The following is a 42361-nucleotide window of genomic DNA, read 5'->3' as shown; positions in this document are numbered from 1 at the left end:
TTGGATTAGTAATTTGTAATCCATTACCTGATTGTGTAAATTGCAAAGACGCCATGCTCTGTTGTTGAGTCATCGATAAATCAGTAGGGCGATAAAACAACTTAATAATACTGCCCGTTGATACCGTCAGAGTGCCATCAATCGCTTTATTTTGTGTCATATCATCGCCATCCTTTGCAGGTAATGCCATGACTCGCAAGTAAAAAACAGATTCTTTATCATTTGCTAACGGTTGATTATCTGTTTTTAAAATACGGATTTGATTTGTAGAACCTGGCTCTAAGCGAAAAAGTGATGGCGTTACTGAGAAAGGTGTTTTCGCTTCACTACCATCAACATTTGCCAGTACTTGCGCTTTAACTAAATAAGGGTACAGAGTTTGCGAACTACTGGTTATTCCTATTGATTGACCCTGAGCTACATCTTTTGCCGTGAAAATAATCCTTGTGCTGTCTAATGAAATTCCTGCCATAGCCTGAGCGCAGACAAAGCAAAGAGACACGAGACAGATTTTTAGTAAATGATAAATTGGCATTGATACTGTTCTCCTAATAATGGGTCTTTCAATAGCAGGGGAAAAATTTCCCCTGAGATATCATCTAAATAGCTTTATTATTGAACAATATAAGCAACTAAGATTGGAGCACTGTAAGAGCCTGTTGCCGGTGCAGCTGTTGTTGATGCCATACCGACTTTAAAGTTATAAGTTGCGCCTGTTTCGCCTTGAGCTACTGCTAATTGAGCACCTTCACCATTTTTGATAGCTGTTGTGCTACCTTCTGGTGTGATCATAAAACCAACGCTGTTGTTATCGTCGCTAACGAAAAGGTTTTTGTCGTTATTCTTAACTGAAGTTAAGCCTTGAATAATTAATTGACCTGTTTCGCCATCATCAGCAGAACAATTAGATAATGTGACTGGCATTTCAATGTCACCTAATTTTGTGTTTGCAACAAAGTCACTTGCCTTTTGTACACCTAAATTCAGAACTGATTTACCGCCGTTAACAGTCACTGTACACGTTGTATTTGTGATGATGCCTTGTAAGGTAACTTCAGATGAAGCGTCGGCATTAGCATTTACGCTCATACCAGAAACTGCAGCGAATAATGCCGTTGTTAATGCGATTTTTTTAAAAGTCATTTTGTGTTCCTTTAATAATTAAATAAAACTAATATTGGTTTAATAACGCAGATAGAATAAATAATGAATAAGCTTATTGCTGAGCTATATATTTATATCGCTCAGTTATGAACTCATTAATTAAAATAATGGTTTTTCTTTATTAAAAGTAATTTTTAATAACTAAAAATAGTTGCTGTAAATAAAAGTATTAATTATTTAAATTTGCTTATCTCTTCATTATTATTAATAAATCTAGTATTTAAATAATCTGTGAAATAGTTATTGTCTTGATATTCCGCTTTTTTTTCTGCTATTGCATAAGAAACATAAGAGAAAAAATCATCAATTGAAATATCTAAACACTTTATTATGTTATACAGTTTTTCAATGGTCATATGAGACACACCATTTTCATAGCGAGATACTTGTTGTTGTGAAATACCTAATTGCTTTGCTAATTCTTTTCCTGTCATTCCCATGGATTTCCGCAATTGCATAATAATTTCACCAACTACAAGCGGAAATAAATTATCTTCATAAGAAGCTAAGCCATCATTAGAAAATGGAGTTTTACGTTTATTCATATTTTAATTCTCATGATGATAAAAATAAGAATTTTTATCATTTGAAGGTAAACAATACATCACAAGAAATAATTAACTTGTATATTTGCTTGTCAGTAAAAGTACTAGATTAATTATTTGAGATCAAATATTGACTTAAATCAATAAAATGTAAAATACTCACCAAGTGCGTATTGATTTTTTATGAAATATAAGATAAAGAACAACATTAACAATAGGTTGTAATATTTATATACCCTATGTACGAGAGACCTTTTTATTTAGCATGGTGATATACTCTGTTAGCGAGTAAATTACCCTCGTAAAAAAAGTGAATAATGCTAAAAATAATAAAATTTCACATTTATAAAACATATTTAAACATTTATACGTAAAAATCCTTAATTTAAAATATTGACTTAATTTTTTTTCTATATAAATCAATGTAATAAATTATTTTGTAATATTTTTATATTTTGTAATATTTATCTTAATTTGCGAAAATTACCAGAGAAAACCCTATTTATACGGTTATTTTGTTTTATTTTATAACCGATATGTAATCTGAATTAACTTATCATCGTCTGTAAAAAGAGGGAAAGTCGAGAGATTATACAATTAAGTATTAATCATAAGTTGGTGGGTGATTAAACAAGAATAGTTTATATTTAATACATCTCTACGTGTTAATACTTATTTTGTGTAGATGGAATAAACGTCCTTTTAATTTGATTAAGATGTTTCCGATATATATATTATAGGAATATTTCAATTGTATTTTTATATAAAAAGTGTATTTAGAAAAAATAATAAATAATGTACTAGTTAATAGAATCGAAAAGAAAATAAAAATATTACTTTCTTTTCGATGAGCTTAAATCAGAAAGGCAAAAACCATCACAATGATGGCCTTTAGTTAGGATTTTTATTCTAAATCATCTAAAAAATCAGGTGTTGGAACAAAAAAGAGTGTTCCAGTAACTGCGGTACTGAATTTAAGCAACATATCAGTATGACCTTCTGGTGTACCTGAAAACATGTTTCTTAACATACGATTTGTTGTTGAAAAATAGCGGGCATAGCCAATAAAGTAAGTACCATATTCATTTTTAGATGGATTTGAAAAAGGCATATTAGCCCTTACAATTTTAAGATCCTCACCATTTTCATCTTGGATATTAGTGACAACATTATGAGAGCCCGGCTCTTTTTCTTCATCTGTTAATTCCACATCATTAAATTTATGGCGTCCAATTACTTTTTCTTGCTCAACAAGTGATTGTTTTTCCCATGCATCCATATTGTGGATATATTTTTGTACAAATGCATAGCTTCCACCAGTAAATTGTGGATCTTCATCACCTACAACAGCATAAGACGCTCTTTCATCTTCAAATTCTGGATTTTCAGTACCATCCACAAAACCAATAATAGAACGTCCATCGAAATATCTAAATCCATGAACTTCATCAACGGGTGTAACAATATCTTTTAATTTTTGGCTAATAATAGAGGCTAATTCATAACAAGCAGAAACCTTTAATGCTCTGATATGGAAAAAGAGATCGCCAGGTGTTGATACTGCGGTATAAACATCACCTTTTATTGCTTTAAATGTATTTAGTTCTTTGGGTTTTGCTTGATTTGGAAAAAGTCTTGACCATACATTAGCACCAAATCCCATTACACAACTTGTTTCTAATTCAGGGAATCGTGTTCTCATGCTACGTAATAGCCCTGAAAGATTATTACATAAATCAATTAATACAGGTCGAGTTTCTGGTGTATCTTTGAGGTTAAAAACTAAAAAGTAGGCATTCTCACAAGGTGATTTCGTGACATCTTGGTATTTCATGGGGGTCCCTAAATGACGAAGAGTAAATAATAAAATAGTACTTATAAATATGGTTTTTAGTTTTACACCAAATCACGACTATTTACAAAGTGACTCTTTGATCTAAACCCTGAAATTTATAAATAAAAAGAAAAGATCAGACTTCCTTTTCAATAAGAATAAATATGTAGTATAAATGAATAAAAAAACAAAAATAGAAATCTGACACTATTAGAAAGTATCTATATATTATTTTGCATTTTTAGTCTTAATTTAACTTATTTTCACGATATGGTGATATTGGTATATAAGAGAATAGAGTGTGTAAAAAATCATTATCAATCAGAAGCTATTATTATTCAGAATGATACGTGGAGTTAGCTTTATAAGATGCCTAGCTTGATGTAGGCATCTTATAATTCGGGCTAAAATCACTTACCAAAAACCTAATACTTTCCACCATAAACTACCGATAGTTAGCCAAACAATAAGGTTTACAACACTCATAATAAAGCCTGTTTTCCACCATTCTCCTAATGTTGTGTAACCTGAGCCATAAATAATAGGTGCTGTTCCTGTACCATAGTGTGTTAATGACATCATTAATGAGGATGAAAATGCTAATGTTAATCCTAATAGCATAGGTGGCGCCCCTAAAGTTAAGCCTGCTGCATAAAAGGCTGCAAACATAGCGGTAATATGTGCTGTTGTGCTAGCAAAGAAATAATGAGAATAAACATAGATAAGCACTAATAATATCATTCCACTTACCCAACTAATTCCCATATTATCAATGCTATTACCCACATTGATGGATAACCATTTAATTAATCCTAGTTTTCCTAAAAAAGAGGCCATCATTACTAATGCAGAAAACCAGATAACGGTATCCCACGCACCTTTATTCTTTAAAATATCATCCCAGCTTAATACACCGCTACACAATAAAACAGATAGGCCTATAAATGCGGCTGTAGTTGCATTTATACTGAATGCATCGCCAAATAATAAAGCGGGAATACCTGCCCACATGATTAAAAGCAATCCAAATACAGCTAAGGTAATTTTCTCAGGTAATGTTAAAGGCCCTAGTTTTTTTAAATGCTCCTTTGCAAAATGAGGTGCGTCAGGTGTTTTAGTTATTTCTGGTTTATAAAGAAAATAGATAATAATCGGCATTAAAATTAATGAAATGATGGCAGGTAAAAAAGCAGCGGTAGCCCACATAGCCCAGGTAAGTTCATTGTCTGGGTTTGTTTCACTAATAATTAGGCTTACGATTAACGGATTTGGCGCTGTTGCGGTAATAAACATCGCAGAGGTAATAGGATTAATATTATAGTTAACCAAAGAAAGATATTTTCCAATTTTACCGCTAGTACCATCATCAGCTTTTGAACCAAAACTATCAGCAATAGAACGCATAATAGGGTGAATTATGCCACCACCTCGCGCAGTATTACTGGGAGTTACAGGTGCTAAAATAGTTTCAGCAATAGCTAAAGAATAGGCAATCCCAATGGTTTTCTTTCCAAAAAGTGAAATGAAGTAATAACCAATTCTTGCTCCTAAACCTGTTTTATTTAGACTCATGGATACCATTATAGAAATACCAATTAGCCAAATAAGATTATTTGAAAAACCACTTAAAGCATCATCAATAGCTGCTTTTGTTGAATGTGGATTGGTGACACCGGTTAATGCAACTAGCGCGATAGCAATAATTGATACAGCACCAATAGGAAGCGCTTTACCAATAATAGCAGCGATGGTGCCCACAAATAAAGCTAATAAATGCCAAGCATTAGGATCTACACCCTCTGGCACTGGAATAATAAACCAAATAACAAGAGTTATAGCAGTGGATATTAATGTGGGGATAGGTCGTAATGGCGTTAATCTATTCATTGAGTTATTCCATTAAATACAGGTAAAAAAAGATAATTATAAGAAAAAAATTGATGCTATATATTTTTATTAATGATAATCCTATTAACATTTGTTTAATTAATCGTTGACTGATGTCATAAAATTAAAAATATTTTATATTTATTTTGTTAAAAAATAATTTATTCATATAAATATAGTTATTATCATATAATTCAATTATCTAATTGTTTTGTATGGTTATTTTAAATTTCTTAAAAATAATTTTCGATAGGAGAAATGGGCTGGAAGCTAAATGTTTATCCATTGATAGATTTACTCTTAAATATTGTTTTTTTAGTTAAGCTTACTAAAAAAATACTTTTTTGATTATTGTTTATAGAGCTTTATTATAGTCCTATTTTGTTTTTTTGATTATCATTTATAGAGCTTTATTGTAGTTCTATTTTATTTTTTTTAATAATTATTATAAATAAAAATATTATTATTTGTTTTTTAGATATGGATATAAATTTATCTATTTTAATTAAGTTTTTATTTATTGATGACTGTTATTTATTTTGCGATGTTACACTTATGTTTATTTTTTATTAAACACCTTGTTTTATAGTGGTTTTTACATTATTAATTGTTAAATTAAAGTTAACTCTATTGCCGTTTTATATTTTAATTTTTTATAAATTAAAAAATTTGTCTCATTATAATTTATTTAATAAATGATGCGGGATTGAATAAAAATTTTTTACAATAAATAAGTGTGACTTTAGTCACTCTACATTTCGTTATTTATTGAGTATGTTTATAAGCAGAGATTAAAACATAATTAATTTAAATATTTTATTTAATATTGCTTAAAAACATAAGCAAATAGGTTTCTATTTATCAAAAAAACAAAATGTAAAAAGATATATGTCATACATATATTAAATGCATTAAGGATATCATAATGATCCATGCTTTTATTAAAAAAGGGAGCTTTCAGGATTCAGTTAGCCTGATGATAATCTCCCGAAAATTAAGTGAAGCCCCTGAAGTGGAAGAAATTTCCGTCATGATGGGTACACCAGCGAATAAATCTCTGCTTGATGTCACCGGTTTCTGGCATGACATCTTTAACGATGCAACACCAAACGATATTTGTGTTTCAATTAAAGCTGAATCTGATGATCCTGCGATTATCGACATGATCTCTAGTGCTTTAGAAGAAGCACTGGCTGATATTGCTAATGGTCAAAAAAGTGGTAATAAACTGACTACAGTTCGTAGTTGGCGCACCGCTAAACAGAAAAATCCAAATGCGAATATGCTACTTATTTCTATTGCTGGTGAGTATGCGGCTGAATTAGCAGACACTGGTTTAGAAGATGGTTGTAATGTAATGCTTTTCTCTGACAACGTCTCTATTGAAGATGAAAAAGCATTAAAAGAAAAAGCCTCATCAAAAGGGCTGATTGTCATGGGGCCTGACTGCGGTACTGCAAATATCGCAGGTGCGCCACTTGCATTTGCTAACATTGCGCCACAAGGTTCAATTGGCATCATCGGTGCTTCAGGCACGGGTATCCAAGAAATCACTTCTCAAATTGTTTTACAACGCCAGGGGATCTCCCATTCTATCGGATTAGGTGGTCGTGACTTAACTGAACAAATTGGCGGTATTAGCGCAATCACAGCAATTAATATGCTTGCCGCTGATCCTAATACTCGCGTCATTGCTTTTGTTTCAAAACCACCAGCACCCGCAGTTCGTCAAAAAATCATTGCTGAAATGAAACGTCACAACAAGCCCATTGTGGCTCAATTTTTAGGCACAACACCTGAAAAATTCCAAGATGATAATATCTATTTTACTCGTACTTTAGATGAAACTGCACGTATTGCAGCTGAATTAGCCCGTGTTGAAGATATTGCAGCAGAATTACCAAAAGTTGCAGATAAAAAAATTATCGGACTTTATGCAGGTGGTACGTTAGCTGCGGAATGTGCCATGTTACTTTCTGAAAAGCTGAGTATTGCTGTGGATAATGAACATAAGCAAGGCACAATGCTTGATGCTGATGGTCATAAAATTATTGATATGGGTGATGATTTTTATACTCAAGGTAAACCACACCCAATGATCGACCCTTCTACACGTAATAAATTTATCAGTGAATTAAGTAATAGAACAGATGTTGGTGTATTACTCGTCGATTTCGTTATTGGTTATGGTGCAACACAAGATCCCGCTGGTGCTTTAATTCAAGAAATTAAAAAGCTCAATGAAAAACGCGGTGAAGCAAATCCTCTCATTACGATTGCCACAATAACGGGAACTGAAAGCGATCCACAAAATCGTAGTGAACAACAAAAACAGCTAAAAGAAGCGGGCATCATTGTCATGGATACGCTACCAGAGGCGGTTTTATTAGCTAAAGAATTAATCCAGCCACATCCAATTGAAGTACACGCCGATACCTCACCTCTTCTAAACGGGATCTCTGTTATTAATGCAGGATTACGTAGCTTCGCAGATGATCTGCAATCAAGTGGTACAGCGGTTGTTCATTATCAATGGGCGCCTGTTGCAGGTGGTAATAAAAAACTGGCTGAAATATTAAAGAAATTGAAATAAGGAATTGCAGATATGTACACAACTATCGAACAAGCGAATGAAGCTGTTATCGAGCGTATCCGTGAAGCGCGTCCTCACTGGTGTGATGTAAGCTTAGCGAAAGAAGTCGTTCCACAATTAGAAACAGGTAAAAAATTACTGCATGCAGGTCCACCTGTAACATGGGAAGAAATGAGTGGCCCTGTGCGTGGTGCCTGTATCGGTGCCTCATTATTTGAAGGTTGGGCTAAAGATGAAGCTCAAGCATTAGCCATGTTAGAAGCAGGTGAAATTGAATTTATTCCTTGCCATAACGTTAATGCAGTAGGACCAATGGGTGGGATCACTTCTGCACATATGCCAATGCTAGTGATTAAAAACCACGTTCATGGTAACTATGCTTACTGCAATATGAATGAAGGTATTGGTAAAGTGATGCGTTTTGGTGCTTATGGTCCTGATGTTCAAGAACGTCTACATTGGATGCGCAATAGTTTAGCGCCAGTCTTAAAAGCGGCGTTAGCAACCATTGAAAATGGTATTGATTTGACTGCAATTATGGGTCAAGCAATTACTATGGGTGATGAATTCCACCAACGTAACATCGCTGCATCTGCATTATTACTACGTGAATTAGCACCTATTCTCACAACTTTAGATTTAGCTGATGAAGAAATCACAAAAGTTACTAAATTCTTAAGCATTACAGATCAATTCTTCCTGAATTTAGCAATGGCTTACTGCAAAGCAGCTATGGATGCAGGCGCACAAATTAAACAAGGTACTATCGTCACGGTAATGACCCGTAATGGTAGCAACTTTGGTATCAAAATTAGTGGGATGGGTGATACATGGTTTACAGCACCTGTTAATACGCCACAAGGTTTATTCTTCTCAGGCTTTAGCCAAGCAGATGCAAACCCAGATATTGGTGACAGCGCAATTACTGAAACATTTGGTATCGGTGGTGCTGCGATGGTAGCAGCACCTGGCGTCACTCGCTTTGTTGGTGCATCTGGTGGTATGGATGCAGCGCGTGAAGTAACCGAAGAAATGGCGGAAATCTACCTTGCTCGCAATATGATGCTACAAATCCCAACATGGGATTTCCAAGGTGCATGTTTAGGATTAGATGCACGTCGTGTTGTTGAAACGGGTATTACTCCGCTTATCAATACAGGTATTGCGCATAAAGAACCGGGTGTTGGTCAAATCGGTGCTGGTACAGTTCGCGCACCTTTAGGTTGCTTTGAAAAAGCGATTGTAGCATTAGCCGAAGAATTAGGCATTGATGCTTAATTAGGCACGCTATTAATTATTAGCACAGCAATAGGGGGCAATATGCAAATTCAAGCGCTTCAAACTAGCCAACATATTCCACATTTTGATGGTGAATTAAAATGTGTTGGTATTTACGATCACGCGTTGAATTTCATTTGCCCTCAACAACGCTTACTGACTTTTCATCGAGAAGGCAGAGGATTAAGTCCAATGGGATGGCTATTGGCACAAGATGACTTTGATTATCTCGCTAAACAGTGCCATCCGTCATTGACTATAAAGATTAAAGATAGGCAAATTACGCTGGCAAATAAACTCGTATTATGTGCAGGTAATATTGAGAATTTGCGAATAAAAGATAAAGCGGAATTAGATTTACGCTGGTTAGAAAGTTTTTTTTCTTTGCTATCACCGACGATTGCAACAGGGCTATATGGACCTTTAAAAAATTACCGTCAAATAGCGCAAATCAGTGAAATTAAATTATTTACTAAGCTATTTCAGAATCAATTAGCAGGTAATGCAGTTAACTGGGCAATGTTTATAGGTAAAGGCCCCGGATTGACGCCAAGCTCAGATGATATGCTGGTTGGCATGTTATTTGCGCATTATTTAGTAGAGCCTGAAAAAAGTCTTAGTTATTTTTTTAATGAAACACTACCTTTATCGTCACTCACCACGATTGTTAGTAAACATTATCTGGAATACGCCACACAGGGAATATTTTCTACCTATTTAATTCAGTTAGGAAAAAAAATAAAAAATAAAGAGATTATTTTTAAGGATATGTTGGAAATTCTCTCTATTGGTCATCATTCTGGCGCAGATACATTATTGGGATTATGGATGGGTTATCAAACTAAACAACAAGAACAGCGTATTAATTAATCTTTTTTTATAAAAATTAATATAAACATTCGGATACGGATAATTATGAAAACAATTGTTATTGCGTTAGGCGGAAATGCATTATTACAGCGCGGGGAAGTTTTATCAGCTGAAAATCAATATAAAAATATTGAATTAATGTCGGAAACCATTAATAAATTAGCGCAAGAATACCGTGTTGTATTAGTACATGGAAATGGGCCGCAAGTCGGATTACTTGCATTACAAAACTTAGCTTATCAAGCCGTTCCAGCTTATCCATTAGATATTTTGGTAGCTGAAAGCCAAGGTATGATTGGTTATATGATGATGCAAAAAATCAATCAAAATAACCCGACACAAGAAATCACAACGGTAATGACTCGCGTTACAGTCGATATTAATGATATTGCTTTTTCTGATCCTAGTAAGTTTATTGGTCCTATTTATGATGAGGAAGAAAAAGAAAATTTAATCGCTCAATATCGATGGACATTTAAAAAAGATGGAAAACATTATCGTCGTGTTGTGCCATCACCTACACCGAAAAAGATTATTGATATCGAAGCAGTAAGACTTTTATTAGACAAAGGTCATATTGTTATTTGTGGTGGCGGTGGCGGTATTCCTGTTAATAACACAAATAATGAATTTATTGGTAGTGAAGCTGTAATTGATAAAGATTTAACGGCAGCTTTGATTTCTCGTGAATTAAATGCAGAACACTTTGTTATTTTAACAGAGGCTGATGCTATTTATAAAAATTGGGGAACACCAGAACAAGCCGCTATTCGTGAAGCTACACCAGAAGAACTTGCACCAATGGCGGTTGCTGATGGGGCAATGGGACCAAAAATCATGGCTGTCAGTGATTTTGTAAATGCAACAGGCCAACAAGCGCATATAGGAGCATTACAAAATATCCAACAGGTTATTGAAGGTCAGTCTGGCACTTTAATTTATAAGTCTTAATTAAATTCTTTCAGGAGCGTCATTATGAACGATGCACAAGTGAATGAGAGTAAAGGCAAAGTCCCTTATTGGGTCAAGCTGACAATAATCTTCTTCTTTGGTTGGATTGCCCTTTATGGTAGCCGTGCTATTGTTGGCCCATTAATGGTGAATATTGGTGCTGAATTTGATTTAACCAAAGCACAGCTTGGTTCAATCATGAGTATTTTCTTTATCGGATATACTGCATTAAATATTCCATCAGGCATTATTGGAGATTATTTAGGTAAGAAAAAAGTCTTAGTTACAGGGGTTATTCTATTTGGCGGGTTTACCATTATTGCGGGTATGATGCCAACTTACGTTACCTTTATGTTTGCATGGGTAATGGTGGGGGTTTTCCAAGGTTTCTATTATGGTCCACAATATGGTTTATCTTCTGAGGCGATACCAAAACACCGTATTACATTAGGTAGCGCGATTATTAATAGTGGTATGGCCTTTGGTCTATCAATTGGGTATTACATCTCAAGTATTTCAGTTGGTGAAATGGGAATGAGTTGGCGTACTCCATTTTATATTATTGGTGTACCCATTATTATTATTGGTTTAGTAATGTTATGGATAATCAAAGATAAGCCAAAAAACAAAGTACCAGCTGATGCTAGCTCAGACACACCAAAACAAAAAACGAAATTAACGTTTAAAGACTTGTTTGGTAATCGTAATATAAACCTCGCGTACGTGACTATTTTTTGTTCTATTTACGGTTTCTTCGTATTAGTAACGTGGTTACCATATTATCTTGAAACAGAGCGTGGTATTACAGGTACTCAAATCTCAACAATTGCTTCTTTAATGCCATGGTTTGCTATTCCAGGTTCACTGTTATTTAGCTGGTTCTCAGATAAATTAGGTCGCCGTAAACCTGTCCTACTTATCATGTTACCGCTTTCTTTAGTCGCTATTCTTGCTGTACCTATGTCAGAATCAATGCCTGTCTTAATTGGTGCACTGATTCTTTATGGTATTGTGGGTAAAATAAGTACTAACCCAGTTTTAGTCGCCGTTGTAGCTGATAACTCACCTCGACATGCGTTAGGAACATCCTTTGGGGTTTATAACTGTATCGGTATGTTAGGCTCTGTTTTTGCGCCAACATTAACAGGCTTTTTATCAGACAAAACAGGGAGTATGGATTCAGGATTCTACTTCGCTGCTATCTTAATTTGTATTGGTATTGTGGCGAGCCTTTTCATTAAAGAAAATCCACAAGCAGAAGCTGCAAAATAATCTCGATTATTTAATTATTATTGGGGCAAACTTTGGTTTGCCCTTTTTAATTGAGGGGATCATAAAAAGATTGCACACTAGGATGGCCTTGTTGAAATAATTCCACTAAATAACTGACAACAGCCCCTTTTTTATCTTCACACCAAGCTAAAGATAATGGTGAATTATGACGTCTATTTTTGACCTCTTTAGCAATAAGTTGCCCACAATCTATTAATGGTTTGCATAAACTTAGTGGCAAAAATCCGATACCGACCCCTTTTAAATGACATGCAAGTTTTGTATGTAAATCGGGGACACGAATCTCATGTTGTCCTGATAATCGCCACGCTGTGCGTTTTGAAAGGTGACGTGAAGTATCCTCAACATTTACCGCTGAATACATTCGCATTTGATCATCACTAAGTACACCTTCAATATCTGCAAGTGGGTGATTAGGTGCAACAACAAATTGCCATTGAATTTCACCCATTGCACTAATATTAATATTATTCTTAAGCGATTCATTTCCTGTAACGCCGATAGCGAAATGGTAATCTTCATTAATTAACGCATCCCAAACACCCATATAGACTTGACGAGTAATATGAAATTGTGTTGATGGAAAACGTTGGTGAAGACATGCCAGCATACTAGCCACTGCCGTTCTATCATAAAGTAGATTATTAATGACAATATTTACTTGATGCTCAACACCTGCATTCATTTGTTGTAGTTCAATAGGCATCGATTCTAGCCAAACAATCCATTGGCGGCATTTTTCTAATAAATATTCACCTGCTGGAGTGAGTGTGACTGTTCTTGTTGTACGATTAAAAAGTTGTGTTCCAATATTTTCTTCTAACGTTTTTATTCGATAACTAATTGCTGCTGATGTTTTATGGAGCGCATCGGCTGCTTTTGTAAAACTTTGGCAGTCTGCAACCTGTATAAAAGTGCGGATCATCTCTTGGTCTAACATATTTTTATCCTGGTGGTAAAAGGCAAAGTATCAGCAGAAAATGTGATTTAGATAGTGTTGCTCACAATAATAGCCATGCAACTAAGCTTATCTATTTTTTTTATCAACAATACAGTGAAGTGAGGTGACTTATAAGCACCTTTTTTTGTTCTGTGTGGTTTTTTATATATTGTATGAAATTTTGATTATTTAAAGACAAGCGAATAAACATACTAACAAAAAACTCATCTGTTGATGGGGCTAATCAGAATTTATGTGGTTTAATAATGTGATGGCTTTCACGTTTCACTCTTCATTTTTATTTATTGGCGAAATTAACCATAAAAAAGAGTGAAACGCGAAGGTAACTACTACAATAAAAAGATAATTAAGCTATTTTAAAGGGGTAAGTAAATAGCAATAAGTGCATAAGATTAAGTGCAAAATGAAATATTACGGCAACCCAAAGACGTCCACTCCACATCCACGCTAACCCATATATTATTCCTGCTAATAACGCAAAAATAACTAGCAATAACCCACCCGTAAAATGTGCTAAACCAAAAAGTGTTGCCGCTATAATAAGTGCGACATAAGGTGGTAAATAATGAGATAAATACTGCTGTATAACCCCTCGGAATAATGCCTCTTCAGCTAGGCAAACGAAAAAGAGATTTGCCAAAATAAAAACAGGTAACCACTCTGGCCAATGTGGTTCAATAGCTAATCCACCGAGAGCGACAGCAAGAAATAAAAGGGCAGGCACGGCAAGACAAAGTAACCCCCATTTTAATTTGCTGACTTTTTTAAGTGGTGTACACACAAAAAGCATAGGTGTGAAAATAAGCAAAATAAAAGGTAATAATGCTTTATCTGTATTTAAATAAAAAGAAAATGGAGCACTATGTATTCCTAAAGATGAGCGTGGAATGTAACGCATATTGTTAAAGCCAGGAATAAAGTGAAATGTTAATCCACTGGCAATAATGATGAGTGTAAGAATAATCGCTGCGCGAAGATACGGCTGTGTTTTATAGCGAGAGTAAGCAAATGCTAAAAGAATAATAATGAAAATAACAGGAAGCGCTTGCCATGTAATAATTCCTGCTATGAAACCACTCATCGCAGTTATTGCTAATGTTAATAGTGATAATGAACGATTAAACCCTAGTAAAAATAAAGAAAGAGCAAGAAGTAGCCAAGTTGTCATAATTATCAATAGTTAAGTGTAAAAAAGAGACGTTAGGGTAAAAGATAGCTCACGTCTAAGCCACTATAATCGATCAAAATAAGTCATTTTATTAGCATCTAAAAAGAAGAGGGTATCTAATATTTTGAAATATAATATAAAAAATAGTATAGATTTTTCATCTAATTTTGAAACAAGCGTTTAATTACATGAATGATTATGACATTAAGTATTATTGATTATTATGCCGATGTCTTCACCATCGGCATAACGAAAAAAGAGAACAACTGGCGATTATAGTTATATATAGAAATAACGGAGAACATGGAAGAAAATAGGGGCTGCAAAACAGAGTGAATCCATTCTATCCATCATGCCTCCATGACCTTCTATTATTGTACCAAAGTCTTTTACACCACTGTCTCTTTTAATTGCTGACATACATAATCCACCAGCGAATCCTGCTAAGGTGATGACTAAAGAAAGTAAGAATGCCGCCCACCATGTAAACGGTGTTGCCCACCAAAGCATCATTCCAATAAGACTTGCTGAAAGAATTCCCCCAACAAAACCTTCTATTGTTTTATTTGGGCTTAATTTCGGCACAATAGGATGTTTGCCAAAGAGTTTGCCAAAGACATATTGCATAACGTCTGAAACTTGCACCACGATCATTAAAAAGAGTAATAAGTTAATATTACGCCCTTCGAAACCCTCAATAGGTAACATTAATAGTGCTGGTGCATAGCTTAGGCAATAAATAGCAATCATAACACTCCATTGAACTTTAGCCATTCGTTCTAAGAAATGGTGAGTATCACCTGAAAGTGCCATACGAGTTGTTATTAGTAAAAAGGCATAAACAGGGATAAATATCGCCATTAAGCTATACCATTGTATGCCAACAAGAATATATTGGATTGGTAAAACAACAAAGAAACACCAGAAAAGAGCTTCATGATCACCGCGATGCGTTGGTGTTAAGGTAATTAATTCACGCAGTGCTAACCATGAAATTAAAGCAAAAAGTATGACAGAGCCAATAACACCAATACTAATCGCTATAGCGGAAATAATGCACATTACCCACCAAGCCTTAATTCTAGAATTAAGGTTAGTAATAGTTGATGTTGGGCCTTTTATCGCTGAAAGAATAAGCCCGATAATACTGGCGATAAGTAAAAATGAAAAAAGGCCAATAAAAATCCAAAGAATCTCATTATTAACGTGTGCCATCGTGTAACTCCTCTAACGCATTTTTTGCTCTTATAAGAAAATCTTGCTTACTTTCATTTTCATGGGTAGGCGTAATGGGAGCACCAAACATGGCAGTACAAATAATAGGTACAACTAAACGTGATCCTTTAGGTAGAACTCGATTTAAGTTTTCAAGATAAATAGGGACAAGTTGCACGTTAGGATTATTACGAGAAAGATGCCAAAGACCTGCTTTGAAATCCTGAATAGAATCCCCCGTATTTCGTGTTCCCTCAGGAAAAAGAATTAGAGAATCGCCTTTATCCAGAATATTTTGCATAAGGGATATGGCATTCGTTTTATTAGATGATGTGTGTTCGTTATCTACTTTTATTTCTTTTTTGACATCATTTTGAACATTTTCATCGTGAGGTTGAGATTTAGATGCATGACGAGGAATCAATATAGCGCGGAAAATACGGCGAGATAAATAACGACGTAATCGCGTTTTTTTCCAATAATCTTCAGCCGCAACAGGATGAACATAAGGGCGAATATTGGGTGCAAGACAAGACCAAATAACTAAGCCATCAAGATGGCTAGAGTGATTAGCATAATAGATACAAGGTCTATCATTAGCAATAGGTGAGGTTTGTTTTGCCCTAACTCCCGTTAAGAAGCGGCAAATAGAAACTAAAACTGATGATACTATTTTTGCATCTAACGCTAGCTTTCCATTTTTCATTAATCAGATACCTTGTGATAAATCTCGTATAATCCTGCGAGTTCTGAAAATTGTAGTTAATATTGAGCCTAAAATAATAATCCATAATGAGGTCAGAAATAACCATGCTCCCCATGTTATCGGAATAAATGCAGTAATAATGGCAACTAGTGTAATTAATGCCATTCTATGTTGTTTCGCCATGGGGCCTGTAAATTGTTGTTCAAGTCCACAACTGCCACCTAAAACACGAACATAGGCTGTCAACATCGCAAAAAAAGAAGCTATCCAACCTAGAGTTGCAGCTATAGGAAAATAAGCAGATAGGCCATAACCAATACCGATAATAATAAATGTATCTGCAATCCTATCGGGTAACTCATTATAAATTGCGCCAGAAGGACTTTTCATTCCCCCTTCTACCGCAACCATTCCATCCAACAAATTACAAATAAGTCGACCTTGGATCATCATTGCACCCAAAATAAGGAGTAGTGCATAAAGGAAGGGAGAATAAGTAAAAGAGAAGAAAAGAGCAAAGAAAAGGAATAAACCCGCCACAGCGGCAAATAAAATGCTAAACAGTGAAATTCCATTAGGCGTTGCACCTTTTTTTTGTAGCCAGCGACTACAATTTGTTGCCCAACTCGCGTTTCTTGCTTTAATCGGTCGCCGATTTTTATCTTGATTGTTCATATTCTTTACATAAAAAATATTATCGATAAGCGTATCATAAGACTATTTAGCGAAAGAGAAAATAAGAATAAACAGATAAAAATCTCTAATGTGTTATATTTTTATCTATTGTTTTATCAAATAGCAAAATGAGTTAATTTAGTCATTAATAATAAAGAAGAAAAAGAATTTAGGTATTGTTACCTATCTTTATTTTGGAGAAAATAAATAAATTATTTACCAAAATAAACAAAGTTTAATATAAATACAGATTGATCACTTAATAAACTATATATTATATTAATTGAACTATTGTTATATAATCTCTATTGTTAATATGGTTATTGTTACGTAATTATACATAATTTCGATAAGTAAATCCTAAATTAAATTATCATATTTTATGATTAATATATTGATCTAAATCTAAACAAAAATCGCACACTCATATTTTGTGTATCTGTTCTATAACATTTTATATTTTTTTACCGTTTTTGAAATTTGGATAATTTTTATAAAAAAATAAGTTATAGTATCTAAATGACTTTAAATAATAATAAGTATAAATTTCAAAATGGAAATAATTTTCATCTTAGATGAAATTGTTTATCAATTCTTAATTGAACCATTAATTAAAATAGTCATTCTTACACCTAATTATTGTTGATTTTTTGGAAGAAGAGATATACATAAATTAAAGTCGATGACAAGAATAAAAGGGATGTATCAATAATAGATAGCAACCCTTTCTATGGTTGAATAGAGCTTAGCACATGAGTTATTTCCATATTCTATGCTAATTATTTAGCACAATTTTGTACAAATACAGGGCTACTCTCATTAATAATTAATAATGAAATTTGAAATGTTATATTATTGTATCTGTAGATAGATTATATCTACTGAAAAATAAGTATCACAAAATAAATTAGTTACTTTTCAAGTCATATTTTTTAAAGAAATCATATTCTTGAACTAATTGTGGTAGTGATCTTATTTTTAATTTAGTGTACATATTTGAACGATGTACCTCTACGGTTCTTGGTGATAAAGACAGCTTTTCTGCGGCTTCTTTACTTGTGTTTCCATCAAGGATCATCTCCATTACTTCTTTTTCTCTATTTGAGAGTTTACCAAATTTATCTTTCAGAGAAATATATGTCCGAAACTGTTCAACTTCGCTTTCATAATGTAGAAAAGACTCAGAAACAATATTAAGAAGTTCATTTACATTGAGTGGGCGAGTTAAATATTCAAAGGCACCTGCTCTAAATGCGCATCTACAACTTTCAATTGAAGTATCTCCTGAGATAATAATAACAGGGATGATGTTCTTCAATTTATTCAGTTCCTTAACAAGGGCAATAGACGGTGATGCACTATTTTTTGTATTAATGATAATACATTCTTTTTGAGCCCCTTTAGTAGAACTAAAATAATATTTTAAAAACGCCTGTTCACTAGAATAGGTTTTTACATTAGCCGCTAATGAAGAAAGTACCGCTTTAAGTTGAACTTTTGTACTGTCATCTTCAAATGTGATCAGGTGAATAATTGATTCCATACGTTGCTCCTAAGTTTATTCAGTCTTATCTAAGAGTGAATGTGAAACGAAATCTAACCAATAAATATATTTTTGTGTAGGGTGATATTCACGTAACGGAGCGATATTAAGAATATCAAAATGAAAATTTAATTATTTTATATAATCTATTATAGATAAAATATCATAACTTTGTTTTGCTTCAATGCTTGTGCATTATAAATAAGGTCATATTTACAATATTAAGATTTAAAGAATATTCCTATAAGCATTCTTAAATGTAATTGACTTTTAATGTAAGTATTTATAACTATTTTTTACTTGTATAGTAAGTGAAAAGTAATATATCTCGCTTTTTATGATTATTTTAATCATTGAAACCCTTAGTTATAACACAATGGTTTTATAGATTTTATTCTTTATTTCTAGTAAAATAGATTACTATTTCCTTCTACTAACACTAACTAAAATTATTGAGCCAATATTATGGCGTCCTTAAAAGATGTTGCCCGACTTGCATCTGTATCCTTGATGACAGTCTCAAGAGCAATTAATAACCCTGAGTTATTAAAGCCGGAAACGTTAAAACAAGTTCAACGTGCTATTGATGAACTTAACTATGTTCCAGATTATTCTGCACGAAAAATAAGAGGACAAGGCACAAAAGTTTCCTCTATAGGTGTGTTAGCGATTGATACCGCAACAACCCCATTTTCTGTCGAAATAATTTTATCCATAGAGCAAACTGCACGTGAATATGGTTGGAGTTCTTTTGTTGTAAATCTCACGGCACAAGATTGTTATGAACAAGCTATATGGCAACTTTTGGCTCAAAGACCCGATGGTATTATTTATACCACGATGGGGCTTAGAGAAATTTCCGTTCATGAAAAGTTGCGTGATAAAAATGTCGTTTTAGCTAACTGCTTAGATAAAACGCACGCTTTTCCTACCTATATTCCTAATGATTATGACGGCCAATATTTTGCTATTAAAAAAGTAATAGAAAAGGGTTATCGTAATCCGTTATGTTTTTATATCCCCGCAGAAGCCGTTGCTGGACCTATTCGTCGTAAAGCTGTTGAAGATGCTTGGCAAGATGCTGGATTGCCTTTATCTGCACTACGTCAATATACAATGCTATTTGGTGAAGAACACTATCGAGACGTTATCGGTATTTTAAAGAAACATTGCCGTTATCAAAAAGCTGATTTCGATGTTTTAATCTGTGGTAATGACCGTATCGCTTTTCTTGCTTACCAAGTGTTACTTTCAATGGGAATACGAATTCCTGAACAAGTTGCTGTTTTAGGCTTCGATAATATGATTGGTACGGGTGATTTGTTCTATCCACCATTAACAACCGTACAACTTCCCCATTATGAGTTAGGTAAAGAAGCGACGTTACATGTTATTCAACAGCGAAAACATCGCGATACAATTCAAGTTCCTTGTCAGCTTGTTGAACGTGAGTCTATTTAAGCAGACCCACGTTTTTATTATCTTGGATTCGTTAACGTTAACATTAATGCATCAATAAATACTTTTTAATGTCCAGTATTCACCCGCCAATATTTGAGCATCTCCTCCCATTGCAAATAAATGCAGTGAGCGATCATCCTTATCAGCGTAATAACGTGTACTAAATACAAGATCACCTTGGTTAACAAATATTTCTACTGATGAGCTATCAATAAAAATTCTTAACTCAATTTTATAGCCTTCAGGTAAAGGCGCACTACGCGAACCGCTGATATCATATTGTGGATAATGGCGGTTAATAACTAATCGATTAGATTGATTATCAACAAAAATCTCTAATCCTTTGCCTAACCACACACCAAATTTTTCAGCTTTACTATCTAGTGATAACGTCAGATTCAGTTCTAACGCGGGTGTATCATCCATTAATTTAATAGATTGATGATTTAGCGTTGTCGGTTCAATCGTTTGTTTATTTTGGCGTAATACCTCAACTTCTTTAATCGGCACCATGCGTAAACGATTTTTGACTTTATCAAAGGTAATTTCACGCGGTAATGTGAAGCTACCAGCCCAAAATTCTTGTTTTGATGGCATAGGTGAATTCCACATATCCATCCATCCCATAGAAACACGGCGACCATCGGCAGTTTCAAAAGATTGCGGCGCATAATAATCATGGCCGTTATCAAGCTCTATAAAATCACCGTGTAAATCAAATGATTGTTTAGGTGACCATTTACCAATCAATGAACCCGTTTGAAATAAATTGCGATATTGATAACCTTCAACACGTTTACCTTGTGGTGAAAAAACAATGGCAAAATCATTATCATGACTTATTGGGAAGAAATCAGGACATTCCCACATAAAGACATTTTTATCGTCAGTTTTACCTAAAACTTTGTATTCATTACTCCACTCTTGGCCTTCTTCAAATAATGTCTCACTAGAGAAGAGTAATACTTGGCCTTGATCTTTTTCATCACGAGCGCCTACAACCATCCACCATTTACCGTCTTGATACCACACTTTAGGATCACGAAAATGCATATAGCCTTTAGGAGGTTGTAATATTGTCCCTTTTTTCTCAAAGTGGATACCATCTTCACTGATAGCAATACACTGAGATTCATAAACTTGGCTATCATCACCTTCTTCACCAAGCCAAATATGACCTGTGTAAAAAAGATAAAGTTTGCCTTCATGGCTTACCGCTGAACCTGAAAAACAACCACTCTTGTCGAATTCATCACCTGGTGCTAAAGCAATAGGTTGATGTTCCCAATGAACCATATCTTTACTTGTTGCATGGCCCCAGTGCATTGGTCCCCAATCTTCAGAATAAGGGTGGTGCTGATAAAAGGCATGGTATAGCCCATCATGATAAATTAAACCATTAGGATCATTTAACCAACCTGCAGGTGCTGCTAAATGAAACTGAGGATAGAAATTATTTCCTCGTTTTTCTATAAGGGCATTCAAGGCATCAGTCGCGTGTTCTAAACGTTGTTCCATTATCATTATCCTTATTATCTCAGTAGGTACTTATAGGTGATCCTTTGATATTTTTTTAGCTAAGATCACTTTTTTCTCTCATTTTTGGACTGTTAACGATAACATTTGATGTTAAAAAATGAATCTTACGAGATTTGCTTTTTCATCTTACGTATATATGTTAACGTTATCAGATCTGTTTTACGAGCATTATCTTCATTTTTTTAGTTAGAAATACTTATGAAAACGGAATATATTAATAAAAATAATTGCTTATATTGGGAGAGATTATGAAAGTATGGTCTTTGGGTGATGCTGTTGTTGACTTAATTCCATTGCAAAATATGCAATATGAAGCATGTGCTGGTGGTGCTCCTGTGAATGTCGCTGCTGGGGTCGCTAAATTAGGTCATGAAAGTGGTTTTATTGGGCGTGTTGGTGAAGATGCGTTTGGCCATTTTATGCAGAAGACATTATTCGATCTTGGTGTCGATACTAGCACCATGGAATTTGATGAACTTCATAGAACAAGTACCGTACTCGTCTCTTTACAAGAAAATGGTGAACGTGATTTTACCTTTTTAGTCGCTGAATCAGCCGATCAGTTTTTAACAGAAAAATCATTACCTGTTTTTGAAAAAGACATTCTGCATTTTTGTTCATTAGCATTAGTTAATCCTATTTGTCGCTCTACTTTAAATACTGCAATACAGCAATTGAAAGAAAGTGATTCTTTGCTAAGTTTTGATATTAATTTACGCCCTCAAATGTGGCGTGATCATGAAGAAATGCGCGAAGTCATTGATAGCTATGCGCATAAAGCAGATGTCCTAAAGTTATCTGAAGATGAACTCATTTGGATGACGCAAGAAATTACATTAAAGAATGCGTTGAATAAATTACAAGATTATCCAGCGCGTTTAAAAGTTATTACTCAAGGATCTAAAGGATGCTTAGTATTAACGCCAAATACACAAGTTGCATTGAGTGCGTTTACCGTTGAATGTGTTGATACAACGGGGGCAGGTGATGCCTTTATGTCTGGAATGTTAGCCGCTGTAGCAGAATATGGTTTTGCTGAAGATGAACAATATTTATCTAGAATAATTACACAAGCAGCAGCCTGTGGCGCATTAGCGACAACACAAAAGGGCGCTATCGCAGCAGCACCAAGTCGTAAAGCATTGCGTGAATTTATCAGCAAACAGCCTCCATTACATGTTAGAGACATTTTTAACTCTTAATTAATTTTTCTAAAGCGTATTTCTCTAATTATTCTTAACTTGGATATTGCCATTTCCTCGATATCTCTATCAATAAGATTTTTTATCTACTTATTGATAGAGTTTTTTTTATATGTAGTTATTTTATCCTTTTAATAGCATTAATATGAAAACGGTTATCCTCGCTTTTTCATACTGTTTATCTTATTTTAGGTGTATGATATTAGGCACATTCTACTGATGTGATGGAATATGAAATGTGGATTAAGTCTGGTGTAGCATTAGCTATTTTCTCATATATTCTTTGGGGAATTACGCCACTTTTTTATCGGCTTTTACCTGGAGCTCAGGCACTAGAATTACTTGCCCAGCGTTTAATTTGGTCTATTCCATTACTTCTTTTAGTCCGCTTGTTTATAAAAAATAGAACAAGTTGGCGGGCTATTTTTCAAGATAAGCGTTCTGTCTTTATGTGCTTGTTTAGCTCGTTAGCAATGGCGATTTCTTGGTGTACATTTACCTATGCGTTAACCCATCAACAGGTATTAGAAGCCAGTTTAGGTTATTTTATTAATCCACTATTTTCTATTTTGCTAGGGGTTATTTTTCTAAAAGAGAAACTTAATCGAGCAGAGAAATGGGCAGTGATACTGATTTGTGCTGGTGTTGGATATCAGTTATGGATGTATGGCGAGTTACCCACTCTAGCTATTGTAATGGGTGGCGCTTTTGCAATTTATGGCTTAATCCGTAAATTTATTCGTTTTGATGTTATTACTTCTTTGTTTATCGAAACACTTTGGCTGTTACCTGTCGCTATTGGCGTTACGATTTGGTTATTGATGAGAGGAGAAAGTGCACTTTCTTCTGCTGATAATTTGACTCGTTTTTATTATATATTAACCGCACCAGTAACAATTTTACCTTTGCTCTTTTTTACCGCTGCTATTAAAAAGACCACACTCACTGTTGTTGGTTTAGCGCAATATATTGAACCCTCTATTCAATTTTTACTTGCAGTCTTCTTATTCCATGAAGCGTTTGATGAAGTTAAAGGCGTCAGTTTTTCGCTTATTTGGTTAGGTCTATTGTGCTGCATTGTCGCCCTTATTCGAAAACGTCTTAATTCATTAAAAATTAATAAAGGCCGACGCAGTTAATCAAACTCATTTATTTTTAGTGAACTATTTTTCTGCTAGTTAAAATCTATTAAACTACAATGCAATCGTTTGCTTTGACTGTTTACTAGACTAAGGATACAAACATGACTGTGTTGGGTTCTGCACTTACAGCAAGTGCAACAAAAGTAATGCTATTGGGTTCTGGCGAATTAGGTAAAGAAATCGCTATAGAATGTCAACGATTAGGGATTGAAGTCATTGCATTAGATAGCTACCCAAATGCCCCTGCTATGCATGTTGCTCATCGAAACTATGTGATAAATATGCTTGATGGTGAAGCCTTAAAAAAAATTATAGAAAAGGAAAAACCGGATTATATTGTTCCTGAGATTGAAGCAATAGCAACGACCGCGTTAGTTGAACTCGAGCAACAAGGACATAATGTAGTGCCTTGTGCTAGAGCTGTAAAATTAACGATGGATAGAGAAGGAATAAGACGCTTAGCATCAGAAACTTTGCAATTACCTACCTCAAAATATCAATTTGTTGATGATGAAAATCACTTTAATCAAGCTGCATTAAATATTGGCTTTCCTTGTATTGTAAAACCCGTCATGAGCTCTTCAGGTAAAGGCCAAAGTATTATTCGCAATGAAAGTGAGCTACCACAGGCTTGGGCGTATTCTCAAGAAGGGGGAAGAGCTGGAAAAGGGCGAGTCATTGTTGAACAAATGATCCCTTTTGATTTTGAAATTACGCTCTTAACGATTAACGCGATTGATGGCATTCATTTTTGTGAGCCAATTGGTCATAGACAAGAAAAAGGGGATTATCGTCAATCATGGCAACCTCAAAAAATGAGTGATACCGCACTTGCAAAAGCACATCATATCGCAAGTCAAATTGTTAAAAACTTAGGTGGTTATGGCTTATTTGGTGTTGAATTATTTATTCAAGGCGATGACGTTTTCTTTAATGAAGTATCACCAAGACCCCATGATACAGGTTTAGTTACCCTGATTTCTCAAGATTTATCAGAGTTTGCTCTTCATGTCCGCGCTTTTTTAGGTTATCCGATTGGTGGTATTCGTCAATTAGGCTCTTGTGCTTCTGCCGTTATTTTACCTGAGCTATACAGTGATAACATTACCTATTCTGGTATTGAACAGGCATTAAAAGCAAATCGCCAAATCCGATTATTTGCTAAACCGACAATTTCAGGAACACGTCGTTTAGGTGTTGTTTTAGCACATGCAGATACAATTAAGCATGCTATTGAAGAGGCTGAAATGGGCGCTGAGGCTATCATTGTGCATGATGGTAATTGCTGATCCTTTTATTAATTACCGCTAAATATTATTGGTTTAGCGGTAAAAAGCCATTTTCTATAAAATATTGTTGTGCGCAAAAAGATAATAATGCTTGATATAATTTATCAGCATCTGAGTGAATTAGCGTAGCACAATATAATGCCGTAATATTAAAATTTGCTGGTATATCAAAGACTTTTAATTCAGGATATTGACGTAATTGTGATTGATAATGCTGATAACCAATAAACAAATCGGTATGTTGTGATGTAATCAGATAATGTGCAGCTATTTCGCCATTTGGGATAGCAATTGAATGTTTTCCACCAACTAAACTGCATGCCCGTTCTTTTAATTGTTGACCCAATTGTGGCATTTCTTTTTCTATTTTATCAAAAAATTGCCAGCTATAATCTCCTGATGGATCTGCTTTAGGTGTTGAAATAGCAAGTGTTAATAAAGGATTAGCTAATAATGAAAGCCAATTATCAGCTTCATTAACACATGCTTTTTTGGCTGTAATACAAAGCTGATTAGCGATAAAAGGGGCAAAAGTACTTGCGATACCTTTATCGACTAATTGTTGAGAATTTGCTTTGTCAGCTGAAAGGAAAAGATGGCATGTTTCACCTTGCTCTATACGTTCTCTAAGTAAGCCAGCAGGACCAAATGTAAGTACCCACTTTTCTTTTGTTTGTTGCTGATAATGTTCAATAAAAGAAGGTAAACTCTTTTTTAAACTACCAGCAGCAAAGAGTGAAAATGCCATTTTATCTTGTGTCCTATTATCGATATCTTATTTTTCTATATAAGAAGTGCGATAAAACTTCTCATACCAATTATTAGCTACTTTTTGCATGTCAATGTCTTTGAATTTTTCAGGATAGAGTTTTTTCGCCATCCACAATTCACCTATTGCCATTGCTTCAGGCATTGGGTAGCCCCAAGCTTTAGCGTATTCAGGCATTAAATAGATACGATTATTCTTAACGGCACTAATAACTTGCCAGCGAGGATCTTGCTTTATTTCATCAACAACATGTGGGTATCTATCTTGAATAAAGATGACTTGAGGATCCCATGCAATAATTTGTTCCAATGAAACTTGTTTATAACCTTTAATGCTTGAAGAGGCGACATTAAGTGCGCCAGCATGTTCCATCATTAATCCTGTATATTTACCTGAACCATAGGTCGTTAAATCAGGATTTGCCATATAAGCTCGAACACGTTGTTCTTTAGGGATTGATTGTAAGCGTTCACTTACTTTTTCTCGCTGTTTAAAGGTTTCATCAACAAGTATTTTGGCATTTTCAGGTTTATTGATGATATCGCCAATGAGTAAAATACCTTCTTTTAATCCTTCGTTATAGGCTTGCTCTTCATTATGAAGAGTTGGATTAAGCGTTGATTTATCGTCATTCGTTTCTTTTCTCAATGAGATAGCGACAACCGGTATGCCAAGATCAGTTATTTTATCGATCATCTCTTTAGGGGCGTAATTTGTTACAAAAACAACTTGAGGTTGTAGTTTAACTAAGCTTTCAGCATCAAAACTAGTGAGATCACCAACGTGAGGTATTTTTTCTAAGGGTGGTGCTAATCTCGCATAGCCATCACCAAGTTGTTGTTTCCAATTAGACATCACACCCACAATTTTATCAGTTGCATCAAGCTGAACTAATAAATTGAGGGTTTGATGCTGGAGAACAACGGTTCTATCTACTTTATCGGGAATAGTGACAGTGCGACCAATTTGGTCAACAATTTGTCTGTCAGCATAAGAAAAGGAAGCGATAGAAAGTAAGCTAATCCCTAAAATACAGTGGCGTAAAAAAGATTTCATAATAGTAAACCTGAGAAAATATCGTTATATATTAAAATATACATCAACAAATATATCAGCTCAATATATTCTCAAGATAAGGCTCAGATTGCACTTGATTAGCATAATTTTTTAATTTCGCCCTTGAAACTGTCATAACTAGCCCCATTCTTTAATTCATATCGTTTTTTTCGCCAAATTGGGATAAATTGAGGTAATAATGAGTATGAAAGGACAAGAAACTAGGGGATTTCAGTCAGAAGTAAAACAATTGCTTCAACTAATGATCCATTCTCTTTACTCTAATAAAGAAATTTTCCTTCGCGAATTGATTTCTAACGCGTCAGATGCTGCGGATAAATTGCGTTTCCGTGCATTATCAGATTCAGCGCTCTATGAAAATGATGGCGAACTTCATGTTCGTATCTCTGCTGATAAAGAAAAACGTACACTGACTATCAGTGATAATGGTATCGGTATGACTCGCGATGAAGTCATCGATAATTTAGGGACTATCGCGAAATCTGGTACAAAATCATTCTTAGAATCTATTGGACAAGATAGCGCTAAAGATAGTCAATTAATTGGCCAATTTGGTGTGGGTTTCTACTCAGCCTTTATTGTGGCTGATAAAGTGACAGTCCGCACTCGAGCTGCCGGTGAACCTGCTGAAAATGGCGTATTTTGGGAATCTGAGGGTGAAGGTGATTATACCGTAGCCGATATTGAAAAAGCAGATCGAGGTACAGAAATTACGCTTCATTTACGTGAAGGTGATGAAGAGTTTTTAGATGATTGGCGACTGCGTAGTATTATTAGCAAATATTCCGATCATATTTCCCTGCCTGTTGAAATTGAAACTAAAAATGAAGAAGACGGCACTGTAACTTGGGAAAAAATTAATAAAGCTCAAGCTCTGTGGACTCGTAATAAAGCCGATATTAGCGATGAAGAGTATAAAGAGTTTTATAAACATATCTCACATGATTTTGCAGATCCGCTTATTTGGGCACACAATCGTGTAGAAGGTAAACAAGAATATACAAGCTTACTGTATGTGCCTTCAAAAGCACCTTGGGATTTATGGAATCGTGATCAACGCCATGGCTTAAAACTTTATGTTCAGCGTGTATTTATTATGGATGAAGCTGAGCAATTTATGCCTAATTATCTGCGTTTTATTCGTGGATTAATTGACTCTAACGATTTACCGCTTAACGTTTCTCGTGAAATATTACAAGACAGCACTGTCACTCGTAATTTACGTAGTGCATTAACAAAACGCGCATTACAGATGTTACAAAAACTGGCTGAAACTAAACCTGAAGAATATCAATCATTCTGGAAAGAGTTTGGTTTAGTCCTTAAAGAAGGTCCTGCTGAGGATGCTTCTAATATTGAGTCTATTGCTAAATTATTACGTTTTGCTTCAACACATAATGATAGTAATGCACAAACTGTTTCACTTGAAGACTATGTAAGCAGAATGGTTGAAGGCCAAGATAAGATTTATTACATCACGGCTGATAGTTATGCTGCTGCTAAAAATAGCCCTCACTTAGAGTTATTCCGTAAAAAAGGTATTGAAGTTCTATTGTTATCTGATCGCATTGATGAATGGATGATGAACTACCTTACTGAATTTGATGGTAAATCATTCCAATCTGTGAGCAAGGCTGATGAATCTCTTGATAAATTAGCGGATGAAGAGAAAAAAGCAGAACAAGAAGATACCGACAAACAATTAGCTCCTTTTGTTGAACGTATTAAAGCGTTATTAGGCGATAAAGTAAAAGATGTTAAATTAACTCATCGCTTAACCGATACGCCAGCGATTGTGACGACTAGTGCAGATGAAATGACCACTCAAATGGCGAAATTATTTGCAGCAGCAGGGCAAGAAGTGCCAGAAGTTAAATACAACTTTGAGCTAAATCCTAATCATCCATTAGTGAAACAGACAGCAGAATTAACAGATGAAACGCTGTTTGCAGATTGGATTAATTTACTGCTTGATCAAGCGCTATTTGCTGAAAAAGGTTCATTAGATGACCCTAACCAGTTTATTCGCTTAGTGAATCAACTTTTAGCACAGAAAGCATAACTACTTTCGTTTTCAAACATTTAAACCACGTTTCTTGTAATAAGAGCGTGGTTTTTTTCATTTTCGAGAAAAATAATCAGTAATCGATTACGTGATTTCTTGAGCGAAGACCTCACAAAATGGTATGGTAACGCGTTTTCGATATTAACTATAAAAAATTAAATGCAAGGGGATTTACGCGATGCGTATCATTCTGCTAGGCGCTCCAGGCGCTGGTAAAGGCACTCAAGCTCAATTCATTAAAGAGAACTATGGTATCCCACAGATTTCAACTGGTGACATGTTACGTGCTGCAGTAAGTGCAGGTACAGAACTTGGTCTACAAGCTAAAGCGTTGATGGATAATGGTCAGTTAGTGACTGATGAATTAGTGATTGCGTTAGTAAAAGAGCGCATCAAACAAGATGATTGTCACAACGGTTTCTTGTTGGATGGGTTCCCAAGAACAATCCCACAAGCTGATGCAATGAAAGAAGCCGGTATCAATGTGGATTTTGTTTTAGAGTTTGCAGTTCCTGATGACATTATTGTTGAGCGTATTGTTGGTCGTCGTGTTCATGCACCATCAGGCCGTGTTTATCATGTTAAATTCAATCCACCTAAGGTTGAAAATCGTGATGATGTTACTGGTGAAGAATTAACAACACGTAAAGATGACCAAGAAGAGACTGTGCGTAAGCGTTTAGTTGAATATCATTCACAAACAGCGCCTTTAGTTTCTTATTATCAAAATGAAGCAAAAGCAACTAATGCAAAATACTTCAAAATCGATGGCACACAAAAAGTGAGCGACATTAACGCAGAATTGAAAAATATTCTTGGTTAATTTTTATTATCGATAATTAATCTCGTTTAATTTGAGTACCTTGTTTTTGTGATTACAAAAAGAGTGTGTACTTAATTACACGAGATTTTTTTTGCCTTTAAAGCGGTCAATTGACGAATTAACAAGCATTCTCATTCAATATCCTTTATCCTTTCTGTCTTTCGTTATTTTGACAACATCACTCTAAGGAGTCAGGGTATGAATGAAGCTAAATATGGTGTACTTTTGGTTAATCTTGGCACACCTGATGCGCCCAAAACAGACGCAGTTCGACGTTATCTAGCGCAATTTCTTAGTGATCCTCGTGTTGTTGATGTTTCTCCATTGATTTGGAAACCGATCCTTTACGGCGTCGTACTTCCTTTTCGTTCTCCCAAAGTTGCAAAGCTTTATCAACAAATTTGGACTAAAGACGGTTCTCCGCTTCTTGTTTATAGCCGAGCACAAGAAAAAGCGTTAGCTGAACGCTTTCCTGATATTCCTGTAGAATTAGGCATGAGCTATGGCCAACCTTCGCTTGAAAGTGCGTTATCGCGCTTACTTGATAAAGGTGTTGAAAAACTGATTTTGCTACCACTTTATCCGCAATATTCATGTTCTACTTCTGGTGCCGTATTTGATGGTGTCAGTGATTTATTTAAAGTACGACGTACAATTCCTTCACTTAATTTTATTCGTAGTTATGCAGATAACCCTCTGTATATTAAAGCACTCGTTAATTCGATTGAAAAAAGCTTTCAAGAACACGGTAAACCAGATCGTTTAGTCCTGTCTTTTCATGGTGTGCCTGAGCGTTTTGTGAAAACGGGCGACATTTATTATGATGAGTGCTGTTTAACGACGAAAAAATTAAAAGAGCAGCTAGATTACCCTGAAGCGCAAATTATGTTGACCTTCCAATCTCGTTTTGGTCGTGAACCTTGGTTGACGCCTTATACTGATAAGACAATGGAAAAACTGGGCAGTGAAGGTGTGGAACATGTGCAGGTTATTTGCCCTGGCTTTTCTTCTGATTGTCTTGAAACATTAGAAGAAATTAATGGTCAGAACCGTGAGTTCTTCCTTCATGGTGGCGGTAAAAAATATGAATATATCCCTGCATTAAATGATAATTCAGATCATATAGACCTATTTGAGGCATTGATTCGTGAGATAACGGATGCTAAATAGATAAGTTATACAAATAGAAATATAGGATTTAATGATATATTCATTTGATCATATTTCAGTTATATATAAACTTATCTTTTATCATTTTAAGCATTTTAGAGGATAACCTCTAAATTAGCTGACAAACGGACGCTGCATTACATAAATTTAGGCAGGAAAATGAATAGTAAGCTTTCAAAACCACAATCTTCAGAAGTAGATAAAAGTCACTTTGACGATTTCTATATCAAGCAAAACGATGAAATCGATCTTTTTGAACTTTTTTCTGTACTTTATAAAAAGAAATTTCTCATTATTGGCATCACCTTATTATTTGCTATCGTTGGCTTTGCGGTAGCCAGTTTCCTGCCACAAAAATGGACAAGCCAAGCAGCAATTACTAAACCCATGCTTGATGAAATGAAGCAATTACGCGCAACATTAAATGAGCTGAGCTTAGTTGATGTAGATACCGGTGTTAATGCTTCTTCTGTTTATCAGAAATTTATAAATAATTTCAATTCTCGTGTTAATCGTGAAGAGTATTTAATAAATACTGCTTACTATAAAAAGCGATTAGCCAAATTAGAAAATCCAAGTGAATTAGATAAACGTCGTCTTGTTGAGCAAATTGTTACTAATGATATCAATTTAAAAATGCCAACAGAGAAAGAGAAAGATGATGAATTTGCAGGTGAGGTAAATTTAAGTTTTACTGCACCAACACCTGAAGATGCGTTTGCTCTTCTTTCTGGTTATATTCGTTATATCTCTACTCAGGTTCGAACTGAAGTTAAAAATGATATTGATGATCAAATTGAACGTAAATTAAGCTTTGCGCAAAAAAGCTATCAAATGGATTTAGAGCGTATTTCTAATGCGCGTAACGCGAATATTCAACGTCTTAAATATTCATTAGAAATCGCTAACGCTGCTGGTATTAAAAAACCTATTTCAAGTGAAGGGGCTGAAATTAAAGATGACCCTGATTACTCTATTTCGATTGGTGCGGATGCACTAAAAAGTAAGTTAGCGATTACAGAGTCAATTACTGATCCAACTGTTATTAGTACGGAATTAAAAAACCGTTTATATAATATTAAGCAATTAGAGAAAGTCAGTGTGACTGATCTTCAGTTCGTTCCTTTCAAATATATGATGAAGCCATATGAACCAACCAAAAAAGATGCACCTAAACGAGCGCTTATTTTAGTTGGAGCTGCATTTGTTGGCTTTATTCTGACTGTTATGGGCGTTCTATTAGGCCATATGGCAAGAAATCGTCGTAAAGACGCATAAAAATATCTTCAAATAGTAGGTGTACTCGCATACACCTACTGTCTCTCTGAGTATATTGTGTTAACATTGCGCATCTTTTTTAGCTTTGTAGCATCGTTCACATGAAATTCCCTGGCAAAAGAAAATCTAAACACTACTTTCCCGTTAGCTTACGAGATCCATTATTACAACCTATCGTCAATATGGCGGATAGTGAATCCTCACGCGCATATATAGTTGGTATTGACCAAACATTGGTAGATATTGAAGCGAAGGTTGATGAGGAATTTATTAATCGTTATAACTTGAGTCAGGGACACTCTCTTGTTATTGAAGATAATGTTGCAGAAGCCTTATATCGCGAACTAACTGCAAATAATCTGATCACTCATGAATTTGCAGGTGGCACTATTGGTAATACATTACATAACTACTCTGTATTGGCTGATGACCGATCAGTATTGCTAGGTACGATGTGTAATAATATTCAAATTGGTAGTTATGCCTATCGCTATCTTTGTAATACTTCAAGCCGTACTGACTTAAACTATTTACAAGGTGTTGATGGCGCAATTGGTCGTTGTTTTACTTTAATTACTGAAAACGGTGAACGGACTTTTGCGATAAGCCCAGGGCAAATGAATCAACTACAGCCTGAAAGCATTCGTGAAGAAGTGATCGCAGAAGCATCAGCATTAGTGCTAACGGCGTATTTAGTGCGCTGTAAACCGGGTGAGCCAATGCCTCTTGCGACGATGAAGGCGATTGAATATGCAAAAAAATATGATGTACCCGTTGTTCTGACTATGGGCACAAAATACGTTATTGCAGATGATCCTCAATTTTGGCGTGACTTCTTAAATGAGCACGTTTCTGTTGTAGCAATGAATGAAGATGAAGCTTTTGAATTAACAGGGCATGCAGATCCATTGTTAGCGACAGATGTTGCTTTAGATTGGGTTGATTTAGTTTTATGTACCGCAGGACCAGCGGGTCTTTATATGGGTGGTTATACAGAGTTAGATTTTAAGCGCCAAACAACGCATCCTTTATTACCTGGTGCTATTGCTGAATTTAATCGCTATGAATTTAGTCGCGCAATGCGCTATAAAGATTGTGAATATCCTGAAAAAGTCTATTCTCATATTGAACCCTATATGGGTGGCCCTGAAAAAATAATGAATACTAATGGTGCTGGTGATGCTGCATTATCTGCGCTATTGCATGATATAACGGCAAATAGCTATCATCGTATTAATGTGCCTAATTCAAGTAAACATCCTCGAACTTATTTAACGTACTCTTCATTAGCCCAAGTTTGTAAATATGCTAACAGAGTGAGTTACCAAGTATTAAGTCAGCATTCTCCTCGTTTAACTCGTGGCTTGCCAGAAAAAGAAGATAGTTTAGAAGAAGCGTATTGGGATCGTTAAACGTATTTTATCGATTTTCGTTTATTCTATTATATTTATATAAATAAAGATCAAGGCAATTGTTAATTTTATTAGCAATTGCCTTGTGCATTTAAATATCAATAGTTACAGTAATACGGGATTAACAGGAGATATATATGCGTAATAACGTAACCCTTTTATTTTTAACTTTTTTCTCTCTTAGTGCGAGTGCTGATAATATTTACTTGAAAAACGGAGATGCAATATCTGGTGCTATTTCCATTGTTGATAGTAATAAAATACTTGTAAAAACAGGTTATGCTGGAGAAATTCGGATTAATCTTGCCGATGTTAAATCTTTTAATATTGATACTCCTTCATTAATTAAAAATGAAACATTTTCTAAATGGGAATCTATTGATTCTATAGAAAGTGGTCCTGATGGTGAAATAACACTAATTAAAGAAGGTAGTAAAGAAAATATTGCTCTAACGAAAGATTTAGTATTAAGTAAAAATAAGATTGAAGCGAAAACAAGAGAGAATAAAATCTCAGGCGGGATCAATGCTGGAGCCGCTTATAATAAGGGATCTTCAACGACTGAAAAATATTCTTTAGATGGTAATTTAAATATTTCAAATGAAGATTGGCGCCAAAATTTTACAGCCGCAATGTTACGAAATAAAGATAATAGCAATGTAAGTACCTATTACTATAATCTTGGCTATGATTTAGACCGCTTTATTACGCCTTCTTTCTTCTGGCGTGGGAATGTAAGTTATCAACATGACTGGATTGAAGATATTAAAGAAAAAACAGGTGTTGGTACAGGTCCAGGTTGGCAAGTTTGGAATGATGAATTAAGTTCATTATCATTTACGACTATATTAAGTTATCAAAACTTAAAATATCGTCATGATGGTAATGCTAATTATCTGCAAGGTGCATTAGGTTGGGATTATAATCAATATCTTTTTGCGAAGAAAGTGACGGCTTATACTAAAGGGCGTGTAGGACGAAGTTTTGATAATGATGTCAGTCTTGATTTTAATGGTCGAGTAGGGGTGATGTATAACTTTACTGATAGCATTAATTTAAATGCCAACATTGTTAAAGAGAAAATTAAAGGAAATAAAGGCGATTCAAATAATACCAATTATACATTTGGTGTTGGTTATCGTTTTTAATAAAATTTTTATTTTATCGTGTTTATTAATTAAGAAACAAAAAAAACAACATCCTAATTTAAGGATGTTGTTTTTTTATTAAGCGTTAATGATGGGATTTATATGACATGTTATTGTGCTAGATTGGGTGCAATAACTTGCTGTCCGTCATCAGGTGTTTCATCTATAGCACAGCCAAATTCAACTTCTTTAGTTAGCATTTCAGCCATTGCTGCCGCAGTTTGATCTTCATCGATAACAATATGGTCGGCACCTTTTTCACGAATAAATGAGGCTTCTTCATCGTAATTAGCACGAACAATAATATCGTCAAAGTGAGCACGAACAATAATATTTAAATCAGGATTCATGCCTCTTGCTGTTTCAGCAATATCCGCAGCTTCATAACCATTAGGAATGGTCAGTAATAAAGACTTAGCACAATCAACACGCGCTAATGCAAGCGAATCTTTTGTTGATGCATTACCTAAGACTGTGTTTAAGCCTTTTTCTTTTAATTCAGCGAATTTCTTACGGCTATTCTCAATAATGACTAAAGGAATAGATTGAGCAAGTAACTTCTCTGAAAGCATGCTTCCTGCTCGACCATAACCTACGATAATGGCATGACCACAAATATCGACGGGTATTGGCATTTCTTCTTCTTTTTTCTCTTCTTGTTCTTGCTTGTCGACTTCTTCTTTGGTTTCTGTTTTAGCCAAGTAGCGGTCTAATAAGCTAAATAAGATAGGGTTGAGCATTATTGATACTAATGCACCAGCTAATACTAGATTACGTGCATCTGGCTCTAATACATTAAGTGTGACGCCTAATCCTGCAAGGATAAAGGCAAACTCACCAATTTGTGCAAGACTGGCCGAAATAGTGAGGGCGGTTCGTCTTGTGTGCCCAAACATACGAACAATCAATAACGCTGCTGCTGATTTACCAATAATGATGATAGCGAGTGTCGCTAAAATACCTAGAGGATGTTCAATTAACACCATAGGGTCAAATAACATACCAACAGAGACAAAGAATAGAACAGCGAAAGCATCACGTAGTGGTAACGTATCTTGCGCAGCTCTATGGCTTAGATCTGACTCGTTAAGTACCATACCAGCAAAGAATGCACCTAATGCGAATGATGCATCAAAGAGTGAAACAGCAGCATAGGCAATGCCTAACGCTAATGCGAGTACACACAAGGTAAACAGCTCTCGTGAACCTGTAGCAGCTGTTTTTGCTAAAATCCAAGGAATAAGCTTACGACCAACAACCATCATAATTAAAATAAAGGCAACGACTTTACCAATGGTAATACCTAAATTAATCATTAATTGGGAAATACTTGTTTGATCGCTACTTTCTAGCATATTGGCAGCCGCTGGAAGTAATACCAGTGCTAAAACCATCGCTAAGTCTTCGACGATTAACCAACCAATGGCGATTTGTCCTCGTTGGCTATCGATTAAGCCTCTTTCTTCAAGAGCTCGTAACAATACAACGGTACTTGCTGTTGAAAGACATAAACCAAACACAATGCCACTAAATAAGCCCCAGCCAAAGAATGCTGATAATCCTAACCCTAATAAAGTTGCTACTGCAATTTGAGCAATCGCACCAGGGATAGCAATGGCTTTTACTGCCATCAAATCTTTTAAAGAAAAATGTAAACCTACGCCAAACATCAGTAAAATAACACCGATTTCAGCAAGTTCAGGTGCTAATGAAGTATCAGCAACAAAGCCGGGAGTAAATGGCCCAGCGAGTACACCCGCAGCAAGATATCCTACCAAAGGTGAGATTTTTAGCCGTTGAGCTATCATGCCTAAAATATAAGCAAGTGCTAGTCCACCAACAATGGTGGTAATAAGTGGTGTTGAATGCGGCATCAATTCTCCTTCTTGTTATAAAACTACATGAGTCGGGGCGAGTGATAAAGCAGGATAATAGTTTAACGTATTTGAGTCATAATTTCGCTAGAAATTATTGAATATTTATAAAAATAACATGTTCAGTGTTTTTTTTGATGCAACTGCTTATTTTTATGTTATTTTAATAAATTCGCTTTTTAAGGCGACTAATACCCTATTATTAACTCTCTGTAATAATAGGGAGATAAGCAGTTTATTTCGTTTTATGTGACCCAATATTAGGTAGAAAAATGGTGAAAATACCTAATAGAGGTAAATAAGCACAAATATGATAAACAAATTCAATACTTTTCTGATCCGCTACATACCCTAAGACCGCAGCACCAATGCCTCCCATACCAAATGCAAGACCGAAGAAAAGCCCTGAAACCATGCCTGTTTTACCCGGAATTAACTCCTGAGCGTAAACTAAGATAGCAGAAAATGCTGAGGCTAAAATAACACCAATAAAGATGGTTAAAATACCTGTCCAATAGAGGCTGGCATAAGGCAATATTAATGTAAAAGGTGCAACACCAAGAATTGAACCCCAAATAACGTATTTTCGGCCAATTTTATCGCCTACAGGGCCTCCTATCATCGTTCCTGCTGCAACTGCAAAAAGGAAAACAAATAGATGAATCTGCGCGTTTTGTACTGAAACTCCAAATTTATGGATCAAATAAAAAGTATAGTAGCTACTGATACTGGCAAGATAAAAATATTTTGAAAAGATAAGAATAAGCAAAATACCTAAAGAACCAAATAATGTCTTACGAGGTAATATAGTATGAGGTAGTTCTACTCTTGGTTGTTTTTTCTGTGCTTCTTGCTGAATTTTATACCAACGACTGACTTGCAATAAAACAACGATGGCAAGTAATGCAGCAAGAGAGAACCAACCAACATTACCTTTACCATAAGGAGCAATGATTAGTGCCGCAAGTAATGGGCCTAATGAACTCCCTAAATTTCCACCAACTTGGAAAAGAGATTGAGCAAGCCCATGTCTGCCTCCTGATGCCATTCTTGCAACACGAGAGGATTCAGGGTGAAATACAGAAGAGCCAGTACCCACTAACGCCGCTGCGACTAATAATAGTGGGAAAGTGTCAGCGAGGGCTAATAAAATAAGACCTGATAACGTAAAGCCCATACCAATAGGTAATGAATAGGGCTTAGGATATTTATCAGTATATAGTCCAATAAATGGTTGTAAGAGTGAAGCGGTAATTTGATACGTCAGTGTTATCAACCCAATTTGCACAAAGCTTAAAGAAAACTCAGATTGCAACATTGGATAAATCGCTAAAATAAGCGATTGAATCATATCATTAAGTAAATGTGAGAAACTTATTGCCGTTAATATCGTAAATACGGTGTTTCTGTTGTTCGCTTTTTTATGTTGCTCATGTTGCTCTTGCGAAGGGGTTATTGAATTGCTCATCTATTTCCCTGCATTATTAAGTTGTTAATAAAATGTTTGTTTTTTATTATTCTAGTCTACATCTATTTTATATAGAGTCCTTTTATGAAAGATAGAGTTTGATTCATGTCTCAAAAAAACTATTAGAACAATGAAATAATAAAAAAAATATATAACCTACGTCATAAAATAAAGCAAAATCATCTTACATCTGTCTTCTTTTTATACAGAAGGTATATGGCAGAGCCTTTCCAATAAATAATATACATGGGGATATACCATGAGTTTATCGTTTAAATTATCTGCATGCGCATTGACCGTTTCTCTTGCAATGACGCCTGTGATGTCTCAGGCTTGGGAAAAAGACAAAACTTATCAAATCACAATTTTACACACCAACGATCATCATGGGCATTTTTGGCACAATGATCATGGTGAATACGGTTTAGCTGCTCAAAAAACGGTAGTTGATGAAATTCGTGATGAAGTCGCTAAAGAAGGCGGTAGCGTACTACTACTTTCTGGTGGTGATATTAATACTGGTGTTCCTGAATCAGACTTGCAAAATGCAGAGCCTGATTTTAAAGGTATGAATTTAGTCGGTTATGATGCAATGGCATTGGGCAACCATGAATTTGATAATCCACTTGAAGTCTTACGCCAGCAAGAACAATGGGCAACATTCCCATTCTTATCTGCGAATATCTATCAAACAAGTACGGGTAAACGTCTATTTAAACCTTATACCATTTTTGATAAACAAGGCGTCAAAATTGCGGTTTTAGGTTTAACAACAGATGATACTGTTCGTGTTGGTAATCCCGCTAATTTCCCTGATACCGAGTTTCGAAAACCTGCCGATGAAGCAAAAAAAGTCGTAGAAGAATTACGCGTTAATGAAAAACCAGACATTATTATCGCAGCAACTCATATGGGACATTATGATGATGGCCATCATGGTTCTAATGCGCCTGGTGATGTGGAAATGGCTCGTGCATTACCAAAAGGTTATCTTGATATGATTGTGGGTGGTCACTCACAAGACCCTGTTTGTATGTCTCAAGAGAACAAAAACTATAAACAAGCTGATTATGTGCCAGGAACACCATGTGCACCAGATAATCAAAATGGTACGTGGATTGTTCAGGCTCATGAATGGGGCAAATATGTAGGTCGTGCTGACTTTGAATTCCGTAATGGTGAATTCACACTCAAACATTACCAATTGATCCCAATTAACTTAAATAAAGAAGTGAAGAAAGAAGACGGCACAAAAGAGCGTGTTTTCTATACTAAAGAAATTCCTCATAACAAAGAAATGATGAGTCTCTTAACACCTTATCAAGATAAAGGTGGTGAGCAACTTAATATTAAAGTTGGCGAAGTTGTTGGTAAATTAGAAGGTGATCGTAGTAAAGTTCGCTTTGTTCAAACTAACATGGCTCGTTTATTGTTGTCAGCTCAAGCAGAACGCGCTAATGCTGATTTTGCTATTATGAGTGGTGGTGGTGTACGTGATTCTATTGAATCGGGTGATATCACTTATAAAGACGTCTTAAAAGTACAACCTTTTGCTAACGAACTTGTCTACGTTGATTTTAAAGGTGAAGAAATCGAGCCTTATCTTTCGGCTGTTGCGTGTATGAAACCAGATTCTGGTGCTTATGCACAGTTTTATAATGTCAGTTTGACTGTTGACTCTGAATGTCATGTTAGTGATGTAAAAATTGCAGGTAAACCGCTTGATAAAACCCAAAACTACCGAATGGCAACACTGAACTTTAATGGTATTGGTGGTGATGGCTATCCTAAAGTTGATTCTCATCCAGGCTACGTTAATACCGGTTTTGTTGATGCAGAAGTATTAAAAGGTTATATCGAAACGCATTCTCCATTAAAAGCGACTGATTATGAGCCAAAAGGTGAAATTATTTATCAAAAATAAATCACTTTATCAGTAAGATAAAAGCGAAGGTGGCATTAATGTCACCTTCGCTATTTTTATTTGATGAAATGAATAATTAATCTTCTTTGCGTATTAACGCGAATTGTGCACCTAAGACAGTCGCGAGATCATCAGCAGATAATTCAATATCTAAACCGCGTTTACCACCAGAAATAAACATCGTAGAAAACTCATGAGCTTGTTCATCAATAACTGTGGGTAAGCGTTTTTTTTGCCCTAGAGGGCTAATGCCTCCAACTAAGTAACCTGTTACTTTTTGTGCAATTTGTGGATCTGCCATTTCTGCTTTTTTGGCTTTAAAGCATTTTGCCACTAATTTTAAATCTAATTGAGCAGAAACAGGAGTAACTGCGACAGCTAAGTTTTTTGCATCACCATTAAGGGCAACTAATAACGTTTTAAATACTTGGCGTTTATCTAAACCTAATTTTTCAACCGCTTCATCACCAAAGTTATGTACGCTAGCATCATGCTCATAAGGGTGAAGAGTGAATGTGATTTTTTGTTTTTCGAGTAAATTAACAGCGGGTGTCATAGTAATACCTATATTTCAATATGAGAGCTGTGTTGCTATGCATTAAAGGGTTATGCGTGATGAGTTAATCGTTCAATGATATTGCCTTCACCAAATAAATGTAACGCACCTACAATAACGACATAACGGCCAGCGGGTAAATTTGATAATGTTTTTACCCATTTTTTATTGCGACTTTCCATTAATACATCAAACACAGCTTGGCTAAATGTATTGGGTAATGGTGGTTGTTTTTCTTTACTATTGTAGTTTAGCCACCAATTAATCATGATTTGCAAAGTACGTGCATTATCGTGCCAATAGTTGAGCGTATCTTCAAGAAGTTGTTGCCCATCATTTGGTAAATTCAATAATAACTCGACTTGCGCATTAATGCCTTCTAACTCAATCACTTTTTTTTCTTGTTCATGAGCAAATAAAAGCGTTTGATAATCAATGCCATATTGTGGTTGTAAGCCTAATTGCATGGCTTGTGTTGATTGTAATATTAAGGCTATTTGCCAAAGTGGTTTATTATTGATTTGAAAAAGGGGAATATTTAATTCATCTAGAATTTGGCTGATATGGGTTAATAAATGTTCATTAATACGATTTTCGAGGATATCTCTTTCAAGTGCTTCTTGAACAAAAGGTTGTGTATCAGTGGATATATCTGCTTCAACAATAATGGCCTCAGCATGTTTAATTTCAGCGAGTAATTTATCTGATAATGGTGACATAGTTGGTGTTCCGAGATGGATACTGCCAACAAGATGCAAAGAAATATTGTTAGGTAGGGTGATATCAACCGCAGGATAAGGGTAGTGTGTTATTTTTTTACTACCAATCCATTTTTTTATTTGATGAACTATTCCCGTCATTTCTAGCACCTTATCTTATTAACCTACTAAGACCCAGCATAACGGATTTTTTTATGAATAACATAGTGAAAAGGCAAAATAATTATTTTCACTGTCTTTATGCTTCTTATCTTTCGTTTTATAAATTAATAAAGTTATTATCCGCAGAAAATTTATATTCATTGCATGCGTTAGGAATTTTAAATCTTAGATAATACTGCATTATTTATACCAAAGTTGCGATATCATAATAATTATCGATACCCATAGCAGTGTTAAATATTTACTATAAGTAAATCGCGAATTATTTATGGCAATTACAGAAACAATATTTTGGTTGTTGTTTTTTTAATAGTATGGAATTATATTATAATCTCTTATTTAATCTGAGTTAATTATTAACTGAATAAAGTTATTGTTTAGTTTGATAATATTTATGAGTAATAGATGGTGTTTTAAAATGGAATACTAAATAAAATCATAATGATTGTATATTACCCCCTATGTTATAAATTATCGATAAATTTATCATTACTAAAATTTATTTTTATTCACTTTTAAAATCAATTAAAATATAAAAATTTTTTTTAATGAAAATAATTTAAATTTAAAACAACAATGTAAATTAAATAATAACTTTAT

Annotated in this window: 34 protein-coding genes; 16 read left to right on the top strand and 18 right to left on the bottom strand. The window is 34.9% G+C overall.

The window, feature by feature from the left end; genetic code table 11:
- The 5 genes from M983_RS05240 to M983_RS05220 all read right to left on the bottom strand — a co-directional run.
- On the bottom strand, window positions 1-535 hold a 535-nt coding region (locus M983_RS05240), incomplete at its 3' end, for a fimbrial biogenesis chaperone (RefSeq protein WP_066748140.1).
- A gap of 77 nt (window positions 536-612) precedes the next feature.
- The gene (locus M983_RS05235; RefSeq protein WP_066748137.1) at window positions 613-1143 is read right to left on the bottom strand and encodes a fimbrial protein; all 531 of its coding nucleotides are present in this window, start codon (window positions 1141-1143) and stop codon (window positions 613-615) included.
- A gap of 194 nt (window positions 1144-1337) precedes the next feature.
- Window positions 1338-1709, bottom strand: a complete 372-nt coding sequence (locus tag M983_RS05230) for a helix-turn-helix domain-containing protein (protein ID WP_066748129.1) — start codon at window positions 1707-1709, stop codon at window positions 1338-1340.
- A 904-nt stretch (window positions 1710-2613) separates the two neighbouring features.
- The gene (locus M983_RS05225) at window positions 2614-3543 is read right to left on the bottom strand and encodes a Dyp-type peroxidase (protein WP_066748127.1); all 930 of its coding nucleotides are present in this window, start codon (window positions 3541-3543) and stop codon (window positions 2614-2616) included.
- A 414-nt stretch (window positions 3544-3957) separates the two neighbouring features.
- Window positions 3958-5430 carry an anion permease gene (locus tag M983_RS05220; protein ID WP_066748125.1) on the bottom strand — a complete coding sequence of 491 codons (1473 nt, stop codon included), beginning with the start codon at window positions 5428-5430 and terminating at the stop codon, window positions 3958-3960.
- A gap of 925 nt (window positions 5431-6355) precedes the next feature.
- Here M983_RS05220 and M983_RS05215 point away from each other — a divergent pair.
- From M983_RS05215 to M983_RS05195, 5 genes are read left to right on the top strand one after another with little or no spacing between them, the layout of a single operon-like run.
- On the top strand, window positions 6356-8023 hold the full coding sequence (locus tag M983_RS05215) for an acyl-CoA synthetase FdrA (protein ID WP_066748123.1): 1668 nt from the start codon (window positions 6356-6358) through the stop codon (window positions 8021-8023).
- A 12-nt stretch (window positions 8024-8035) separates the two neighbouring features.
- A complete protein-coding gene (locus M983_RS05210) occupies window positions 8036-9301 on the top strand; it encodes a YlbE family protein (RefSeq protein WP_066748120.1) in 1266 nt (421 codons plus the stop codon).
- Window positions 9302-9343: 42 nt separating this feature from the next.
- Window positions 9344-10171, top strand: a complete 828-nt coding sequence (locus M983_RS05205) for an oxamate carbamoyltransferase subunit AllH family protein (RefSeq protein WP_066748118.1) — start codon at window positions 9344-9346, stop codon at window positions 10169-10171.
- A 45-nt stretch (window positions 10172-10216) separates the two neighbouring features.
- Window positions 10217-11122, top strand: a complete 906-nt coding sequence (locus M983_RS05200) for a carbamate kinase (protein ID WP_066748116.1) — start codon at window positions 10217-10219, stop codon at window positions 11120-11122.
- A gap of 24 nt (window positions 11123-11146) precedes the next feature.
- Window positions 11147-12394: an MFS transporter gene (locus M983_RS05195; RefSeq protein WP_066748113.1), complete on the top strand. Its 1248-nt coding sequence runs from the start codon at window positions 11147-11149 to the stop codon at window positions 12392-12394.
- A 46-nt stretch (window positions 12395-12440) separates the two neighbouring features.
- Here the strand turns inward: M983_RS05195 and allS are convergent, their stop codons facing one another.
- From allS to M983_RS05165, 6 genes are all read right to left on the bottom strand, one after another.
- Window positions 12441-13355, bottom strand: coding sequence for an HTH-type transcriptional activator AllS (gene allS, locus M983_RS05190; RefSeq protein ID WP_066748109.1), 915 nt, complete (start codon window positions 13353-13355; stop codon window positions 12441-12443).
- 367 nt (window positions 13356-13722) lie between these two features.
- Window positions 13723-14544, bottom strand: coding sequence for a CPBP family intramembrane glutamic endopeptidase (locus M983_RS05185; protein ID WP_066748099.1), 822 nt, complete (start codon window positions 14542-14544; stop codon window positions 13723-13725).
- Between the two features lie 279 nt (window positions 14545-14823).
- On the bottom strand, window positions 14824-15759 hold the full coding sequence (locus M983_RS05180; RefSeq protein WP_066748098.1) for a phosphatidate cytidylyltransferase: 936 nt from the start codon (window positions 15757-15759) through the stop codon (window positions 14824-14826).
- Complete coding sequence (locus tag M983_RS05175; protein ID WP_066748096.1) at window positions 15746-16465, bottom strand: lysophospholipid acyltransferase family protein; 720 nt, start codon at window positions 16463-16465, stop codon at window positions 15746-15748. Before M983_RS05175 ends, M983_RS05180 begins: the two co-directional genes overlap by 14 nt.
- A gap of 3 nt (window positions 16466-16468) precedes the next feature.
- The gene (locus M983_RS05170) at window positions 16469-17140 is read right to left on the bottom strand and encodes a CDP-alcohol phosphatidyltransferase family protein (protein ID WP_066748094.1); all 672 of its coding nucleotides are present in this window, start codon (window positions 17138-17140) and stop codon (window positions 16469-16471) included.
- 907 nt (window positions 17141-18047) lie between these two features.
- Window positions 18048-18683, bottom strand: a complete 636-nt coding sequence (locus M983_RS05165; RefSeq protein WP_066748087.1) for a response regulator transcription factor — start codon at window positions 18681-18683, stop codon at window positions 18048-18050.
- A 465-nt stretch (window positions 18684-19148) separates the two neighbouring features.
- Between M983_RS05165 and M983_RS05160 the strand changes: the two genes are divergently transcribed.
- Window positions 19149-20144, top strand: coding sequence for a LacI family DNA-binding transcriptional regulator (locus M983_RS05160; RefSeq protein WP_066748084.1), 996 nt, complete (start codon window positions 19149-19151; stop codon window positions 20142-20144).
- A gap of 51 nt (window positions 20145-20195) precedes the next feature.
- Here the strand turns inward: M983_RS05160 and M983_RS05155 are convergent, their stop codons facing one another.
- The gene (locus M983_RS05155) at window positions 20196-21662 is read right to left on the bottom strand and encodes a glycoside hydrolase family 32 protein (RefSeq protein WP_066748081.1); all 1467 of its coding nucleotides are present in this window, start codon (window positions 21660-21662) and stop codon (window positions 20196-20198) included.
- Between the two features lie 269 nt (window positions 21663-21931).
- Here M983_RS05155 and M983_RS05150 point away from each other — a divergent pair, with 269 nt between their 5' ends.
- The 3 genes from M983_RS05150 to purT all read left to right on the top strand — a co-directional run bounded on the left by M983_RS05150 (window position 21932) and on the right by purT (window position 25316).
- The gene (locus M983_RS05150; protein WP_066748078.1) at window positions 21932-22885 is read left to right on the top strand and encodes an aminoimidazole riboside kinase; all 954 of its coding nucleotides are present in this window, start codon (window positions 21932-21934) and stop codon (window positions 22883-22885) included.
- 236 nt (window positions 22886-23121) lie between these two features.
- Complete coding sequence (gene rarD, locus M983_RS05145) at window positions 23122-24024, top strand: EamA family transporter RarD (protein ID WP_066748075.1); 903 nt, start codon at window positions 23122-23124, stop codon at window positions 24022-24024.
- 104 nt (window positions 24025-24128) lie between these two features.
- Window positions 24129-25316, top strand: a complete 1188-nt coding sequence (gene purT, locus M983_RS05140; protein ID WP_066748072.1) for a formate-dependent phosphoribosylglycinamide formyltransferase — start codon at window positions 24129-24131, stop codon at window positions 25314-25316.
- Between the two features lie 25 nt (window positions 25317-25341).
- Here purT and M983_RS05135 read toward each other — a convergent pair whose 3' ends face one another.
- Window positions 25342-26064: a substrate-binding domain-containing protein gene (locus M983_RS05135; protein WP_066748069.1), complete on the bottom strand. Its 723-nt coding sequence runs from the start codon at window positions 26062-26064 to the stop codon at window positions 25342-25344.
- A 27-nt stretch (window positions 26065-26091) separates the two neighbouring features.
- A complete protein-coding gene (locus M983_RS05130) occupies window positions 26092-27141 on the bottom strand; it encodes an ABC transporter substrate-binding protein (protein ID WP_083954551.1) in 1050 nt (349 codons plus the stop codon).
- A gap of 199 nt (window positions 27142-27340) precedes the next feature.
- Between M983_RS05130 and htpG the strand changes: the two genes are divergently transcribed.
- The 6 genes from htpG to M983_RS05100 all read left to right on the top strand — a co-directional run bounded on the left by htpG (window position 27341) and on the right by M983_RS05100 (window position 35058).
- Complete coding sequence (gene htpG, locus M983_RS05125) at window positions 27341-29224, top strand: molecular chaperone HtpG (RefSeq protein WP_066748064.1); 1884 nt, start codon at window positions 27341-27343, stop codon at window positions 29222-29224.
- A gap of 181 nt (window positions 29225-29405) precedes the next feature.
- Window positions 29406-30050, top strand: a complete 645-nt coding sequence (adk, locus tag M983_RS05120; protein ID WP_066748061.1) for an adenylate kinase — start codon at window positions 29406-29408, stop codon at window positions 30048-30050.
- A 198-nt stretch (window positions 30051-30248) separates the two neighbouring features.
- Window positions 30249-31220 (top strand): ferrochelatase, encoded by a 972-nt coding sequence (gene hemH, locus M983_RS05115; protein WP_066748058.1) that lies wholly within the window; start codon window positions 30249-30251, stop codon window positions 31218-31220.
- A 159-nt stretch (window positions 31221-31379) separates the two neighbouring features.
- On the top strand, window positions 31380-32498 hold the full coding sequence (gene wzz(fepE) / locus M983_RS05110; protein WP_066748054.1) for an LPS O-antigen length regulator Wzz(fepE): 1119 nt from the start codon (window positions 31380-31382) through the stop codon (window positions 32496-32498).
- A 101-nt stretch (window positions 32499-32599) separates the two neighbouring features.
- Window positions 32600-33910 carry an inosine/guanosine kinase gene (locus M983_RS05105; protein WP_066748051.1) on the top strand — a complete coding sequence of 437 codons (1311 nt, stop codon included), beginning with the start codon at window positions 32600-32602 and terminating at the stop codon, window positions 33908-33910.
- 137 nt (window positions 33911-34047) lie between these two features.
- Entirely contained in the window at window positions 34048-35058 is a 1011-nt protein-coding gene (locus M983_RS05100; RefSeq protein ID WP_066748049.1) for a DUF481 domain-containing protein, read from the top strand.
- A 110-nt stretch (window positions 35059-35168) separates the two neighbouring features.
- On the opposite strand, the gene ybaL is transcribed toward M983_RS05100, so the two are convergent.
- Both ybaL and M983_RS05090 read right to left on the bottom strand, forming a co-directional pair.
- Window positions 35169-36932, bottom strand: coding sequence for a YbaL family putative K(+) efflux transporter (gene ybaL, locus M983_RS05095; protein ID WP_066748046.1), 1764 nt, complete (start codon window positions 36930-36932; stop codon window positions 35169-35171).
- 235 nt (window positions 36933-37167) lie between these two features.
- Window positions 37168-38400, bottom strand: coding sequence for an MFS transporter (locus M983_RS05090; RefSeq protein WP_066748043.1), 1233 nt, complete (start codon window positions 38398-38400; stop codon window positions 37168-37170).
- A 259-nt stretch (window positions 38401-38659) separates the two neighbouring features.
- Here M983_RS05090 and ushA point away from each other — a divergent pair, with 259 nt between their 5' ends.
- A complete protein-coding gene (gene ushA, locus M983_RS05085; RefSeq protein ID WP_066748035.1) occupies window positions 38660-40324 on the top strand; it encodes a bifunctional UDP-sugar hydrolase/5'-nucleotidase UshA in 1665 nt (554 codons plus the stop codon).
- A 76-nt stretch (window positions 40325-40400) separates the two neighbouring features.
- Here the strand turns inward: ushA and ybaK are convergent, their stop codons facing one another.
- Both ybaK and M983_RS05075 read right to left on the bottom strand, forming a co-directional pair.
- Window positions 40401-40880: a Cys-tRNA(Pro)/Cys-tRNA(Cys) deacylase YbaK gene (gene ybaK / locus M983_RS05080; protein ID WP_066748032.1), complete on the bottom strand. Its 480-nt coding sequence runs from the start codon at window positions 40878-40880 to the stop codon at window positions 40401-40403.
- Between the two features lie 50 nt (window positions 40881-40930).
- On the bottom strand, window positions 40931-41740 hold the full coding sequence (locus M983_RS05075) for a TraB/GumN family protein (protein WP_066748029.1): 810 nt from the start codon (window positions 41738-41740) through the stop codon (window positions 40931-40933).
- Window positions 41741-42361: the final 621 nt, after the last annotated feature.

Source organism: Proteus myxofaciens ATCC 19692, from assembly GCF_001654855.1.
Lineage (GTDB): Bacteria > Pseudomonadota > Gammaproteobacteria > Enterobacterales > Enterobacteriaceae > Proteus > Proteus myxofaciens.
The sequence above is the reverse complement of the archived record's forward strand: the minus strand, read 5'-3'. Positions and strand labels throughout refer to the sequence as shown.

Coding starts and splice junctions, on each gene's coding strand:
- M983_RS05235 (WP_066748137.1), bottom strand. CDS start 1,143: ATGACTTTTAAAAAAATCGCATTAACAACGGCATTATTCGCTGCAGTT.
- M983_RS05230 (WP_066748129.1), bottom strand. CDS start 1,709: ATGAATAAACGTAAAACTCCATTTTCTAATGATGGCTTAGCTTCTTAT.
- M983_RS05225 (WP_066748127.1), bottom strand. CDS start 3,543: ATGAAATACCAAGATGTCACGAAATCACCTTGTGAGAATGCCTACTTT.
- M983_RS05220 (WP_066748125.1), bottom strand. CDS start 5,430: ATGAATAGATTAACGCCATTACGACCTATCCCCACATTAATATCCACT.
- M983_RS05215 (WP_066748123.1), top strand. CDS start 6,356: ATGATCCATGCTTTTATTAAAAAAGGGAGCTTTCAGGATTCAGTTAGC.
- M983_RS05210 (WP_066748120.1), top strand. CDS start 8,036: ATGTACACAACTATCGAACAAGCGAATGAAGCTGTTATCGAGCGTATC.
- M983_RS05205 (WP_066748118.1), top strand. CDS start 9,344: ATGCAAATTCAAGCGCTTCAAACTAGCCAACATATTCCACATTTTGAT.
- M983_RS05200 (WP_066748116.1), top strand. CDS start 10,217: ATGAAAACAATTGTTATTGCGTTAGGCGGAAATGCATTATTACAGCGC.
- M983_RS05195 (WP_066748113.1), top strand. CDS start 11,147: ATGAACGATGCACAAGTGAATGAGAGTAAAGGCAAAGTCCCTTATTGG.
- allS (WP_066748109.1), bottom strand. CDS start 13,355: ATGTTAGACCAAGAGATGATCCGCACTTTTATACAGGTTGCAGACTGC.
- M983_RS05185 (WP_066748099.1), bottom strand. CDS start 14,544: ATGACAACTTGGCTACTTCTTGCTCTTTCTTTATTTTTACTAGGGTTT.
- M983_RS05180 (WP_066748098.1), bottom strand. CDS start 15,759: ATGGCACACGTTAATAATGAGATTCTTTGGATTTTTATTGGCCTTTTT.
- M983_RS05175 (WP_066748096.1), bottom strand. CDS start 16,465: ATGAAAAATGGAAAGCTAGCGTTAGATGCAAAAATAGTATCATCAGTT.
- M983_RS05170 (WP_066748094.1), bottom strand. CDS start 17,140: ATGAACAATCAAGATAAAAATCGGCGACCGATTAAAGCAAGAAACGCG.
- M983_RS05165 (WP_066748087.1), bottom strand. CDS start 18,683: ATGGAATCAATTATTCACCTGATCACATTTGAAGATGACAGTACAAAA.
- M983_RS05160 (WP_066748084.1), top strand. CDS start 19,149: ATGGCGTCCTTAAAAGATGTTGCCCGACTTGCATCTGTATCCTTGATG.
- M983_RS05155 (WP_066748081.1), bottom strand. CDS start 21,662: ATGGAACAACGTTTAGAACACGCGACTGATGCCTTGAATGCCCTTATA.
- M983_RS05150 (WP_066748078.1), top strand. CDS start 21,932: ATGAAAGTATGGTCTTTGGGTGATGCTGTTGTTGACTTAATTCCATTG.
- rarD (WP_066748075.1), top strand. CDS start 23,122: ATGTGGATTAAGTCTGGTGTAGCATTAGCTATTTTCTCATATATTCTT.
- purT (WP_066748072.1), top strand. CDS start 24,129: ATGACTGTGTTGGGTTCTGCACTTACAGCAAGTGCAACAAAAGTAATG.
- M983_RS05135 (WP_066748069.1), bottom strand. CDS start 26,064: ATGGCATTTTCACTCTTTGCTGCTGGTAGTTTAAAAAAGAGTTTACCT.
- M983_RS05130 (WP_083954551.1), bottom strand. CDS start 27,141: ATGAAATCTTTTTTACGCCACTGTATTTTAGGGATTAGCTTACTTTCT.
- htpG (WP_066748064.1), top strand. CDS start 27,341: ATGAGTATGAAAGGACAAGAAACTAGGGGATTTCAGTCAGAAGTAAAA.
- adk (WP_066748061.1), top strand. CDS start 29,406: ATGCGTATCATTCTGCTAGGCGCTCCAGGCGCTGGTAAAGGCACTCAA.
- hemH (WP_066748058.1), top strand. CDS start 30,249: ATGAATGAAGCTAAATATGGTGTACTTTTGGTTAATCTTGGCACACCT.
- M983_RS05105 (WP_066748051.1), top strand. CDS start 32,600: ATGAAATTCCCTGGCAAAAGAAAATCTAAACACTACTTTCCCGTTAGC.
- M983_RS05100 (WP_066748049.1), top strand. CDS start 34,048: ATGCGTAATAACGTAACCCTTTTATTTTTAACTTTTTTCTCTCTTAGT.
- ybaL (WP_066748046.1), bottom strand. CDS start 36,932: ATGCCGCATTCAACACCACTTATTACCACCATTGTTGGTGGACTAGCA.
- M983_RS05090 (WP_066748043.1), bottom strand. CDS start 38,400: ATGAGCAATTCAATAACCCCTTCGCAAGAGCAACATGAGCAACATAAA.
- ushA (WP_066748035.1), top strand. CDS start 38,660: ATGAGTTTATCGTTTAAATTATCTGCATGCGCATTGACCGTTTCTCTT.
- ybaK (WP_066748032.1), bottom strand. CDS start 40,880: ATGACACCCGCTGTTAATTTACTCGAAAAACAAAAAATCACATTCACT.
- M983_RS05075 (WP_066748029.1), bottom strand. CDS start 41,740: ATGACGGGAATAGTTCATCAAATAAAAAAATGGATTGGTAGTAAAAAA.